The sequence below is a fragment of the Candidatus Binatia bacterium genome (assembly GCA_036563615.1).
In the GTDB taxonomy this organism is placed as follows: domain Bacteria; phylum Desulfobacterota; class Binatia; order UBA12015; family UBA12015; genus DATCMB01.
On sequence record DATCMB010000006.1, the window covers coordinates 285,900 to 343,570 of the forward strand.

Here is a 57,671-nt window from a genome sequence, read left to right on the forward strand (position 1 = left end):
CTCGGCCCACGACGTCGCGAAGCCGTTGTTCAGGATGCCGCCCGGGTAGAGCACGCCGCGCCCGGTGTCGGAGATCACCGACAGCGGCGCGATCGCGGCGAGCCCCGGCGGCTGGAGCCGCGAGACGAAGAGCTGGCTGATGCCCGGGTACGAGATCCCGATCATGCCGACCTTGCCGTGCGCGACCCACGGCTGCGACGCGATGATCTCGACGACGTCGTAGCCGTCGGTCGACTGCAGCGTCTCGAAGAACTGGAACGCGCCGCCCGAGCAGCCGGTGCCGCGCATGTTGACGCCGACCACGGCGTAGCCGAGCGCGTACGCGATCAGGCTGCTCGGCTGCGGGGTGTCGGGATCGGCCGGCGAGTAGCCGGAGTACTCGATGAGCGTCGGGTACGGCCCGCCGTCGATCGGTCCCGGCAGGAGCACGTTGATCGCGAGCAGCGTCCCGTCGCGCGTCTCGATGTACTGGTAGCCCGGGCCCACCATCTGCGAGCTGTAGAAGGACGGGTCGGGGACCTCCTCGGGCGTGGTGATGGAGAACGGCTCGCTCACCATCGTCTGGCCGCCGACCGACGCGGTCACGCGGTAGCCCGGACCCGCCGGGACGTCGCGGAAGATCAGCGAGCCCTGCGCGTCCGCGGTGCCGGTCGCGACCACCGCACCCGAGCCGTCGACGAGCCGCAGCTCCATGCCGGGCTCGGCGTCGACCACGTACGCCTGCTCGACGCTGCCGCGCGCCGTGTAGGTCGCTGGGATGCTGCCCGGCGGCGTCGGCGCCGGGGTCGGGGTCGGGATCGGCCCGGCCGAGCTGCTCGAGTCGCCGCAGCCGGTGATGGCGAGCTGGTGCAGCGCCAGCACGGCGACCAGGGCGAGGGTCCGCAGATGGCGCAGGTGCAGGAGGGATCGCTGTGTCATCGAGAAAGGCTCCTTGCCGAAAAAGGCGCCAAACGTAAGGCGTTGCGTCGACGCTTGTCAACGCGGGAAAGACGCTGGCAGCGCGCGCACGATCCCTGATAAGGGACTCAAGCGAGCGCCCGACCGAGCCCTGTATCACGGAGTGGACCGCGTGACGAAGAACGGCCTGCTCGTCGCCGACAGCGACATGCACGTTTTCGAGCCGCCCGACCTGTGGCAGCGCTACATCGACCCCGCCTGGCGGCACGCGGCGCCGATCGGCCTCACCGAGCTGCGGCGCGACATGCGGGTCAAGGTGAAGTCGCACGTCCTGCTGCGGCTCGGCGCGGTGCGGCCGCTCGCCGTCGAGGGCGGCGCCGGGGCCTGGAAGGCCGAGCACGACGACGCCTACGCCGCGGCCGAGAAGCGTGGCTGGGATCCGACCTCGCAGCGCGAGGCGATGGACACGGAGGGCGTCGATCGCGCGGTGCTGTTCCCGACGCGCGGGCTCTTCGTGCTCGGGCTCGACAGCCCCGAGATGATGGGTCCGGACGGCCTCGAGGGGCCGCTCGCCGCGGCCATCGCGCGCGCCTACAACGACTGGCTCCACGACTTCCTGCGCGAGCTGCCGGGACGCGCCTACGGCGCGGCGATGATCGCGCCGCACGACGTGCCGGCGGCGGTCGCGGAGACCCGGCGCGCGGTCGAGAAGCTCGGCTTCAAGGCGATCTTCCTCTCCCCCGGCGCGGTCGGCCGCCGTCCCTGGCACCACCCGGCGTACGACCCGCTGTGGGCCGAGTGCGAGGCGCTCGGCGTCGCGGTCGCCTTCCACGGCGGCGGCCAGAACCACCTGAAGCCCGACTTCTCGCTCGAGATCTTCGACAAGCTGATGATGTGGCACACCTTCAGCCAGCCGCTCGGGGTCATGGCGGCCGCCGTGAGCCTGACGGCGGGCGGCGTGCTCGAGCGCTTCCCGCGGCTGCGGGTCGCGCTGCTCGAGGGTAACTGCTCGTGGGCGCCGTGGCTGTTCTACCGTCTCGACGAGCACTGGGAGTGGCTCGGCAAGACGGAGGCGCCGGAGCTGCGCATGAAGCCGTCGGAGTACTTCCTGCGCAACTGCTGGCTGTCGGTCGAGGCCGACGAGGAGCCCGTCAAGCAATACATCGAGCGCTTCGGCGACGACAACCTGGTGTTCTCGACCGACTACCCGCACGCCGATTCCAAGTACCCGCACGCGGTCGAGACCTTCCTGAAGCTGCCGCTGTCGGAATCCTCGCAGCGCAAGATCCTGTGGGACAACTGGAGCCGGCTCTACGACGTCCCGGCGTCCTGAGATAGGTTCGAGGGAGCGGAGGAAACGCCATGCGAGCGGAAGACCTGATCCTGGTGAGCGTCGACGATCACGTCGTCGAGCCGCCGGACATGTTCGAGCAGCACCTGCCCGTGCAGTACAAGGACAAGGCGCCGCGCGTGGTTCGCAAGAAGGACGGCAGCGACGTCTGGTGGTTCAACGGCCAGCAGGTGCCGAACATCGCGCTCAACGCCGTCGTCGGACGTCCGCCGGAGGAGTACGGCATGGAGCCGACGTCGTACGATCAGCTCCGCCCCGGCTGCTACGACGTGCACGAGCGCATCCGCGACATGAACGCGAACGGCGTGCTCGCGTCGCTGTGCTTCCCCTCGTTCCCGGGCTTCACCGGCATGAAGTTCGCGGAGCTCGCCGACAAGAACCTCGCTCGCGTCATGATCCAGGCGTACAACGACTGGCACATCGACGAGTGGTGCGGATCGTACCCCGGCCGCTTCATCCCGATGGCGCTGCCCATCATGTGGGATCCGACGCTGATGGCGGAGGAGGTGCGGCGCGTCGCGAAGAAGGGCTGTCACGCGCTCAGCTTCACCGAGAACCCCGAGCGTCTGAAGCTGCCGAGCTTCCACTCCGAGCACTGGGACCCGTTGTGGGAGGCGCTGTGCGACGAAGGCACGGTGCTGTGCGTGCACATCGGCTCGGGCGCCGGCATGCAGTTCAACTCGATGGAGGCGCCGGTCGACGTGATGATCACGACGACGCCGATGAAGATCGTCGACTTCGCGGCGGACGTGCTGTGGTCGCGCGTCCTGAAGACCTACCCGAAGCTGCGCATCGCGCTCTCCGAGGGCGGCATCGGCTGGATCCCGTACTTCCTCGAGCGCGCCGACTACGTGCACGAGCACCACCACGCGTGGACGCACCAGGACTTCGGCGGCAAGAAGCCGAGCCAGGTGTGGCGCGAGCACATGGTGACCTGCTTCATCGACGACCCGATCGGCGTCAAGAACAGACACGCCGTCGGCATCGACACCATCACCTGGGAGTGCGACTACCCGCACTCGGACACCACGTGGCCGCGCTCGCCGGAGATCCTGATGAAGAGCCTCGAGGGCGTGCCGGACGACGAGGTGAACAAGATCACGCACGAGAACGCGCTGCGCATCTTCCGCCTCGACGCCTTCAAGTACCGGCCGAAGGAGAAGTGCACGGCTGGCGCGCTGCGCGCCGAGTCGCCGGACGTCGATCTGTCGGTCCGCAGCGTCCGCGGCGGCAAGCCGCCCGCGACCGATCCGTCGCGACCGGTCACGACGGCCGACGTGATGCAGCAGCTCGCGGGCGCGTTCGCGGTGCCGGTCGAGGCCTAGCGTCGGGACGGCCGGAGCGTCAAAACAGAACGAGGCCGTACTCGCCGACGACGCGGTAGCCGAGCGCGTGGTAGGCGCGGCGCGCCGCCGCGTTCTCCTTCCCGGTGAAGAGGACCGAGCGCGTCGCGCCGGCGGCGCGGGCGTGCAGCAGCGAGCCCGCGACCACCGCCCGCGCGTAGCCGCGACCGCGCAGCGCGGGCGGCGTGAACACGCCGCCGATCTGCACGCAGTCGGGGAGCCGCGCGTTGAAGGCGCTGAACGCGACCGGGTCGCCGTCGCGCTCGAGCAGGAAGCAGCTCTCCTGTCGCAGCAGCGGCTCGATCTCGGCGGCGCTGCTCGCGTCGAGCTCGGGATCGTCCGCGGGGTGGCCGAGCAGCTCGACGCGGTACGCGCTGCGCCAGCGGACGACCAGCGCGCGGTCGTCTTCGCGCGCGACGCGCACGCGCAGCTCGCCGCGCGCGAGCGACGAGGGCACGACGAGCTCCGCGAGGTCGAGCGCGAAGAGGTCGTCGTGGCTCGTGCAGATCGCGGGCCGCTCCGTGACGCCGAGCGCTTCGCGCGCGGCGAGCACCTGGTCCCACTCGCCGACGATGCCGCCGAGCGGCCGTCCGGAGGACGCGACCGCGAAGCGCACGACGTCCGCGAGCGCGCGCGGCGCCTGCACGACGACGCTGCCGTTCCAGGCGTGCGCCGCGACCGCGACCAGCTCCGCGCCCTCGAACGCGCCGGCCCACGTCGCCTGGAACGGCTCGCTGCGGTCGACGAGCCCGCCCGCGCGCAGGTTCGAGCGCAGGAACAGCGACGCGTCCGCGTGGCGGGCGAGGAAGGCTTCGATCGTCGGCTCGTCGCCGGGCTCGAGCACGCGGACGCGAATCATCGCGCGAGTCTTCCTCGATCGAGCGCCCTGGTCTAGGAAGGACGTTTCCACGCTCGCGAGACGGCGGAGGGACGACGATGGCGACGCCCAGCAGAGCCGAGGTCGAGAGCGCGTTCCAGCGCTACCTGCAGCTCGGCGCGTTCGAGCGCAACTGGAACGCCTGGGCCGACCTCTTCACCGAGGACGCGTACTACTACGAGGTGCAGTACGGCACGTTCCGCGGCCGCGAGGCGATCCGCAAGTGGATCACCACGACGATGGCCGGCGTGCCCGACATGTACTTCCCGCCGCCCAAGTGGGTGATGATCGACGGCGACCGCGTCGCCTTCTGCATCGAGAACGTCTATCCGAACCCGAAGGACCCGAACGGGCCGCCGATCGGCTTCCCGACGTTCACCGTGCTGCAGTACCGCGACGGCCTGTGGTGCTCGGAAGAGGACTACTACGACGTGAAGGCGAGCGTCGCCGCGCGCGAGGCGTTCCGCGCTGCGGGCGGCAAGGCAGCGCCGCCGCTCGCGCGCTGACGGGAAGCAGCGCGACGGCTCGCGCGCCGACCTGCAGCGGGCGCCGACGCGCGAGCGCCCAGCCATGACGTCGCCGGCACGTCTGCTGCGGCGACGAGCGCGCCGAACGCACCGAGCGTCGCGGGCCGCGGATCCGGCGCGCGCACCCACTGACCGCGCGCTCTCTCGTTGAGCTCCCGCCACACCTCGTTCGGGTTGCCGTCGAACACTGGCCGCGCGTCGCCCGGGACGACGCTCCAGTCGCCGCGCGCGATCTCGTCGTCGAGCTGGCGCGGCGCCCAGCCGGCGAAGCCGACGAAGGCCCGGAAGCGGTCGCGCGGCCCCGGGTCGCGGATCACGCGGCGCAGGACGTCGAGGCTCGCGGTGACGAAGACGTCGTCGAAGATGCGCTGCGACTCCTCGGGCGCGTCGCCGCCGGTGCGCACCAGGAGCAGCATGCGGTCACGCCCGACCGGACCTCCGAGGAACACGGTCTCCGAGCGCTCGCGCAGCTCCTCGACGTCCGGCAGCAGGAGCGCGAGCTTGACGTCGGTCGGCCGGTTGATGACGACGCCGAGCGCGCCGTCGGCGTCGTACTCGAGCAGCAGAACGACCGTCTCGCGAAAATTCGGATCGACGAGGCGCTCGTTCGCGACCAGCAGCTTGCCGCGCGCGAGCGTCGGTCGCGGCTCGACCTCCGGTGCGGCGGCGGCGAGCGACGCCGCGAGCAGCGCCGTCACGGCGGCCGCGATCCCGAGCGGCGTCGCACGCGGCGTGGTCGCGCCCAGCTTCACGGTGGCCTCCGTCGTCGAAGCTACGCCGGCTCCGATGGTGCAGCAAGCGGCGCCCTTGTCAGCCTGCGTTGCGATCGCGACAATCGGCGCCGTGGCGAGCAAGGTCGGCAAGGTCCCGAGCAAGCGCATCTATCGCGTGCGCTTCATGAACGAGGGGCGGATCTTCGAGCTCTACGCGCGCGAGGTCGCGCAGGGGTCGCTGTTCGGCTTCATCGAGGTCGCGGACATCGTCTGGGGCAGCAAGTCCGACGTCATCATCGACCCTTCGGAGCAGGAGCTGCGCAACGAGTTCACCGGGGTGAGCCGCCTCTACGTGCCGCTGCACGCCGTGGTCCGCATCGACGAGGTCGAGAAGGGCGGCACCGCGAAGATCATCTCGCTGCCCGGGACGCAGACCAAGGCGACCGCGCCAACGGTGCCGATCTACACCCCGAGCGGCACCGGGCCGATCAAGCCGAAGTGACGAAGCGCTCTCGCGCCACCGCATAGCACGCGACCTTGCCGGCGCCGTCGGCGGCGCCCGGCGTCAAGCCGAGCCTCTCGCGCGCGCCGCAGGCCGCAGACGCCCGCCAAGCCGCCGCCGTCAGCTCGACGATCCGGAGCCCGAAGCCGGCGCGCGCGAAGTCGATCTCCTCGCGATCTCCTCCGCGCGTCGCTGCCGCGCACCGTGTTCCGGGCGTCCGGACGCCGCGATCGCCTCGCGGAGCGAAATCTCCCGACCCTGTTGTCCCGAATCCGGAATCGGGCTTAGGATGCCGCCCGTCTCGTTCTCGGCGCAACGGAAGCCACGGTGTCCAGGTCCTCGAGCCCGCACGACGGCGCACACACGACAGCGAGCTGCATGGTGCTCCGGCATGCCTTCTGACGCCATCGTTTACGTCGTCGACGACGACGCCTCCGTTCGCGACGCGCTCCGCTTTCTGGTCGAGTCGGTCGATCTCCGGGTCGAAGCTTGCGCGAGCGCGCAGGCGTTCCTCGAAGCGTACGACGGGAGCGCGCCCGGCTGTCTCGTGCTCGACGTCCGCCTGCGCGGCATGAGCGGTCTCGACCTGCAGGCCGAGCTCGGCCGGCGCGGCATCCAGATCCCGACCATCATCGTCACCGGACACGGCGACGTGCCGATGGCGGTGCGCGCGATGAAGATGGGCGCGATCGACTTCGTCGAGAAGCCGTTCAACGAGCAGCAGCTCCTCGACCGCATCCAGCAGGCGATCGACGTCGACCGCGAGCGTCGTCGCAACGGCGAGGAGCGCGCGCACCTGCAGTCGCTGCTCACGACGCTCAGCCCGCGCGAGCGCGAGGTGATGGACCTGCTGGTGCTCGGCAAGGCGAACAAGGAGGTCGCGGAGCACCTCGGGCTCAGCACGCGGACCGTCGAAGGCCATCGCGCGCGGCTCATGGAGAAGCTCGGCTGCGAGTCGCTCGCCGAGCTGGTGCGCATCAGCCTCGTCTGCTCGCAGCAGGCCCACACGTAGTAGTACGGCGTGCCGCGAGTACGTTTTCGTACTTGACCGTCGGCGCGCGATCCACGATTCGTGGACGTGCCCGGTCGGGCACCGCTTCCGACGTCCGCCGCTACGCACCCGCGGGGCGCTGCGCACTCGCGGGGTGAGAGCCGAAGCGGCAGATCGGAAGCCGATGCGCCGCTCCGGGGTCGGTCACGCGCGGGTCGCCTCTGACGGTGGGGAGGCGACCCGCGCCGGCCGCTTCCCGAGCCGACGCCGACCGTCGAGCTGGTGCTCGACGTGATCGCGCGCGCGCTCGAGCTCGCTCGACGTCGCCCGGCACCCTGGCGCGCAGTTGTTCCCTCGCGGGGACGACGCTAAGCAGGCGCGGGGAGGGTGTCGAGATGACGAGGAAGATCGTGGGCGCGCTCGCCGCCGTGCTGCTGCTCGTGGGCAGCGCGAGCGCGGAGGATGCCGCCAGCAAGGGCGGCAAGAAGGAGCGCGTCTCCTGCAAGGACATCCGGCAGGCGATGTCGAGCGGCAAGACCGCCGACCAGGTGGCCTCGGAGCTCGGGACGCGCACCAAGCGCGTCGAGCGGTGCATGGGCCGCGAGCCGCGGACCAAGAAGAAGGGAACGCAGGCCGGGCAGGCAGACGGTAGCGCCACCCCCGCCAAGGAGAAGTCGACGACGCCCTGAGGTTTCGTCCTCGGGTGCTTTCCCGCTCCGGCGCTCGCGACGCGGGCGCGACCGACGATGGTACGGTCGTTGCTGCGTCGCGACCGCCGTGAGCACGCAATCGAGTTTGCAAAGAGCCGCGCGTCGCGGCGCGATCGCGCTGGCGCTGGTCGTCGGCGCGTCCGTCGGCGTCGCAGCCGCCGGCCAGGGCGACGGCTGGTACGAGGCGACCGCCTACACCATCGAAGGCAAGACCGCCTCGGGCGCGAAGTCCAAGGAGGGCGTCGTCGCCGCCGATCCCGACCTGTTGCCGCTCGGATCGCGCATCCGCCTGCACGACGCCGGCCCGTACTCCGGCGAGTACGTCGTCAAGGACAAGGGTCGCAAGATCCAAGGTCGCGAGATCGACATCTTCGTCGAGGACGAACGGCAGGCGAAGGAGTTCGGCGAGCGGCGCGTGCGCGTCGAGGTGCTCGAGCGCGGCGAGGGACGGGCGGACGCGCGCCAGAAGCCGGCTCCCGAGGCCCACGAGCGCGCGCCGGCGGTCCGCTGAAGAGCGCACCGTACGCCGGAAAGTTCTGGTCTTCTTTGTAAGCTTGACCAGGTGAGCGGAGCCGCGCCTTGAACCCCGGCCTCGCGTACGAGATTCTGGCCGACGGTGCTCGACATGAGGCAGGGGGTTGGGATGGCGTGCGCGAGCCGCACCGGTCGGGTGCGGGGTGTTCGGCGTTGGGTTTCGGGTGGAGTGCTCGCGGCGGTGGCCGTGCTGACGCTCGCGAGCTCGGCGCCGGGCGCGACGTTCGGCTTCGAGGACGTCGCCAAGCGCGCGCAGGAGCTCGCGGCCGCGCCCTACAAGGACACGCGCGGCCCCGTGCCGGACTGGCTGCTCCAGATCAGCTACGATGAGTGGCGGGACATTCGCTTCCGCACCGATCTCGCGCTGTGGCGCGATCGTCCCGGCTTCCAGATCCAGCTCTTCCACCTCGGGCTGTTCTACGACCGACCGGTGCAGATCAACGTCGTCGAGGGCGGGCAGGTGAAGCCCGTCGAGTTCTCGCCGAGCATGTTCGACTACGGGCGCAACAAGTTCGCGAGCCAGGTGCCGCAGGACCTCGGCTTCGCGGGCTTCCGCATCCACTATCCGATCAAGACGCCCAAGTACCACGACGAGGTCGCGGTGTTCCTCGGCGCGTCGTACTTCCGCGCGCTCGGCAAGAAGGAGGTCTTCGGGCTCTCGGCGCGCGGGCTTGCGATTGACACGGCGGAGTCCACGGGCGAGGAGTTCCCGTACTTCCGCGAGTTCTGGCTGGTGAAGCCAAAGCCCGGCGCGAAGGAGATGGTGGTGTACGCGCTGCTCGACAGCCCGAGCGTCGCGGGCGCCTACCGCTTCACCATCAAGCCCGGCGAGACCACGGCGATGGACGTCCAGGTGCGGCTCTTCCTGCGTCGGGAGATCAAGAAACTTGGTCTTGCGCCGCTGACCAGCATGTTCTTCCACGGCGAGAACACGAACAAGGCGCTGCGCGACATCGTCGACTTCCGGCCGGAGGTCCACGACTCCGACGGGCTGCTGGTGCACACCGGCACCGGCGAGTGGATCTGGCGTCCGCTCGAGAACCCGCGGACGCTGCACGTTTCGAGCTTCCTGACCGAGCACCCGAAGGGCTTCGGGCTCATCCAGCGCGACCGCGACTTCGCCAACTACCAGGACCTCGAGGCGCGCTCCGAGCTGCGGCCGAGCGCGTTCGTCGCGCCGAAGGGCGACTGGGGCAAGGGACGCGTCGAGCTGGTCGAGATCCCGACCAAGTCCGACGTCAATGACAACATCGTCGCGTACTGGGTGCCCGCCGATCCGCCGCAGCCGGGCAAGCCGTTCGACTACTCGTACACGCTCGACTGGTACGGCGACGACGCGAAGCGTCCGCCGGGCGGTCGCGTGGTCGCGACGCGGCACGACTTCGGCACCGTCGAGAACGCGCACCGCTTCGTGATCGACTTCGGTGGCAAGACGCTCGAGAAGATTCCCGCCGATCGCGTGCTCCGTGGCGTCGTCACGGTCGCGGGCGGCGACGAGTCGGCGACCATCCTCGAGCAGCAGGTGATCAAGAACGAGGTGACCGGCGGCTGGCGGCTCACCTTCATGCTGCGTCCGCAACGCCGCGGTCCGATCGACGTGCGCGCCTTCCTCGACAGTGGCGGCGACACGCTGACCGAAACGTGGTCTTACGTGATTCTGCCTTGAGCGACGGCGGTAACCAGGCGGCGGCCGATCTCGCGGCCGAGCGGGCGAAACGAGCGGCGGAGCGACGCACGGCGCTGTTCGAGGTCCCCGCCGACCGTCTCTTCCAGGACTGGCAGGGAGCGCACTCGCGCGCGCTGGCCTACCTCGGCGCGCTCGGCATCCCGAGCGAGGAGCGTCCCACGCTCGCGCAGGAGGCGGTGCAGCGCGCGCTGCAGGTGCAGCCGTGGGGCCCGGACAGCGACGCGGTCACCGAGACGCTGCGCGCGCTCGAGGAGATCCTCGAGAAGCGCGGCGCGGCGCTGCGCGCGCCGTGGGACCCGGCGACCGATCCGTTCCTTCCCTGGCGCGTCGAGTCGGCGTTCGGACCGGAGCCCGGCGTCACGGATCCCGGCGCCGAGCTGCCGGTGCGCGACGGCGTGCTGTGGTCGGGTCCGCCGCTCGCGCGCGGCGCGATGGTGCCCGAGAAGATCGAGCGGCGCTTCTTCCGCCGTCTGCTGCGCCGCCGGCGCACGACCGCCGAAGGCACGCAGGCGCGCTTCGGCGCCGAGCTGCGCCGTCAGCGCCGCCAGCTGCCGTGGACGCGCGTCGCCGCGCGCCGCCGCCTGCTGCTGCTCGTGCTCGTCCTGATCCCGAGCATCATCGCGAGCGGCTTCATGGTGAACGTGCTGCCCGATCAGGGCGGCACCTGGATCGAGGTCGCGATCGTCGTCCTGTTCGGCGCGCTCTTCGGCTGGATCTCGATCGGCTTCTGGACGGCGACGCTCGGCTTCTTCACGCTGGTCGGGCGCCGCGACCGCTTCGCGATCACCAACCTCGCCGACGCGCCGGCGGACGAGCCGATCTCGCCGGAGGCGCGCACCGCGATCGTCATGCCGATCGCGGAGGAGCCGGTCGAGCGCGTGTTCGCGGGGCTCAAGGCGATCCACGCCTCGCTCGAGCGCGCGGGCGTGCGCCAGCACTTCGACTTCTTCATCCTGAGCGACTCGTCGTCGCCCGACACCGCGGCGCGCGAGGAGGTCGCGTGGGCGACCTGGTGCCGCGAGATCCGCGGCTTCGACCACATCTTCTACCGGCGGCGACGCGTCCGGCAGAAGCGCAAGAGCGGCAACGTCGCCGACTTTTGCCGCCGCTGGGGACGCCGCTACCGCTACATGGTGATGCTCGACGCGGACAGCATCATGACCGGCGAGTCGCTGGTGAAGCTCGTCCGCATGATGGAGCGCAGCCCCGAGGTCGGGCTGATCCAGACGGTGCCGGTCGCGGTCAACCGACGCTCGCTGCTCGCGCGCGTGCAGCAGTTCGCGAGCCAGGTGTCGGGTCCGATGTTCGCCGCCGGTCTGCACTACTGGCAGCTCGGCGACGGCCAGTACTGGGGCCACAACGCGATCATCCGCGTCGAGCCGTTCATGAAGCACTGCGGCCTGCCGCGGCTCTCCGGCAAGCCGCCGCTCGGCGGCGAGATCCTGAGCCACGACTTCGTCGAGGCGGCGCTGCTCGGACGCGCGGGCTGGACGCTGTGGCTCGCGTTCGATTTGCCGGGCTCGTACGAGGAGGTCCCCTCGACGCTGCTCGAGGAGATGAAGCGCGACCGGCGCTGGTGTCAGGGCAACCTGCAGCACCTGCGTCTGCTGTTCAGCGAAGGGCTGTTCGGCGCGCACCGCGTGCTCTTCCTGAACGGCGTGCTGTCCTACGTGTCGGCGATGCTGTGGTTCGCGTTCCTCCTGCTCAGCACCGTCGAGGCGGTGATCATGGCGCTGCGCGAGCCGGACTACTTCCCGAACGGCCCGAGCTTGTTCCCCGACTGGCCGATCTGGCGACCCGACTGGGCGCTGGCGCTGCTCGCGGTGACGGCCGCGATCCTCTTCCTGCCCAAGGTGCTGAGCATCCTGCTGGTCGTGCTGCGCGGGCGGACGCGCGCGCACGGCGGCATCGTGCGGCTGTGCGCGAGCGTGCTCGTCGAGCTCCTGCTCTCGACGCTGCTCGCGCCGATCCGCATGGTGTTCCACACGCGCTTCGTCGTGCAGAACCTGCTCGGCCGCACCGTGACCTGGAAGTCGCAAGGTCGCGACGACGCCGAGACGAGCTGGGGCGAGGCGCTGCGCCACCACGGGCTCGACACGCTGTTCGCCACCGCCTGGGGCGTCACGCTGTACTGGCTCAATCCCGACTACTTCTGGTGGGTGACGCCGATCATCGCGGCGCTGCTGCTCTCCGTGCCGACGTCGGTGTACTCGAGCCGCGTCAGCCTCGGCGACCGCGCCCGGCGCCTCGGTTTGTTCTTGACGGAGGAGGAGACCTCGCCGCCGCAGGAGCTGCGCGACCTGTGGGAGAACGAGCGCATCGCGGCCGAGGCCAGCGCCAAGCTGCCGCCCGAGCAGCGCGACGGCTTCATGCGGGCGCTGATCGATCCCTACGTGAACGCGCTGCACCGCGCGCTGCTGCGCCGGCCGCGCAAGCTGCGCCCGTCGATCCGCGAGGCGCGCGAGCAGCTCGCCGAGCGCCTGCTGCGCGACGGCGTGAGCGCGCTCTCGCCGCGCGAGCAGCGCATCGTCTTCCACGACCCGGACCTCGTCGACCGACTCCACGCCGAGATCTGGCAGCTGCCCGGCGCTGGCGCTTCGCACGCGCGGATCGGCGGCGCATGAGCCGGCGGCGCCCCGCCGGGGCCCGCGGCGAGCGATCGTCCGCGTACTGGAACGACGTTGCGAGCGGCAGCGAGCAGGGCGCGCCGCCGCTCTGGCGTTTGCACGCGGACCGCGCGACGCTCGCGCTGCTCGAGGGCTGGTGGCCCGCCGGTCGCTGCGCGCGCGTCCTGAAGACGGACCTCTACGACGAGAGCCGCACGCGTGGGCTCGTGCCGGCGCTCGCCGAGCGCGCCGACGTCGTGGTCGGCATCGACGTCTCGACCGTGGTCGCGCGTCGCGCCGCGGCGGGCGGTCCCGTGCTCGTCGTGACGTCCGACGTGCGCGCGCTGCCGTTCGGTGCGGGCGCGTTCGACGTCGTGATGTCGAACTCGACGCTCGATCACTTCCGGGCGAAGGGCGAGATCGGGCGCGCCCTGCGCGAGCTCGAGCGCGTGCTGGCCGCCGACGGCAGCCTGCTGCTCACGCTCGACAACCCGCGCCACCCGCTGCTCGCGCTGCGCACGATGCTAGCGCCGATCTGGCGCCGGCTCGGGCTCGTGCCGTACCCGCTCGGCGCCACCTACGGCGCGCGGGAGCTACGCGAGGCGCTCGTCGCGAGCGGCTTCACCGTCGAGGCGCTCACCGCGGTGCACCACTTCCCGCGGATCGCGCTGGTCGCGGCGCAGCGCCTGCTGCCGGTGGCGCTGGGCGAGCGGTTGCTGCGCATCGCGGATCGCGCCGAGCGCTGCGGCGCCTGGCCGACCCGCTTCGTCACCGGGCAGTACGTCGCCGCGCTCGCGCGCCCGACGCGCGGGTGCGCGAGCCAGCAGGCGACGGATCGTCACGCGGCGGCCTGAGCGGCGCGCGCAGTCGCGATCCGAGCGCCGCGCGAAGCGGCACGTCCGATCTCAGCGTGAGGTCGGGCCGGAGCGCCGCGGGAAGGGACGGGCCCGAGCGCTGCGTGAGGTCGCTGCGGAGCGCGGCGTGAGGTGGCGCGGGAGCGCCGTGTGAGGTGGCGGCAGGAGCGCCGCGCGAGGCGCGCGTGCCGGCGACGCCACGTGGACGCCGCCGGCACGCACGGTTGGATCAGTGGTTGTGACCGGTGTGCGCGACCTGGCTCACGCCCATCGAGTGACCGGCGTGACCCGTGCCGCGGGTCGGGGCCATGCAGCCCTGGAAGTGCGGGAAGATCGGGTTGGTCGCGAGCGAGCGTCCGTGCGCGTCGTAACCCGCCGCGACCGCCTGGATGCTGGCCGCGAGCGAGATGTCCTCGCCCGGCGCCGTGGGCGGCATCGCGCCCGGCACGGTCGGGTCGATGTACTGCGCGCCGAAGAGCACGAACATCTCGTTCTGCGTGCTCTCGCCGCCCGTGATCGGGCACGCGTCGCAGAGGCCGTCGCCCGCGCCCGGCTCCGAGTCACAGGTCGCGTGATCGTCGGCGCCGTTGCACGGCGCGCCGATCTTGCCGGAGACGCACGCCGTCGGCTTGCACGTGCCGCCGACGCCGACGTTGGGCGGGATCAGCGACAGACGCGTCACCAGATCCACGTCGGGCGAGCCGTCTTCCTTCACGCCGTTGTTGAACACCGCGCAGTAGCGCACCGTGCGGTCCTTCGGATCCGGCGAGTCGAAGGCGAGCGGCGGATCGTAGCGCTGCTGCGTCGGGTCGCTGTAGTCCCAGCTCTCGTAGATGATCGAGCCGTCCGGCGCCTCCACCCAGAAGTACTCGCCGTGCCGGTGCACGTGGGCGAACAGGTGGAAGACGCGCGAGCCGATCGGGAAGACGTGGTCGTTACAGAACGTCTCCTTGGTGAACGGCGGGTTGTTCGGACGGAAGATCGCGCTGAAGTCGCTGATGCGCACCGCCGGGTACGTCTGATCCTTCGCGAAGAAGTAGTTCAGACGCGCGTGCATCGTGGTGTCGTGGTTCGTCGTGTTGAAGGCGTGCGAGTTCCAGTAGATCACGCCCTTCAGCGGGATCTGCGAGAAGACGCCCGGGTGGAACGGCATGAACGCCTGCGCCTGACCCGCGCCGCCCGCGATCTCGGCCGGCTGGTCCGACGGCGGACCGTAGCCGATGCAGGCGAAGCTCTCCTGGATCTCGCTGTGGCAGATCCCGCCGTTCGGGCACGAGCTGAAGTCCTTCGGATCACACACCTCGCCGTGGCGGTCGCCGCCCGAGCACGTCCAGGTGCCGAACGACGGATGGGTCACGTCGATCCCGCCCGGCTGGAAGTTGAGCGGCGAGTAGTAGAGCAGCAGGTGGTGGCTCTGCGGATCCTGACGGAGCTCGAAGCCGCTGAAGCGGAACAGCTCGCCGCTCGGATCCTTGTACTCGTCCGGCACCTGGTCGGTGAAGTCGTAGTAGGTCGCGAAGCAGAGCTCGTGCTCGCTCTTCGCCGGCAGGTGCCACTCCGGCATGACGAACTGGATGCCCTCGTCCGGCGCCGGCGGCGGCAGCGGCTCGATGATGATCGGCTCGGGCTCGGGCAGGCAGGCGTCGAGCAGCGACTCGGTGCCGATCACCGTGCCCTCGCGGGGCGCGCCCGCGTAGATCCACAGGCGGAGCAGCTCGAGCTCCTGCGGCGTGATCGGCGCGCGACCGGCCGGCATCGGCGACCCCGAGATGTCGACGCTCCCCGGGTTGGTGGCGGCCGCGAGCTTGAGCCACAGGTAGCTGCGGTCGTTGTCGCCGGGCTCGATCAGCTTGAGCGAGCTGCCCGTCGCACGCTTGTTGTAGATGTTGTCGTACGCGACGTCGGGCGAGAGGTTGAGGCCGCCCTGCGCGCTGGAGCCGTGGCAGATCTGCTCCGTGCAGCCGTGCCGCTCGAAGATCACCTGCTGGATCCCTTCGAACGTGCTCGAGAACGTTTGCTCGCAGCTCGGATTGCCCGGGTCCGGGCCAGGGTCGGGTCCAGGGCCGATCGGACCTCCGCTCCCGCCTCCGCCGCCGCTGTCACCGCAGGCCGCCGCCATGCTCAGCACCAGCGCGGCGAGAAGCGCGCGGCCGGCGCCGGCGAGGCTGCGCCCAAAGGTGGCGTCGTTGTCAAACTTGGCCATCGCTCGCGTCCCTCCGGGTGGGTGTCGGCGCGCAGCCCGCGGGCGCGCGCTCCATGCGAGGCCGATTGTCGCATACGATTCCGAAGGAAGGCCAGCCCTGCGACGCACGGGGCGGCCCTCGAGACCAAGCATTCGCAGCGCGCAGCGCAGGTCCGTGCGCGATCGGTCGAAATGGCTGCGCGAACGGTGCGTCATGGGGGCCGTTTTCGAGCCCCGAGCGCACCCCGCTCGCCCCGGATCCGGATGCGCGGGGCGGATCCGGGGCGAGCGTTCCCCTCGAGTGAGGCGCGCTACTCGCTCGTCGCCTCCACCTCCTCCATCGTGAGGCGCAGCTTCCGCGTCCTGGCGGTGCGCGCCAGCAGCGGCGACGCGACGACCGGATCGGGCGGCCGACGCAGGTGGAAGTCGGTCACGTCCTGGTACGCCGCGACGAGCGACAGCAGGCGATCCTCCGCGTACGGCATGCCGCCCAGGATCGCGCCGATCGGGATGTCGGACTGCGCGGCGGTGTTGAACTGGAAGCCGATCGGGAAGGCGATCTCCGGGAAGCCGATGATGTCGAACGGCACCGGATCGGTCTGCACGACGACGTCGCACACCGAGAAGATCTGCTCGAAGACGCGTCGCGCGAGCAGGCACTTGGCGCGCTGTCCCTTGAGGAACTCGTCGCCGCTGATGAAGAGACCGTTGATCCAGCCGCTCAGCGAGACGCCGAACAGACGCACGTCCTGCTTCAGGTACTCGAGGAACGGCTCCGAGCGCTCGGGCAGGCGCACGTTGTTGAACGCGCCGCCGGTGAGCACGCTCCAGTCGTCGGGGAGCGGCACGTCGACGATCTCGGCGCCGAGGTCCGCGAAGGTGTCGAGCATCGCGCGACGCGCGTTCGCCGTCGCGCTCGTGCCGCTCGTGTAGCCCGGCAGCACGCCGATCGTCGTCGGCCAGCGCAGGACGGTCTTTCCCTTCTTGCGCACCGGGGTCGCCGCCGTGATCAGGTTCGGCACCTTCGGCAGACCGAGCGTGCGCGGATCGTTCTCGTCCGGACCGGCCAGCACCTGGGTCATGATCGCCGCGTCCATCGCGTCGCGCGCGAGCGGACCCGAGTGGTCGCGCGTGTAGGACAGCGGAATGATGCCGTAGATCGAGGTGCGGCCCATCGTCGGCTTGAGGCCGGTGAGGCCCTGCGCGGTCGACGGTCCGGTGATCGAGCCGCCGGTCTGCGTGCCGACCGACGAGGCGGCCATCCGTCCCGCGACCGCGGTCGCGGATCCGGTCGACGAGCCGCCGGGGTTCACCGACGGCGTGTTCGGCGTCCAGGCGTTGACCGTCGTGACCACGCCGTCCGGCGTCGTGGCGCGCGTCGTCGCGAGCGGGCCCATCTGCGTCTTGCCGATGATGATCGCGCCCGCGGCCTTGAGGCGCGCGACGCCGGTCGCGTCGAAGCTCGGCACGAAGTTCTCGAAGATGTACGAGTTCGCCGTCGTGCGGACGCCGGCCGTGTAGTAGTTGTCCTTGACCGCGACCGGCACGCCGAACAGCGGCGGCTTTTCGCCGCGCAGATCGAGCGAGCGCGCGATCGCGCGCGCCTCGTCGGCGAGCACGGTGTTGAACGCCTGATAGATCGATTCGTATGCGTCGATGCGCGCGAGGTAGGCATCGACCAGATCGATCGCCGCGATCTTCTTGGCGCGGATCAGCGTCGCCGCCTGCGCGAGCGTGACCTCGGTGAGATCGCTCGGCACCTTCGCCTCGGCCTTCACGCCGGCGAGAGGAGCGAGGTTCGCCGACGATGCGGTCGACGCGCGCGCGCCGAGCGGGCGCGCGAGCGTCGCGGCCGAGGTGACGGTGGTGAGCGCGGCGAAGCGCGCCAGGAATTGACGTCGGTCGAGCTGTCGATCGAGCGGCGGCTCGGAGACGTCGTTCTCTTGGACCATCGAAGGTTCGCTCATCGGGGCGCTCCTTTCGTCACTCGTCGGTCCACTCGGAGAAGCCGGCCGGGTAGAGGATCGGCGGGTTCTCCTGGACGTCGACCGCGAAGTTGCTGATCGTCGGCACGGAGCTGCGCAGGATGCTTCGCACCGAGGAGAGGATCCTCGTCTGATCCGCGGGTGCGGACGAGTCCGACACCGGCAGCACGCTCAAATCGATGCCGAGGAGATTGAGACGAGCGATGATCCAGGTGTTGAGCTCGTCATCCGTCGGCGGAGACGTCGCCATAAGAATTCCTCCGTGAATGGGGTAGTGCGTCCGAGGACGCAGCGAGCTCCTGCTCGCGCTGCGGCGGGCAGCAAGTTCGATGCCCCGGGGCCCGAGCGAAAACGCGCGGCACGGGCGACGTCGCCGCGCGCATGCTGCGACAAACGCGAGCAGTCGGCTGCTCACGTGCGGCAGCGTCGTGCGCCGGGAACGCGGAGCGCCGACGAAACCAGCAGCGCGATGGAAGCGCGGAACGAAGAAGAAGCGCGTAGCGCGGAAGGAGTGCGGAGCGCGGCGGAGGAAGGAGGCCGGGACCGCGACGCGCGCGGTCCCGGCCGTACGATCACGGCGTCGTCGCCGGAATGCAGAGCTCGGTCGGCTGACGCACGACGAGCACGTCGTCGCCGAGGTCCGGGTTGTGCGTCGACACCGTGACCTTGGTGAAGCGCACGCGCGGCGGCAGCTTCACCTGGTAGCAGACGAGCTCCGCTGCGGGCGTCGTGGTCGGCGCGCCGTCGACCTCGACCGGCGTGCAGACCTTGTTGACCTTCTTCACCAGGAAGCTCTGCCCGCCCGGATGGAACTGATCGACGAGCGTCGGCGGCGGAGGGGCCGTGAACTTCGGCGAGCCCGCGGCGAGCTTCGCGCGGTAGCACTTGTAGTGGTCGACGTCCGTACCGGTGTAGGGCGGGGCGCCACCGTCCCCGAGCGCCTTGCTCGACGGCACGAGCAGCGAGTCCTCCGCGAGCAAGGTGAGGTTGCGGCTCGCGAACGCATCGCTCGTCGTGCGGTTGGTCTTCACGAATCGCGGCGAGCCCGGCGGACGCTTGATGACGAAGCCCTCCTGGTGCGCGTCGGGCTCCTGCACCGTGCCGCCGTTCACCGACACCGGATTGCACAGCGTCACGGCGCGCTTCACCGCGAAGGGCAGCGGACCCACGAGCTCGTCCTCGAGCGTCAGCAGCGTGTCCTTCGGCAGCTTCGGCTGCCGCGGCGCGAGCACGGCGCGGTAGCAGAGGTACGCGTCCGTCGTCGGCGCCGGCGATGCGATCGGCGCGACGCGACGCACGTGCCCCGTGTTGATCGCGACGTAGTAGAGCGCGCCGTCGGGTCCGAAGACGATGTCGACGGGGCCACCCGCGGACGTGACGAAGGGCGTCGGCGCGCCGACGATGTCGTTGCGGCTCGCGTTCACCTCCGCGTGGTAGATCGCGTTGCCGGTGTAGTCGCCGAAGAAGTAGTCGTTCTCGCGTCCGCCGAACGACGCGCCGGCGAACGCGCCGCCGGTGATCGAGCTGCCGAGCGCCCCCGGACCCGAGTGCGGGTAGGTGAAGATCGGCGCGACGTCGCCGGGCTCGGCGCAGCCCGCGGGCAGCGTGCCCTCGCAGTAGGGCCACGAATGGTTCTCACCGGCGCCGACGATCGCGATCTCCTCGATCGTCAGGTCGCCGACGTCGCCGACCCAGAGCCGACCGGTCAGCGGATCGAAGCCGAAGCGGAAGGGATTGCGGAAGCCGTAGGCGAAGATCTCCGGACGCGCGCCGGGCACGCCGACGAACGGATTGTCGGCGGGCGCCGCGCCGTCGAGCTCGAGGCGCAGGATCTTGCCTTCGAGCGCACCGAGGTCCTGCGCGTAGGGATTGGTCGACGAGCCCGGTCCGCCCTGGTTGTCGCCGCGGCCGGTGTCGCCGACGCCGACGTAGAGCTTGCCGTCCGGTCCGATGCGCAGCGCGCCGCCGTCGTGGTTGCCGAAGTCGGTGCGGATGCCGGTGAGCAGCTCGACGAGCGACGCGACGTTCACCGTGTCGCCGACCATCGTCACGCGCACGACCTGGTTGAAGCGGTTGGTCGCGCTGCCGCAGCCGCCCGGCGCGGGCTTCGTGCGATAGAGATAGATGAAGCCGTTGGTCGCGAAGCTGGGATCGAGCGCGATGCCGAGGAGCCCCATCTCCGATCCACTGCACACCGGGATCGAGACCAGCGTCGTCGCGACGCCGCCCTGGACGAGCTTCACGGCGCCGCCCTTCTCGGTGACCAGCAGCCGTCCGTCGGGCAGGAACGCGATCGCCGTCGGGGCGCTCAGACCGGTGACGACGGCCGTGTCGGTGAAGCCCGCGACGGGCGTGCCGGCGTGGGCGGTCGCGGCGACGCTCGCGAGCACGACGGCGAGCGCGAGCTTGGCGTGGGTCTTCATGTCAGCCCTCCCCGGCGCCCAACCGGGGCGGGCGGGCGCCCTTCCGACGCTATCCCGAGGTCACGGACGGCGGCAACAACGCTTGTGAAATTTGCACTGATAGTGCATGCAAAGCGTTCGGCTGCGGGAGGATCACGCAAATGAGGATCGCCAAGCGCGTGCTGCTGGTCGTCGTCGTGCTCGTCGTGCTGAGCGTGGCGACGCTGCTCTACCTCTTCTCGGGTGGCAAGCTCGAAGGCCCCGGCGAGATCACGAAGGTGCGGCTGCCGGACGAGGTCGTCGCGACGCGCGAGCAGCAGCAGCGCGAGGCGGCGCAGCGGCTCGCGCCGGGAGGCGAGGCGCCGGGCACGGAGAAGCAGATCCTGTTCGGCGACCTGCACGTGCACACGACGTACTCGGCCGACGCCTTCATGATGAGCCTGCCGCTGCTGCACGGCGAGGGCGCGCACCCGCCCGGAGACGCCTGCGACTTCGCGCGCTACTGCTCGGCGCTCGACTTCTGGAGCATCAACGACCACGCCGAGGCGATCTCGCCGCAGCACTGGAAGGACACCAAGGAAGCGATCCGCCAGTGCAACGCGGTCGCGGGGGATCCGGAGAATCCCGACGTCGTCGCGTTCCTCGGCTGGGAGTGGACGCAGGTCGGCGCGACGCCCGAGACGCACTACGGGCACAAGAACGTCATCTTCCGCGACACGGAGGAGGAGAACGTGCCGCGGCGTCCGATCAGCGCTGCGGGACGCACGCTCACGCTGCTACGCCGCGGACAGCCGCTCTGGCAGCGGATCAGCACGGTGCTGCTCGACCTGCCGAACCGCCAGCGCTACCTCGACTTCGGCGAGTACCAGGCGGACCTGCGCGACGCGCCGATGTGCGAGTCCGGCGTCGACACGCGTCAGCTGCCGGACGACTGCATGGAGATCGCCGACACGCCGCAGGAGCTGTTCGAGAAGCTCGCGCAGTGGGGCTTCGACTCGATCGTCATCCCGCACGGCACGACCTGGGGTCTCTACACGCCGAGCGGCTCGACGCTCGACAAGCAGCTCACGCTCACGCAGCACGACCCCGAGCGCCAGACGCTGTTCGAGATCTTCTCGGGCCACGGCAACTCGGAGGAGTACCGTCCCTACGTCGACGCCGTACCCGGTCCGGACGGCGAGCTGGTCTGCGCCGAGCCCACGCCGGAGTATCTGCCGTGCTGCTGGCAGGCGGGCGAGCTCATCCGCCAGCGCTGCGGCGACGCGCCGCCCGAGGAGTGCGAGCGCCGCGTGCGCGAGGCGCGCGCCAACTACCTCGCAGCCGGCACGGCGGGCCACCTCACCGTGCCCGGCGCGCGCGTCGAGGAGTGGAAGGACTGCGGCCAGTGCCGCGACTGCTTCCTGCCCGCGTTCAGCATGCGTCCCGGCAACTCCGCGCAGTACGCGCTCGCGATCAGCAACTTCGATCGGCCGGGTGAGCGCCGTCGCTTCCGCTTCGGCTTCATCGGCTCGAGCGACAACCACACCGCGCGTCCCGGCACGGGCTACAAGGAGTTCGGCCGCCGCTACATGACCGAGGCGACGGGTGCGCGCGACGAGACCTGGCAGCGCCGCCTCCTCGGACCGCCGGTCGAGCGCACCCCGGAATCCGAGCCGTTCGACTTCGCGACCACGAAGGCGCAGCCGTTCCAGATCGTCGACTTCGAGCGTCAAGCATCGTTCTTCATGACCGGCGGCCTGGTCGCGGTGCACGCCGAGGGCCGCAACCGCGACGCGATCTGGGAGGCGCTCAAGCGGCGCGAGGTCTACGGCACGTCGGGCGACCGCATCCTGCTCTGGTTCCACCTGCTGAACGGCCCCGACGGCGAGATGCCGATGGGCTCCGACACCTGGCTCGATCGTCCGCCGCTGTTCCGCGTGCGCGCGGTCGGCTCGTTCAAGCAGAAGCCGGGCTGTCCCGACTACGCGACGAGCGCGCTGTCGCCCGAGCGGCTCGAGCACCTGTGCCGCGGCGAGTGCTACAACCCGAGCGACGAGCGCCACCGGATCACGCGCATCGAGGTCGTGCGGGTGAAGCCGCAGGTCCGGCCCGGCGAGCCCGTCGCCCAGCTCATCGAGGATCCGTGGCTGCGCTTCGACTGCCCGCCCGATCCCGCGGGCTGCGTCGTCGAGTTCGACGATCCGGACTTCGTCACCGGCGGCCGCGACACGACGTACTACGTGCGCGCGATCCAGGAGCCGACGCCGGCGGTCAACGCGGGCGGGCTGCGCTGCCGCTACGACGAGGCGGGCAACTGCGTCGAGGTCAATCCGTGCTACGGCGACTACCGCACGCCGTTCGACGACGACTGCCTCGCGCCGAGCGAGGAGCGCGCCTGGTCGTCGCCGATCTACTTGACGCTGGCGCCGGCGGTCGCGACGGCGTCGGCCGCGGAGGAGTCGGCGCCGCAGTAGGGGTGCGTCGCCGCGCCCGGCGAGCCGTCGTCCGGCGCGCGGTGCGCGACGGCGGTTCGGGCTTGGCCGCGGGCGCGCGGGCGGATAGGACGGGGCACGCATGCCGTACGTGATCGTCGAGAAGCCGCGGCCGCACGTGAGCCTCGTCACCATGAACCGCCCCGAGCGGATGAACGCGCTGTCGTTCGACACCGTCGTGCCGCTCTACGAGGCGCTGCGCGCGGTCGCCGCCGACAACGACACCTGGGTCGTGGTGCTGACCGGCGCGGGGCGCGGCTTCTGCTCGGGGCTCGACCTCGAGGACCACGGCGTGCCGCCGAACGTCGACGGGCTGCCGATGTCGCGCATCGCGATTCGCGCGATGGAGCTGATGTCGGACCTGGTGCCGACGCTGCGCGCGATGCCGCAGCCGGTGATCGCGGCGGTGAACGGACCGGCGCACGGCGGCGGCATGTGCTTGCCGCTCGGCGCCGACGTGCGGCTCGCGTCCGAGAGCGCGACGTTCCGAGCGGCCGGGATCAACAACGGCTTGACGGGCACGGAGCTCGGCGTGAGCTTCCTCCTGCCGCGTCTGATCGGCGCGTCGCGCGCGTTCGAGTTCATCCTCTCGGGACGCGAGATCGACGCCGCCGAAGCCGAGCGCGCGGGGCTCGTGTCGCGCGTCTACCCCGACGCCGAGCTGCTGCCCGCGGCGCTCGACCTCGCCGAGCAGATGTGCGGCTACAGCCCCCACGGGCTCGCGATGACCAAGAAGGTGCTCTGGTCGAACCTCGAGTCCGGCAGCCTGACCAACGCGATCGACCTCGAGAACCGCAACCAGCTCCTCGTGCGCTTGACGACGCAGAACCTCGAGGAGGCGATCCGCGCGCGCCGCGAGAAGCGCAAGCCGAAGTATCGGGACTGAGCGGGGCGCCAGGAGCGAGCGTGCGCCGCTCTCGGGCGCGACGCGCGTCGCTGCACCGAGCCGCGGGCGAGCAGCCGCGAGATCAGCGGTACATCGCGCCGCGCGCCGTCGCGACCGGCAGGTCGAGCAGCGACAGCACGCCCGGCTTCGCCGCGCACACCGCGGGGATCGCGTTCAGCACGCGCATCGCGGTCGCGACGAGCCCGCCCGTGTTGTGGTCGCCGTCCTCGCCGCGCATGTGCAGGTCGCAGGTGAACGACGGGTTGCCCTCGATCGCGACGCGGTACCCGCCGCCTCCCGGCAGGCGCGGCCAGTCGGGCGCGATGTCGTCGACGAGGCGCGTCACGTGCTCGACGACGATCGCGGGACGGCCGCGCACGATGCCCTGCACCTCGAAACGTAGCGCGGCGGTCGTGCCCTGCGGCACGTGGCCCGCCGCGACGTCGAACGCGCGCTCCGCCGGACGGCGCTCGTGCTTCTCGCGGATCTCCTCGAGCTCGACGCCGAGCGCCGCAGCGAGCACGTGCACGACCGAGCCCCACGCGATCGTCAGCACGCCGGGGATCAGCAGCAGCGGCGTGTGGTCGAGCGGCTTCGCGAAGCCCATGGTCTCGAACAGGACCTGCGCCTGGTCGTAGGTGTCGTAGTTGAGCACCTCCATGACGCGCACCGAGTCGACGCGCTGGCAGGCGTTCAGCAGGGTGATCGGCAGCAGGTCGTTCGCGAAGCCGGGGTCGATGCCCGAGGTGAAGCACGACGTCTGGCCGCGCTGGCAGGCGGCCTCGAGCTTCTCGACCAGCGTGCGCTCGGCCGCGGGTGGGTAGATCAGCGGTACGACCGACGTCGAGACCACGTTCGTGCCGGCTTCGAGGATGCGACACATGTCGTCGACCGCCTCCGCGGGACGCAGGTCGGCGGTCGCGGTGTAGGACACGCAGTCGGCGTCGAGCGCGAGCAGCGCGTCGACGTCGTTCGTCGCCTTGACGCCGACCGGCGGCAAGCCGCACAGCTCGCCCGCGTCGCGGCCGACCTTGTCGGCGCCGTGCACCCAGAGGCCGACGAGCTCGAAGTCCGGCCGCTCGAGGATCGCCCGCAGCGCGTGCTTGCCGACGTTGCCCGTGCTCCACTGGATGACGCGATGTCGCATGCCGGCGCCTTATCCCAGCGTCGGAGCCGTTGACAATCGGTCTCCGGCGCATGAACACGGAAGCGCTCGCAGCGCTCGCGATGCTCGTGTAACGGGTGCTATACGGGCAGCTGACCCCAGCGAGGAGGTTTCGCCGTGCACACCGAGCTCTGTGATCGCTTCGGGATCGAGTTCCCGATCTTTGCCTTCAGCCACTGCCGCGACGTGGTTGCGGCGGTGTCGAAGAACGGCGGCTTCGGCGTGCTCGGCGCGGTGGGCTTCACCGCCGAGCAGCTCGAGGTCGAGCTCAAGTGGATCGACGAGCACGTGGGCGACAAGCCGTACGGCGTCGACATCGTCATCCCCGGGAAATACGAGGGCATGGGCGAGATGGATCCGGCCAAGCTCGAGGAGCAGCTCCGCGCCGCGATCCCGCCGCAGCACCGTCAGTTCGTCAAGAAGCTGCTCGCCGACGCCGGCGTGCCCGAGCTGCCGGAGGAGGAGCGCCACCACGAGCTCCTCGGCTGGACCGCCGCCACGGCGAACCCGCAGGTCGACGTCGCGCTGCGCCACGAGAAGGTGCGGCTGATCGCCAACGCGCTCGGCACGCCGCCCGACGACGTCATCGAGCGCGTGCACCAGTCGGGTCGGCTGATCGCCGCGCTCTGCGGCAGCCCGAAGCAGGCGCTCGCGCACAAGAAGGCGGGCGTCGACATCATCATCGCGCAGGGCACCGAGGGCGGCGGCCACACCGGCGAGATCGGCAGCATCGTGCTGTGGCCGCAGGTGGTCGAAGCGGTCGCCCCGACGCCGGTGCTCGCCGCGGGCGGCATCGGCAGCGGGCGGCAGATCGCCTCGGCGCTCGCGGTGGGCGCGCAGGGCGTGTGGACCGGCTCGATCTGGCTCACCGTCGAGGAGGCCGACGCCCCGCCCGCGCAGCGTCAATCCTACCTCGCCGCGACCAGCAAGGACACCGTGCGCTCGCGCTCCTACACCGGCAAGCCGTGCCGCATGCTGCGCAACGACTGGACCGAGGCCTGGGAGAAGCCGGACGCGCCGGGCTACCTGCCGATGCCGCTGCAGGGCATGGTCACGATGGAGGCCGTGACGCGCACGCACCGCTACGCCGACAAGGCGCAGCGCGTCGCGTTCAACCCGGTCGGCCAGGTGGTCGGGATGATGAACGAGACGCGCTCGGTGCGCCAGGTGATCCAGTCTCTGGTCGAGGATTACCTGCAGGCGGTCGAGCGGCTGCAGGCTCTGATGCCGCAGGCGGGCTGAGCCGCCGCGCACGGCGGTCGAGCGCGCTCAGATCCGGCGACTCGGAGGCGCCGAGGCTCGCGAGCGCCATCAAGGCCGCGAGCAGCGCCGCGAAGACGAGAAAGCGCATCGTCGGGCTCCTCGTGCGTCATCGACGCCGCGGCCGCCGCGCTCTTTCACGGGCGCGCGCGTGCGTGCAGGGGCGCGTGCGACGGCCTCCGCGTCAGCCCTCGTACTCGGCGGCGACGAAGCCTGCGCGGCAGCGCTCCGCGTAGGCGCGCAGGTGCTCGCGCGCGAAGCGCTCGCGATCCCAGGGCTCGGCCGAGAGCTGGTCGCGATACGCCGCCCGCACGAGGTAGATCTGCGCCGGATGAGGCGCTCCGTCGCGCGCGAGCACGGTGACGACGCGGCGCTCGTAGAGCTCGCCCTCGAAGCGGTCGAGCCGTGCGAGCGCCGCGCCGTCGACGTCGAGCCACAGCACGCCGTCGAGCAGCGCGCCGTCCTCCTCGATCGCGCCCGGGTACACCGCGCCGCGCACCGTGCGGCACGCGTAGCCTGCGAGCGTCGCGGGCAGCGAGGCGAGGCTGCGGCCGGTCACGGCCTGCATCACCTCGGGAAACATCAGCGTCCCGTAGGTGAAGACCGATGTCCGTCCGCTCACGCGCGCGCAGCGGGCGCCACGTCCTCCGCGAACGCCTGCAGCTCGTCCGGGAAGATGGGCTGGAAGAGCATGAAGATGAAGTGCGTCACGCCGGCGTCGCGGTAGCGGGCGATGGTCTCGAGGCACTCGTCCTTGCTGCCGATCATCGCGCGCCGACGCGCCTCCTCGAGGCTGCACTTCTGCGCCGCCGCGACCATCTGCGTGACGACGGCCTCGCGCTCCGTGCCGCCGCCGTAGCAGAGCGGCATCGCGACCGTCTTCTCGATCTCGTCGACGTCGCGCTCGACGGCGTCGCCGTGGCGGCGAATGACGTCGATCAGCTCGCGGAAGCGCTCGGGTGAGCCGAACGAGTTCCACATGTCGGCGTGCTGCGCGACGATGCGCAGCAGGACCTTCTCCCCGCTGCCGCCGATCATGATCGGCGGGTGCGGCTTCTGCACCGGCGGCGGCTGACCGAGCGCGTCGGCGATCCGGTAGTGCTTGCCGTCGAAGCTGAACTTCTCGCCGGAGAACATCCCCTTGAGGATCTTGCACGCCTCGTCGAGCGCGCGCAGGCGCTGCGGGACGGTCTTGAAGTCGATGTCGAAGGCGCGGTGCTCGAGCTCGAACCAGCCCGCGCCGATGCCGAGGTTGAGGCGTCCGCCGCTGATGTGGTCGAGGCTCGCCGCCATCTTCGCGAGCACGCACGGGTTGCGGTACGTGTTGCCGTTGACCAGCGTCCCGATCCGCGCCCGCGTCGTCGCCTGAGCGAGCGCCGACAGCGTCGTCCACGCTTCCAGGCACGGCCCGTTCGGATCGGCGAAGATCGGGTAGAAGTGGTCGAAGTTCCACAGCGAGTCGTAGCCCCAGGCATCGGCCTTGCGCCACAGATCGAGCAGGTCGTTCCACGCGACGTACTGCTGTCCCGTCTGGATGCCGAAGCGAATCGGGTGGCGTGCCATGCGGCTCCTCCTGTCCTTCCTTGGTCCTCCTCGACCTTTGTCACTCGCGCGACGCTGGAGGAAGACCGCGCATGCGACGATAGTGCGCGGCCGCCTTCATGCGGTTGCCGCAGCCGCTCATGCTGCACCAGCGCCGGCCGTGGTTCTTCGAGGTGTCGTAGAAGTAGAGGATGCAGGCCGGGTTCTCGCAGCGCCGCACGCGCGCGAAGTCGACCTCGCACAGGAGATCGCTCGCGGCTTCGGCGAGCGGCACCAGCAGCCGACGCGGCTCGCCGACCTCGAAGTGAAAGCGGCGCGCGATGCGACGTCCGCTGCGCACGAGCTCGGTCCAGCCGGCGCGCTCGCGCAGCAGCGCGTTGACCGCGTCGAGCGCCGACTGCGGGACGGGCTTGCCGGCGAGGATCCGGTCGACGGCGAGGCGCAGCTCGCCGCGCAGCGCGCGCGCGTCGGCGAGGACGCGGCGGCCGGCCGGCGCGTCGGCCCAGCGCTCGCGCGCCTCGCGCAGGGCGTCGCCGCTGACGAGGTCCGCCTCGGCGAGCCACGCGACGAGATCGGCGTAGGACTGCAGCAGGTCGACGCGCTCGCCGCGCGCGATCACCTCGGTGTTCAAGAAGTCGAGCGCGCGCTGGTTGGCGAGCCAGAGAAACCTGCGCGCGGGCGTCTTCTCTCTAACCGGCGTCATCCGTCTTGACTGGTTAGCACAATCGGCCTACAACCACCAAAGAGCAAGTTCACTGGTTAGTCGAAGAAGGGCGATGCGCACGCCGTACCACGAGGGCGAGCTCGCCGTGCAGCGACGCCTCGGCGTCGAGGCGATGGCGGCGAAGATCGGCCGCGGCATCCACGCCGAGCTGCCGCCGGCGGCGGTCGAATTCCTCGCCGCGCGAAGCTTCGTGATCGTCGCGGCCGCGAACGAGGCCGGCGAAGTCTGGGCGTCGCCGCTCGTCGGCGCGCCGGGCTTCCTGCACGCGGAGAGCCCGCGCGCGCTCGCCATCGACGCCGCGTTGCACGCCGGCGACCCGCTGCGCGACGCGCTCACACGCGAGACCAAGGTCGGGCTGCTGGCGATCGACTTCGCGACCCGGCGCCGCGTGCGGGTGAACGGCGTCGCGCGGCTGCGTCGCGGCGGCGGTCTCGCGCTCGAGGTCGAGCAGGCGTACGCGAACTGTCCTCGTTTCATCCACCGCCGTCTTCCGACGGAGAGGACGGCTGCGCTCGCGCCGCAGGAGCCCGCGCGGAGCCGGACGTTGACCTCCGCTCAGCAGGCGTGGATCGCGTCCACCGACACCTTCTTCGTCGCGACCGCGCACGCCGAGCGCGGCGCCGACGCCTCGCACCGCGGCGGACCTCCGGGCGTCGTCGGCGTGCTCGACGAGCGCACCCTCGCCTGGCCCGAGTACGCGGGCAACACGATGCTCCAGACGCTCGGCAACCTCGCCGTCGATCCCGCGTGCGGTCTCCTGCTCGTCGACTTCGGGCGCGGCGCGACGCTGCAGGTGACGGGACGGGCGACGCTGCTGTGGGACGCGCCCGCGCGCGCGGGCGCTCAGGCGGCGGTGTGCGGCGTGCGGCTCGAGCTCGACGCGGTGGTGGAGACCGCCGGCGCGTTCCCTGCGGGCTGGTCCGACCTCGAGACGTCGATCGAGAACGCGCCCACCTGAGCGCCGCTCTTCCTGCGCAGCGTGCCGAGGAAGAGCGCCATGAGCTCCGCACGGCTTCGCACGCCGAGCTTGCGGTAGAGCGCCGTGACGTGGTGGTGCAGCGTGCGCGCGCCGAGGCCGAGCTCGTACGCGATCTCCTTCTCGGCGAGGCCGGACAGAAGGTGCTGCAGGACTTGACCCTCGCGAGGCGTCAAGCGCTCGCCGCACGAGAACACACCGCAGGCGAGCGCGAGCCGGCGTGCGACGTCGGGAATCGACGCGAGGATGCCGCGGACGAGGTCGCGCTCCTCGTCGCTGAAGCACGGGGTTCCGTCGCGCCGATAGGCGCCGAACAGCAGCTCGAGACCGCCGCCGATGGGACGTCCGCCGACGATGCGGTCGCGGATGCGGCACTCCCGGAGCAGCTCCCGCACGCGACGCTGCTGCAGCCTTGAGCCTGGCGTGAGGTCGGGCTCGAGGAAGGCGCGCGACGCGCCGGCCGTCCGCGCGAGCGTCACGATCGCGTGGTCCTGCGGCAGGTTCGGTAGGTGGTGGTACCACTCGTCGAGGATCCTCGCGTCGCGCTCTGCGTTGGGGCCGTAGCGCAGCGCGAAGGTTCCGCGCCAGCCGCCGAGCGGATCGTCGTCGGCGACCGCGGTCGAGCGCACGCCGAAGGAGAGCAGCGCGTCGCTCGCCCCGATCAGCTCGCAGGTGCGCTCGAGCAGGTGGCGCACCGTCGCGTCGACGTCGGCGAACGACAGCTCGCCGACCTCGCCGACCAGGCTCGGCAGCTCCGACCACCCAGAACGTGCCACCACGACACGCATCGGTCGAAGCTCGCCTCGACTGAAGGGTGGCAGGTACCCCAAGAACCCCGCGAGGCGCAGGTCGCTCGGACGCAACACGCCGTCGCGCGCGGCGCGGGCGCCATGTCGCTCGACCTGCGCTGTGCGCCAGCGTGCGGTCGATTCTCGACCCCGGCCGTTTGGCCGTCTCGACGTGCCTCCGCGCGCGGCGCACGATGCGGCACGGAGCGCGCAGAGCGGGGAGGTGGGCGATGGGCTCGAGGCAGATTTTTTGGCTAGTCGCGGGCAGGCGAGCGCCGCTAGCATCTCCGCGCGAAGCACGAGCCCGTCCGACGTCTCGGGTCGAGCCGCGACGCGGTTTCAGAGCTCGATCCGCGCGACCGATGAACTCGAGTAACTCATTTCTTGGTGAGGCCCCGATGAAGAACGTCTCCGCTCGGCTCGTCTCGCTGGCCGTCGTCGTGCTCGGAGCTTCCGTGGCGCAGGCCGCCTGTCCGGTCGTGCTGCCCGACGGCTGTCGAAAGGTCACCTCGTCGAACAAGCTGCCCGACAAGATCACGAGCTGCTTCTACGTCGAGGGCGCGACCGGCTCGCCGCACACCTACGAGTTCCTGAACGTCTTGAAGGGCGGCGCGCTGTACTTCGTCGAGAAGCCGGGCGAGACGACGGACTTCCGCGTCAGCGGCCTGCTCATCGAGCAGGGCGGCCTCGTGCAGGCGGGCGCGCCCGACTGTCCGTACGGTCGCGATGGCGGCAAGCTCAAGATTGGTCTCTGGGGATCGGACCCGACCGAACAGGGCACGAAGCGCGCCGAGGGGCAGGGCATCCAGTGTCAAACCAATCCCAACGCGGACGCGAAGTTCCGCTGCTTCCCCGCCGGCTACGACGACGGCCAGAAGCGCTACTGCACGGTGACCAAGTCCGACGACCCGTGCTCGAGCACCACGCCGCCGTCGAGCGAGCCGAACAACGCGCTGCTCGAGCCGTACGGCGACCTCAACTTCGACCCGAACCCGTGGGGCTTCAAGACGATCGGCGTCGCGTACGGCGGGTCGCTGAAGCTCTACGGCTACAAGGGCGCGAAGCCGCTGCAGGACGCGAGCTGGGCGACGAGCAACGATTCGAACGGCAGCTGCGTCGTGCCGACGGTCGCGCAGTCGACGCTCGACACCAAGGAGATGCAGGCCTGGGCGAACCTCACCGGCTCGAGCTGGGTGCGTCTCACCGGCCAGAAGGACGACGCGGCGGCGAAGCTCACGACCCTCACCTTCGACCGCGCGGTGCCCGACTGGAAGGAAGGTGACAAGATCGTCATCGGCGCGACCGACTGGTACCCGAGCCACTCGGAGCTGCGCACCATCAAGCACGTCCTCTCGCCGACGCAGGTGCAGGTCGAGCTGCTCGACTACCCGCACTACACGAGCATGTTCGACGTCGGTCGCACGCAGGAGTTCAACAACCCGGTGAACCGCACGGCGGTCGACACGCGCGCCGTGGTCGGGCTCCTGTCACGCAGCATCACGATCTACTCGCGCGGCGAGAAGGCGGGCGACGAGTTCCCCGCGACCGAGGAGTGCACGCACGACAAGAGCAAGCCCGACTGCTACTTCGGCGGCCACCTGATCGTCCGCCAGGGCTTCAAGGACGTTCAGATCCAGGGCGTCGAGTTCAAGCAGCTGGGGCAGGGCGGGCGCATGGGGCACTACCCCGTCCACTTCCACCTCGCGAAAGCGACCTCGTACACGAGCGGCACGTTCGTCAAGGACAGCTCGATCTGGGACTCGATGACGCGCTTCGTGGTGCTGCACGGCACGCACGACGTCAACGTGTCGCGCAACGTCGGCTACCTGTCGCTCGGGCACGGCTTCTACATCGAGGACGCGTCCGAGATCCGGAACAAGCTGTGCCACAACCTCGGCGTCTCGGCGCGCGCGGCGCTGCAGCAGCATGTCGTCGAGCAGGCGAAGCCGGAGCACTGGTGTGGCGGCCATCCGCCCGCCGCGGCGCGCCTCGTGCCGCCGATCCTCGACGGCAGCGTCCAGCAGCCGACGGACGCCGCCGCCGGAACGGCCGCGGGCTCCGACACCTACATGCCGGTGATGTACTGGATGATGAACGCGTACAACGAGTTCGTCGGCAACGCGGCGGTGTCGGTGCACGGCTTCGGCTCCTGCTTCTGGCTGCTCGGATCGGCGGTCAGCGGGCCGAGCCGTGACCACCAGTTCGACGGCTACGCCGCCTTCAACAACGGCGGACGTCAAGCACCGCTGCTGCGCTTCCGCGGCAACACCTGCACCACCTCACCGCTCGCGCTGCCGACCACCAGGGAGATCTCGCCTGCGAGCAACGGCTTCAACGAAGCGACGAACACCGGCTATGTCGCGCTCACCAATCCCTACCTGTCGAATCAGGCAACGAGCGTCTTCCCCCACAGCTACGCGCGTCCGATCGTCACCGGCTACTTCTTGCCGAGCCTCGGCGGCAACTGCGTCCCCACCGGGGATCTCGGTGACAACGCCGGGAATTGCGTGATGACGATCCTCGACCGCTTCGCGACGTCGTTCAACTGGGCCGAGGTCAACTTCGCTTCCGTCTGGCTGCGCCCGTCGATGTATCTGTTCACGCACGGCGCGGTGACGGACCAGCTCTTCGGCGGCCTCGCGACCGTCACCGGCGGCGACTGGCAGCAGGCTCCGCCGGCCTATCTCTCGCTGGTGCAGAACAGCCTGTTCGTCGGCACCACGCAGCCGCAGGAGGGCAACCTCTACGCGAAGCGCTCGGGGCCGCTGCTGACCGTCAAGCAGGACGAGAATCTCAGGAGCTACAGCCTGTGCAAGCAGGGGAACACGACGTGCAACCTCGAGGCCGAGGGCATCGGCCTCTGGTACAGCGGCTTCCAGCCGAAGCGCCTGATCACGATCTATGACGGCCCGATGTTCGCCGACGGCAACACCTTCCTCAACGTCGGGGCGTGGAAGTGCGATGCAGCGCCGTGTCTCGGCGCGAGCTCGGCCGCGGAGTGCAAGCTCGAGGACGGCGCGCTGCCCTGCGGCATCTACACCCGAACGACGCAGCCGGCGGCGCCGTCGTCGCAGACCGAGATCGTCGTCCTGGACGCCGCGGTCGGCTGGAAGCAGCCGAACGGCTTCTTCTACCCGCCCGCGTTCAACTTCCGGCGCAGCGCGTTCCTCAACACGCGAAACGATCCACTGAACCAGTGCTTCACGGAGGCGCCCGGCGACTACGAGAACGCCACCTTCAAGCCGGGCTCGTGTCGTCACAACGTGGTCGACCGGACCGCGGACTACCTGATCGGCAACGTCTTCGATCTGACGGGGCAGCCGGACCGGAGGTCGGGCGCCAAGAACATGCTCGATTCCGGCACGATCGACTTCGCGACCATCCTGCTCGACCTCGATGGCAGCTTCACCGGCTCGACCAGCAAGATCGACGGTCGCACGCCGCCAGGCCTCACCACCTCGGTGAGCAAGAACCGCTTCTTCGACGCGCCGTCGCAGTCGCCCGAGTGTCTGTCGTTCGGCGTGCAGACGTCTCCCTACACCTTCCTCACGACGACGGTCGCCAAGCTCAGCCACCCGCCGAGCGCGACGAGCAACACGATCGCGACCGACGACATCCCGAAAGCCTGGCCGCCGACGCCGGCGGTCGCGATCTACCGCCAGTGGAAGCTCGAGTCGGACGAGGGCGAGGCCTGCGGACAGGTGTGCGCGGGGGACAACTACGGCTGCAAGCGCGCGAGCTTCATGGGCATGGCGGCCATCCGCCAGTCGCCGTTCCTGACCATGACCGAGCCGCCTGGCCTCAAGTCGCAGCCGGGGGCGCTCTACTACATCGACACCAACAGCGGCGCGCAGGACACGTCGTGCGTGAAGGGGAGCGCGTCGCTGCGACCGGCTCCGTTCGACGGCGGCGAGAGCTTCGTCGTCTACAACATGTTCCCGCAGCGCGACTCGATCTCGAGCTACCAGCTCTACGTCGGCAACGTCGCGGACGACGACCTGGACGCGATCGGGTTCCGCTACGTGCGCGTCACCGTGCACGAGACGAGTGGCGGGAGGCAGGTCGTCAAGGAGCCCTGTGATCCGCGTCAGCCGGGCGGATGGTGCAGCGGCATGAGCCCGCTCCCGACGATCAAGAACGGCATCCTCACCGTCAAGCTCGACCACCAGAAGCTGCTCCCCGACGACGCCTTCTCGGTCGCGAAGCGCCCGCCGTACGAGCAGTGCATGCCGCGAGACGTCTGCTACTTCGACGCCGCGAGCAACAAGTGCAAGAGTTGCTTGACGAATCCGTCCGCGCCCGGCTGCCTCAGGACCGGTGACTTCCTGAAGGCGGACGTCTCGTCGATGAACCATCCCGACGCCGGAGGCAGCAAGCCGCTCGACTCGCTCTGCGAGGACTGGGCGACGATGGTCAGCGGCGAGGTCAAGATCGGCGGCGGTGGCGTCGCCGCCTCGGACTGCCCGAACGGCGGCTGCATCGGCTTCGCCTTCACGCTGCCGCAGGGCTTCCAGCCGCGGTCGTACGCAGAGATCGAGCAGGACCTGAAGCTCTCGAAGTGCTTCCTCGCGTCGGCCTGGGTGAACGACGTGCTCGTGCAGCGCAAGAAGGGTCCGCAGTCGATCGACCCGCAGTGCGGCGCGCCGCGGATGCAGTCTCCCGCGGAGGAGTTCTGCACCGATCCGACGCTCGAGCTCGGGATCCTCAAGGACGGCGTCATCGCGCAGGCCGCTCCGGCGCAGGACGGCGCCGACGCGCACGAGCTGGTGGTCGCCGGCGGCGAGCCGGTGCGCAGCCTGGTCGCGTTCGACGAGGATGCGATCGAGTCGTTCGTCGCGAGCGGCGAGTTCACGCGGGCGACGCTCGAGGTCACGCTGCGTGACGCCGTGGGCGATCCGGGCCACATCGATGCGCATCCTCTGCTGCAGGACTTCGCCGACGAGGATCACGGCGACGTCGAGCAAACCGACGACGACACCCTGCCGCTCGCGCCGGTGCAGCGCGTTTCGCGGGTCCTCGGAGGCGGCCGCCGCCTCCCCGTGATCCCGGCCGACGAGCACGCGGGCGTGACCTGGGTGTGCGCCGTCGAGCTCGACCCGACGGACCGCGACCACGACTGCAGCGTGCGCTGGAAGACCCCCGGTGGCGACTACGGCCACGCCACGTCGCCGCCGGCCACGGTGATCGGGCCTGCCGGAACGGTGCTCTCGTGGGACGTCACCCAGGACGTGATGAACGGCGCGACGCGCTGGCTGCTGCGCCTGCGGGACGAGTCCGAACCGAGCGCGGCCGCGTTCCATTCCGAGGAGAGCGCCGAGGCGCTCGGGGATCCCGACCTGGCGCCGCGCCTGATCCTCGAGTGAGCGCGCGTGCGCACGAGGTGAGCGCGCTCGACGGCAGCGAAGCGACGCCGCGTTGCTGCAAAAAACTTCGTTGACCCGCCTGTCGCAGGCTGCATAGCTTGTGCGGCTGCGAGGGCTGGTCGACGACGCTCATGCGGATCGCAGCAGGTTTCCTCGTCGCGGCGGTGACCTCGATCGTCGCAGCGAGCCGCGCCGACGCGGTGCCGTGTCTGGCCGGATCGTCGTGCACGAGGATCAAGGTCGCGATCGCCGGCAAGACGCTGAAGATCACCGACGCTTCGATCGGCGACCCCAAGCAGGGCTGGGGGTGGAACTTCATCCAGGTCGAGGCGAAGCGCGACGAGGGCATGGTGTACGTTTCCGAGTGGGCGAACGGCATCAACGAGGCTGGCAGCGTGATCGCCGGCAAAGGATGCGAGGTCGGACCCTTCTTCGAGGATACGAGCGCCGGAAACCCCGAGGACGCCTGGCAGTCGGACATGGGACCGTGGGATGCGAGGTGTCCGCTCGCCGGCCTGCGTCGGATGGACATCAACTCCGGCCGCGGCAACGACGTCGTGAACGTCGTGCTGTCGCCGATCCCGGTGAAGATCACCGGCGGCCCCGCGACGACGTGATCGAGGTTTCGCGTGCCGGTACAGCGAGTCGCAGCAGCCGCCGCCGTACTTCTCCGACACGCAGCTCACCGGTGGGCCCGGCAGCGACTACATCTACGGCGGGCTCGGCAACGATCGCATCGCGGGGCAGGGCGGCGACGACTGGATCGAGGGCGAGTGCGGCGAGGACCGGCTGATCGCCGGCGGCGGCTTCGACTACATCCTCTCCGACGATACCGCCTCGACCTGCGGCCCCGCTTTCTGCCCGGCGCAGCGCGACTACGTCTCGTGCGGCGGCGGCGAGGACGCCGCGGAAACCGATCCGCTGGACGTCCTCGCCGGGCGGCAGTGCGAGTTCTGACGCGGCGCGAATGCGCCGCCGTCTCGCCCGCGCCCGCTCCCGGTTCGTGACGTCCGGACTAGGCTAGAGCCGAAGCTCGTCGCGGAGGCCCGCGCTCACGTCAAGCCATACTTCGGGAACGGCCCGAAGAAGCCGTGCTCGTGCAGGCCATGGCCGATCGTGCCGGCACTGGCGCCGCCGACGATCTCGAAGCGCGCGACGTGGTCGACGATGCCGTACCAGCCCCAGCTCGCGAGCTCCTGCATCGACCACTCCTTGCCCTGCACGACGAGCTTTCCCTGCCACATGCCGTGCCGCCAGTCGGCGTCCATGCCGTAGCCGGTGCCGACGGCGACGAAGCAGTGCGTGAGCGGCGTCACGCGCACGTCGAAGCCGCCACCGGGCGCCTCGGGAAAGCGGAGCAGGGAAGGGGCCTCGATCATGCGCGTTCCGGGCACCAGCGTGTGCTCGTAGTCCGGTCGTCCGAGCCACTCCGGCTCGCGCGAGCGATCGCTCCAGACGCGGATCGCCTCCTCGATGGTGCGCTTCCCGTCCGGCTCCTCCTGCACCATGTAGAGGATCGAGAAGTCGTCGAACTGCATCGGCGCGTAGTTCCACATGCCGACCATCTGGCCCTCGCCCTGGCGGATGCCGGGCGGCTCCGGCTCGCCGACCGGACGCACGCCCCACGAGCGATCGCGCGTGCCCTTCCAGCGGTCGGGCGTGACGGCGAAGGTCTCGCCCTTGACGGTCAGCGTCCCGGACCAGGTGCCGGTCTGGAAGAAGCGCTGCGTGTCGAACAGCACGCGGCCGTACTTGCGGATGTACTGCCGCGGCTCGAGGAAGGCCGGGATCGCCGCGCGCCAGGTGAGGTCGAAGGAGATCCCGTGCTCGGTCGGCTCGAGGACGAAGCGCAGCACCTCGAGCGGCTCGATCACCTCGATGCGGAACGGCCCAACCGAGGTGTCCATGCGGTCGCCGAGCTCGCGTGACGCGCGTACCACGACGTGCGCGTCGCCGCGCCGCACCACGGCGAACGCGTCCTGCACGGCGAGGTTCGGGTACTGGCCCAGGCCCATGACCATGAACAGCTCGTCGCTCGAGCCGTGCAGGTTGAAGTAGTAGCGGTCGTAGAAGTTCCGATCGCTCGTGCCGACGTGCCGGATCACCTCCGACACCTGGTGCAGCGGGTAGTCGTCCATCTTGGAGAGCATCGCTCCGCCATAGGAGCACCACGCTCGCGCTGTCAATTCGCGCGCGCGAGAGCGCGCCGCCGCACGTCGAAAACCCTCCTTGACTACCGTTTGCGCGCTGCATAGCCGCCCGTTCGGAGAGAGCGAGTCATGGCAAGCATTCGAATCGCAGCAGGCTTCTTCATCGCCGCGGCGACGTCGATCGTCGCTGCGGACCGCGCGGACGCGGCGTGCCGGACGGCGGCCCGTGCACGCGGATCAAGGTCGGGATCGCCGGCAAGACGCTCCGGATCACGGACGCCTCGAAGGGCAAACCGGCGCAAGGCGTCGGGTCGAGCTTCGTCTTCGTGAAGGCGAAGCGCGACATGCTGTCGCCGATCTCGGTGAAGATCCTGGGCGGCCCCGGCGACGACTCGCTCGGCGTCTGGACGTGCCAGCACAACGGGGTGAACGATCCGCCGCCGCCGTACTTCTCCACCGTGGAGCTCGTCGGTGGTCCCGGCAACCACTACCTCCACGGCGGGCTCGGCGCGGACGAGGTCGTCGCCGACGCGAGCGACGCCTTGGTCGCAAAGCAGTGCGAGAGCCTTCACGAATGATCCGCGGCGAAGGCGCCGCCGTCTCGCTCCTCGCGTCCACCGGGCCGGCGCGCACGGTGCTCTCGTCGAGCGCCGGCCCGGCGTGACGCGCGTCTGGTCGCGGTGCATGCGGAGCGCTCGCGCCGCTGCGAACGCTTCCTCCCGGCGCCGCATGCGCTACAAGAAGGTATGACCCGAGGAGCGATTCGATGACCGCGACCGCGCTCGCCGGCAAGCTCGCGCCCGAGTCCGAGCTGCTCGACGTCGCTCGGCTGCTGCGCGCCTACTACGACGACGCCCCCGATCCCGCGGTGCCCGAGCAGCGCGTTTCGTTCGGCACCTCCGGGCACCGAGGCTCGGCGTTCTCGCGCTCGTTCAACGAAGCGCACGTCGTCGCGATGACGCAGGCGATCTGCCTGTACCGCAAGGCGAAGGGCATCGACGGCCCGCTTTTCCTCGCGCGCGACTCGCACGCGCTCTCCGAGCCGGCGTTCTCGACGACGCTCGAGGTGCTGGCCGGCAACGGCGTCACGGTGTGCATCGACGCGGCCGAAGGGCTGACCGCGACGCCGGTGCTGTCGCACGCGATCCTGTCCTACAACTCGGGTCGCGAGCGCGGGCTCGCCGACGGCATCGTGCTCACGCCGTCGCACAACCCGCCCGAGGACGGCGGCTTCAAGTACAACCCGCCGAACGGCGGCCCCGCCGACACCGACGTCACCGGCTGGATCCAGGACAAGGCGAACGAGATCCTGAAGTCCGGATGCGCCGACGTCGCCCGCATCCCGTTCGAGCGCGCGCTGCGCGCGCCGACGACGCAGCGCTGGGACTACACCGCGCACTACGTCGCCGACCTCGAGTCGGTGATCGACCTCGAGGCGATCCGCAGCGCGGGGTTGCGCCTCGGCGTCGACCCGCTCGGCGGCGCGAGCCTCGCGGTGTGGAACGCGCTCGCCGAGCGCGCCGGCATCGGTCTCGAGGTCGTCAATCAAAACGTCGATCCGCGCTTTGCGTTCATGACGCTCGACTGGGACGGCAAGATCCGCATGGATTGCTCGTCGCCGTACGCGATGGCGGGTCTCATCGCGCTCAAGGACCGCTTCGACGTCGCGTTCGGCAACGACACCGACGCCGACCGGCACGGCATCGTGACGCGCAGCGCGGGGCTGCTGAACCCGAACCACTACCTCGCGGTCGCGATCGACTACCTGTTCCGCAACCGCGACGGCTGGTCGCGCGACGCCGGCGTCGGCAAGACGATCGTGTCGAGCAGCATGATCGACCGCGTCGCGGCGCGCCTCGGACGACGGCTCGTCGAGGTGCCGGTCGGCTTCAAGTGGTTCGTCACGGGACTGCTCGAGGGTTCGCTCGGCTTCGGCGGCGAGGAGAGCGCGGGCGCGTCGTTCCTGCGCCGCGACGGCACCGTGTGGACGACCGACAAGGACGGCATCATCCTCTGCCTGCTCGCCGCCGAGATCACGGCGCGCACCGGCCGCGATCCCGCCGAGCACTACCGCGAGCTGACGCGCGAGTTCGGCGCGCCGGCCTACGAGCGCATCGACGCCCCGGCGACGCGCCAGCAGAAGGAAGTCCTGAAGAAGCTCTCGGCGGAGACGCTCGGCGCGCGCGAGCTCGCCGGCGAGCCGGTCGAGCAGGTGCTGACCGCGGCGCCTGCAGGCGGCGCGATCGGCGGCGTCAAGGTGATCGCGAAGTCGGGCTGGTTCGCCGCGCGCCCCTCGGGCACCGAGGACGTCTACAAGATCTACGCCGAGAGCTTCCGCGGCGAGGAGCACCTGCGCGCGATCCAGCGCGACGCGCAGGAGATCGTCGCCCGCGCGATGGCCGCGGCGGGCGCCGCGTAGCCCGAGCCATGGCCTCGCCTCCCGAGGTGCGATAGGGAGAGCGGTCATGAAGCTCGGCGTCGCGATCTTTCCCACCGATTACACCATTCGTCCGGACGACTTCGCCCGCGCCTGCGAGGAGCGCGGCTTCGAGTCGATCTGGTTCCCGGAGCACACGCACATCCCGGCGAGCCGCAAGACGCCGTACCCGGCGGGCGGCGAGCTGCCGAAGGAGTACTGGTCGACCTACGACCCGTTCGTCGCCCTGATGGCGGCCGCGGCCGTGACCAAGACCATCAAGGTGGCGACCGGCATCTGCCTCGTCATCGAGCGTGATCCGATCATCACCGCGAAGGAGGTCGCGTCGATCGATCGCCTCTCCGGCGGCCGCTTCCTGTTCGGCATCGGCGGCGGCTGGAACGTCGAGGAGATGGAGAACCACGGCATGCCGTTCGCGAAGCGCTGGAAGCTGCTCCGCGAGCGCATCGAGGCGATGAAGAAGATCTGGACGGAGGAGAACGCCGAGTACCACGGCGAGCTCGTCAGCTTCGATCCGATCTGGCAGCACCCGAAGCCGCTCACCAAGCCGCACCCGCCGATCATCCTCGGCTCGGCCTCGAAGCGCGGCCTCGATCGCGTCGTCGACTACTGCGACGGCTGGATTCCGATCGGGCTCGCGGTGCCCGACCTGCCGGGCGCGATCAAGACGCTGCACGAGAAGGCGAAGGCCAAGGGCCGCGATCCGCAGTCGATCGAGATCTCGCTGTTCTGGGCGCCGCCCGACGAGGACCAGCTCAAGCGCTTCTGCGACATGGGCATCGCGCGCGGCGTGCTCGCCGTGCCCTCGGTCGCGAAGGACGAGGTGCTGAAGATGCTCGACGGCATGGCGCCGCTCGTCGGCAAGGTCTGAGCGTTCCGCCGTCGAGCGGATTCGCGAGCAGAGCCGGGCGTCGCGCTACTTGCAGGTCAGCGTGCTGCCGTTGCGGTTGAACGCGCAGCCGCCCGGCGCGAACGCGATCTCGCCGCACTCGCCGGTCGCCGCGGTCGGCGCGTCGATCACCACGACCGCCGACAGCGGTAGCGCCGGCGGTGCGGCCGCGAATCCGCCGCGCCGTCCCGACATCGTGAACTTGAGCAGCTTCGGCTTCGAGGGCGCGAACGAGATCTTGAGCTTGTCGACGAGCCCGCCGGCGAGCGTCTTCGAGCGGAAGTTGAACACGTTGCCCCGCTTGCTCGCCGTCCAGCCGGTGCGCGTCGTCTTGTCGTAGGCGCCGGGCGGGACCGCGACGTCGAGCAGCACCTTGCCCGTCGCGTCGGCGAGGATCACGCGCGCGCCCTTCGTCACCGGATCGAGCCCGGTCGGCGGCGCGGGCAGGTCGAGCTGGCCGGTGAAGGTGAAGGTGTCGTCGCCCGGACCGGTCGTGAACTTGGTCATGCGGATCTTCGGCTTGCCGACCAGCACGCCGTTCGTGCACGGGTCGCAGGCGTCGCCGAGGCCGTCGTCGTCGCCGTCCTGCTGCTCGGGGTCCGGATCGACGGGGCAGAGGTCGTGCTCGTCGCACACGCCGTCGTCGTCGCCGTCGGGCTTGCGCGCGTCGGGGCAGACGCCGCTCACGCCGTCGCAGAAGTCGGCGACGTCGCACGCGTCCTCGGCCGCGCGGCACAGCGTCGCGGCGGGCAGGAGCTGGCAGGCGGCGTCGCAGCAGTCGCCGTCGATCAGCGCGCCGCCGTCGCACTCCTCGCCGAGGTCGATCGTGCCGTTGCCGCAGTCGTCGACCAGGTAGCGCACGATCGCGAAGTCGTCGTCGTTGGCGGTGCGCTTCGTGCCGGCGACGACGATCTTGCCGTCGCGCTGCGCGCGCACGCCGTTCGCCACGTCGACGCCGTTGCCGATCGCGAGCGTGACGAAGCCGCCCGCGAAGTTCTCGTCGAGGCTGCCGTCGGTGTCGTAGCGCGCGAGCGCGAAGTCGTCGCTGCCGGCGATGCGCGCGAAGCCCGCGACCAGGATGCGGCCCGTCGGATCGATGGCGACCGCGTTCGCCTGCGACGTGGTGCCGATCGCCGTCGTCACCTTGCCGTCGCCGTCGAAGGTCGAATCGAGCGTGCCGTTCGCGAGCAGACGCGCGACCGCGAAGTGGAACACGGTGCCGACGCGCGCGTAGCCTGCGACCACGATCTTGCCGTCGTCCTGCAGCGCGACGCCGTTCGCGAACTCGTTGCCGGTGCCGAACGCGATGCGCACCGGCGCGCCGCCGTTGAAACCCGGATCGAGCGCGCCGCTCGGCAGGAAGCGCGCGACGAGGAAGTCGTGCTGGCTGCCGTCCGCCGCGTAGCCTGCGACCACGATCTTGCCGTCCGGCTGGATCGCGATCGCGCCTGCCTCGTCGTCGCCGGTGCCGACGCCCAGCACGAGGATGCCGTCGCCGTCGAACGTCGGGTCGAGCTCGCCGGTCGCGGTGTAGCGCACGAGCGCGAGGTCGCGGTTCGAGCCGCTGCGCGAGTAGCCGGCGGCGACGATCTTGCCGTCCGCCTGCACGGCGACGGCGCGCGCCTGATCCTCGACCGCGCCGAGCGCCGTCGTCACCTTGCCGTCGCCGTCGAAGCTCGGGTCGAGCGCGCCGCTCTCGTCGACGCGCACGAGCGCGAACTCGTCCTTGCCCGCCTGCCGGCTGAAGCCGGCGAGGACGATCTTGCCGTCGTCCTGCAGCGCGACGGCGGAGGCGCGGTCGATCTCGCCGCGTACCGGGATCGCGAGCTTGCCGCTGCCGGCGAGGCTCGCGTCGAGCGCGCCCTCGAGCGTCAGGCGCGTGACGCAGAAGTCGTCGTTCGCCTGCTGGCAGGTGCCGGCGACGACGATGCGGTCCTCGGCGTCGATCGCGAGCGCGTTGCCGAAGTCGTCACCGTTGCCGATCGCCACGCTCGTCACACCGCCCGCGCCGAACGTCGGGTCGAGGACGCCGGACTGGGCGTCGGCGGACGCGGCGAGCGCGAGCAGCGCGAAGCCGGAGACCGAGAGGGCTGCGGCAAGCCGGAGCGGGCGGCCGGGTCGGGTGGTGCGCACGAGAAGCTCCAGGTCGAGGGTGTCCGACGGTCGAAGCGTGGATCAGGTCGAGCGGATCATCCACCCCCGCACCGCGACGGGCAAGACGGAACCTGCGGCGCAAAAAATGGTCCCGCGGCGGAGCTGGCCCCAAGCTCCACCGCGGGACCCCCGGCATACGTTGACCCGACGCCTTTCGCCTGATCGCCGTACGCCCGTTCGCGGGCACGATCAGTCCGTGCCCGTCCTCCTCTCGTTCGCACCATCCGTGCCAGCCGCCCCATCCGGCGCCGGCTTGAGCGCGAGCTGGACGGTGATGCGATCCCCTTGCTCGACCGACTGCAATGCGGTCGGCGGGAAGTGCACCCGGATCTGCTGGCCGGCGTCGGACTGCATGGCCAGCGCTCCGGTCGTCTTGTCGATCTGGGTGACGGTGCCGCTCATCTGGTGGAGCCCGGTGAAACCCTCGGTCCCGCCCGCGGTGCGCGAGCGGGTCTCGGGATTCGTCGCAGGCACCGAGGGATCGTCCTGCACCGTCGGCGCGCGCTTGGGCTGCGGATCCTGCTGTGCGGTCGCGACGCTCGCGATCAAGAGCAGAGTTGCCGCCAGGGTTGCCACGACGGGCACGCGCATCGCCAACATGGTGACCTTTCCGGCGGCGCGCTCGATCGCCGAGCGCGCCGCTGCGGTCAGGAGGCGAGCATTGCCCGTGCCATCACGCCTCGTCGTCTACGACGCTGCTTCGGCGTCGTCGGCCTGCACTTTGGCGCGCACGTTCACGGGCACTTTGTAGAAACGCCGCGCCGACCCTTTACGAGCCTGCACCCGACGCGGCAGGCATGGCGCCCTGCTTGACGACGCCGCACGCGATCCGGCCACCTGCATTGCCCGATGGCTGCGAGGCATAGTCGTCGACCCCCGCGTGGACGATCAGCGCCGACCCGTCCTCGTCGAGGAGCCGGTTCGGGCCGTCCGCGACCGTGAGCCCGACCGCGAAGACGTCGATCTCGACCGCTCCCTCGCTCGGGATGGTGATGTTCGGCAGATCGCCCGCGTGGTAGCCGCCCTGGACGGCGAAGCCGTGCTCCTTCTTGCCGGGGTTGTAGTGCCCGCCCGCGGAGTCGAAGGGCGGCTCGCACTTGCCGACCTCGTGCACGTGGAAGGCGTGCTCGCCCGCCGGCAGACCGGAGAGCCGCGTGTGCAGGATGAGTCCGTTCGGCGTCTCGCGGATCCGCACCCAGCCGACCTTGTTGCCCTTCGCGTCGACCAGCTCCGCGTGCGCGGCCTCCTTGCCCGCGCCCGCGTCACCGGCGGTGCCCTGCTGCGCGCCGCCCTGCGTCGCGGGCATCTTCGCCGCATCGGGCGCCGCCGACTGTCCGAACGCAGGCGTTGCGAGAGCCAGGGCAGCAGCCAGAACCGACCAGCGTGTCGCTCGTGTCATCGACTTCTCCTTTCTCTCTCGTTTCGTCCGTTGCGGGGTCGCCGCAGAGCACGCTGCGTGCCGTCAGCCCCCTGCGACGTCGATCACCGTGCGGATGCCGCGCCCCGCGCGCAGATCGGCCATCGCGAGATCGATCTCGACGAGCGGACGCCGCGCGGTGACGAGCGCCTCGAGGTCGAGGCGTCCCGCCTGCCAGAGCGCGATCAAGCGCGGAATCTCGCGCAGCGAGTTGCTGCTGCCGAGCGTGCAGCCGACGAGCTTTTTCTCGGTGATCGTGAACAGCGCCGCCGGCGCGATCGTGATGACGTCGTCGAGCGGTGCTGCGCCGACGCACACCGTCGTGCCGCCGGGCCGACAGGCGCGCAGCCCGTCCTGGATCAGCGCCGCGCGACCGACGGCGTCGAACGCGTAGTCGACGCCGACGCCCGTCAATTCAAAAGTGCGCGCGGCGACGTCGACCTCCTTCGGGTCGAGCACGTCGGTGGCGCCGAGCCGCGCCGCCGCCGCGCGCCGCTCGGACAGCGGATCGGCGGCGATCACCCGCGCCGCGCCCGCGACGCGCGCGCCCTGCACGATGCTGAGCCCGACGCCGCCGAGCCCCATGACGAGCACCGTGGCGCCGGGCTCGACGCGCGCCGTGTTGAGCACCGCGCCGACACCCGTCTGCACGGCGCAGCCGATCACGCAGGCGACGTCGAGCGGCACGTCCGGAGCGATCTTCACCGCGCCGCTCGCCGGCGTGAGCACGTACTCGGCGAACGCGCCGAGCCCGACGCCCCGCCACACCGTCGCGCCGCCGCGCGCAAGTCCGGTCGTGCCGTCGGGCAGCGTGCTGGTCGTGATCGCGCTCGAGTTGACGCACACGCCGGGCTCGTCGCGGAGGCAGAAGTAGCAGGTGCCGCAGGGCGCGAGCGGCGTCAGCACGACGTGATCTCCCGGCGCGAGGTGCGTGACGTCCGGGCCGACGGCGTCGACCACGCCCGCCGCCTCGTGCCCGAGGATCACCGGCATCGGGCTCGGGAAGGTGCCGTCGACGATGCTGAGATCCGAGTGGCACACGCCGCAGTGCTGCACGCGCACGCGCACCTGACCCGCTTTCGGCTCGCCGATCTCGACGTCGTCGCAGAGGACGAGCGGCTTGCCCGCCTCCACCAGCAGCGCTGCGCGCATGGTCGCACCTCCGCCTTCCTGGCGTGCCGCTTTCCCGGCTGCGGCGCAAGCCGATTCCCAGTCGGGACGGTCTTGAGCGGCGCGACGGGCCGTGGAAGGTTCGCCCGATGCGCACCGTCGACGCTCGATTCCTTCTCGTGCTCGCCGCGGCTCTCGTGGTCGCCTGCTCCGACGCCCAGCGCGCGTCGGTCGACCCGGCGATCCCGCCCGAGGTGCGCGAGCACGCGGACGACTGGCCGCTCCCGGGACGCGACTACGCGAACACGCGCGCGACCACCGACTCGACGATCGATGCGAGCAACGTCGCGACGCTCGTTCCGGCGTGGCAGACGCCGCTGCCTGGACGTGGCGCGTACGGCAACGTTGCGACCACGCCGCTGATCGTCGGCGACACGATCTACCTCGAGGATCTGAGCAGCAACATCCACGCGATCGACCGCGAGACGGGCGCGGTGCGCTGGCGCACCGAGTACGACCGGTTCGTGATCGGTCCGAACGGCGTCGCGCTCGGCTGGGGCAAGATCTTCGGCGTCATCGGCACCGAGGCGATCGTCGCGCTCGACGCGACGAACGGCGCCGAGATCTGGCGTCGCTCGCTGACGCGCACGGCGACCGACGGCATCGACATCCAGCCGACCGTGTACGCGGATCTCGTGTTCGCGAGCTCGGTGCCGATCAGCCTGCAGGGCGTCTACACCGGCGGCGATCAGGGCGTGCTGCACGCGCTGCGCCAGGACACCGGCGACGTGGTGTGGACCTTCGACACCATCGAGCCCGGCTTCTGGGGCAATCCCGAGGTCAACTCGGGCGGCGGCGCCTGGTACCCGCCGGCGATCGACACCGAGCGCAAGCGGATCTACTGGGCGGTCGCCAACCCCGCGCCGTTCCCCGGCACGGCGGAGTTCCCGAACGGCTCGAGCCGTCCGGGCCCGAACCTCTACACCAACACGCTGGTCACGCTGGATCTGCGCGACGGCGCGCTCGACTGGTACCAGCAGGCGATCCCGCACGACCTCTTCGACCACGACCTGATCCACAGCCTGCTCGTCGACGTGCGCGAGGGCGGCCGCACCCGCCGCATCGTGGTCGCGACCGGCAAGGGCGGCAAGGTGATCGGCCACGACATCGACACCGGCGCGACGCTGTGGACGACGCCGGTCGGCATCCACCAGAACGACGACCTGACCGCGCTCGAGGGGCCGACCGAGGTGCTGCCGGGCACGTTCGGCGGCGTGCTCACGCCGCCGTCGACCGCCGACGGCATCGTCTACGTCGCGACGCTGAATGCGCCGAGCATCCTCGAGCCCGACGTGCCGGAGATCCTCGGCGGCAACGTCGGCACCATGGACGGCCAGGTGGTGGCGATCGACGCACGCGACGGCCGCATCGTCTGGGACGTCTTCGTGCCGGGCGACCCGCTCGGCGGCACGACGGTGGTGAACGATCTCGTCTGGACGGCGACCCTGCAGGGCCAGATCATCGCGCTCGACCGCGCGACCGGCGCGACCGTGTGGATCTACGACGCGCCCGGCGGCATCAACTCCTCGCCGGCGGTCGCGGACGACGTGATCGTGTGGCCGGTCGGGCTGTCGAACCCGGCGGTGCTGCTGGCGCTGCGCCTGCCGCGCTGAAGCCGCGCCGGACGCGCTGAAACGCCTTCTTTTCTTACGCGCCGTGCGCGGCGGTGCTTGACGCGCCGTGCGCGGCGCTACCGCTCCGAACCGGACGCGCTCAGGAGCGCGCCGCCACCGTCGCGACGTCGACGCGCCGTGCGCGGCGGCGGCGCAGACCCGGGATCAGCATCGGCACGCTCTCGCGGTAGCGCCGGTACGATTCGCCGTGCGCGGTGATCAGGTCGCGCTCCTCGAGCTGGATCGCGGCCAGGATGTACCCGGTCGTGAGCAGCGCGAACACGAGGTGCGCCGCGGTCATCGTCGGCGTCGCCCAGAAGGCGAGCAGCCAGCCGACGTACAGCGGGTGCCGCACGACGCGGTACGGGCCAGGCGTGCGGAAGGCGAGCGGCACGTAGGGCCGGCCGCGCAGGCAGAGCCATACTTGACGCAGGCCGAAGAGGTCGAAGTGGTTGATCAGGAAGGTGCTGACCAGCACCGTGAGCCAGCCGGCCGCGCAGATCGCGTGCAGCGCGAGCCGCGCGCTCTCGTTCTCGACCTGCCACACGACGCCGCCCATCGGCTGCCAGAGCCAGAACAGCAGGATCAGCGCGAGGCTCGAGAAGAGCACGTAGGTGCTGCGCTCGACCGGCTCCGGCACGATGCGCGTCCACGCCCGCTTGAACGCGGGCCGCGCCATGACGCTGTGCTGGACCGCGAAGATCGCGAGCAGGGCGAGGTTCACCGCGAGCGCCACGCCGAACGGAACCTCGGGCCCCGAGTCGATCGACTTCGGCACCACGAAGTTGCCGACGAAGCCGATCGCGTAGAGGAAGGTTGCGAAGAAGATCGCGTAGCACGCGACCCCGTAGACGAAGGCAGCGATTCTCGCGGGCAAGCTCATCTGTACGTTCCTCCTGCCGGTCACCCGGTCCCAGTTGCCGGCGCGTCGGCCGGTTCGGGGAGGAAGACGCGACGAAGGGCGCCGCTGATTGCACGACCGCGCGGAGAACGTGCGGACGGCGCAGCCACGGGCGCCGGGGCGACGCAGTCGACGGGCAAGACGGCCGCCGCAGGTCGCGACGTGCGGTGACGCCCGAGCTCGCGGGAGCCGCGTCAGGCGAGCAGGGCGGCCGCGTCGCGCACGTCGCGGATGTCGCGCCCTTCCGTATACGCCTCGACCAGCGGCGCGAGCAGGTCCCGCGCGCGCTCCTTCTCGCCGCGCGACGCCCACAGGCGCCCGAGCGAGGTCGCGGCGCGCAGCTCGTGGCTGCGCACCCCGAGCGCGCGCGCGAGCTCGACCGCGGTCGAGAGCCAGCGCTCGACCTCGCTCGGGTCGGCGCCGGACCACGCCAGCAGCTCGCCCTTCGCGCGGTGCAGCTCGATCAGGTGCAGCGGCTGCTCGGTGCGGGTCGCCTCCGCGATGCCGTCGTCGACGTGCGCGAGCGCCTCGGGGAGCCTGCCGCACAGCGCCTTGGCGAACGCGATCAAGGTCAGGAAGCCGGGGCGCGCGAGCCCGGCGCCGGTCGCATCGAGGCGCGCGAGCGACACCTCGAGCTGGCGCAGCGCCTCCTCGGCGCGGCCGCGCGTGAGCGAGATCCAGCCCTGCGACAGCGCGGCGAGCGCGTCCTGGTAGACGAAGCCCTCGCGGCGCGAGATCGTCTCCGCGGCGTCGAGCTGCACCTGGGCCGCCTCGGTCTCGCCGCGGTAGAGGTAGACGAGCGCGTTCGCGAGGTGCGCGAAGTTGAGCGTCAGCGGGTGGCCGAGCTCGTGCGCGAGCGCGATCGCCTCCTCGCCGAGCTGCACCGCGGTGTCCGGCTGGCCGCGCAGCCAGCTCACCCACGCGAGCCAGCAACGGCACGCGACACCCGGGTCGTAGCCGCCGTAGCGCGACACGTGCGCCGCGTGCGTCGCCGGATCGTAGAGCGAGAGCGCGTGCTCGAGGTGCTGGCGCGCCGGCCCGAGCTCGACGAGGTCGTAGAGCAGCGCGCCCTGCCCGTAGTGCGCCTGCACCTCGGCGATGCGGTCGCCCGCGGTCGCGCACAGCGCGAGCAGCTCCTCGCCGATCGTGCGCGCGACGCGGTTCTGCCCGCGCACGTGGTGGAACGACACCATGCCGCGCAGCAGCGGCAGCAGGTGCGGCCCGCTCGGCAGGTTGCGCGACAGCGCGCGCGCCCGCTCGAAGACCTGCTGGACCTCCTTCGCGCCGTAGCCGCGCGTCGACATCAGCGGGGTCGCGAGCTTGACGAGCAGCGACAGCTCGAGCTCGGCGCGCTCGTGCTCGCTGCCGGAGACCCTCGGCAGCAGCGCGAGCGCGCGCGACAGATGATCGACCGCCTCGCGCGACGCATGGCGCGCGATCGCGTTGTCGCCGGCGCGCGTGCGGTGCACGACCGCACGCTGCACGTCGCGCGCCGCCTCGTAGTGCGCGGCGAGCTCGCTCGCGATCTCGCCGCTGCGGCTGCCGAAGGCGTCCTCCTTGCGCAGCGCGATCCGCTTGTGCGTCCGCACGCGACGCGCTTCCGCCATGCGCGCGTACAGCGCCTCCTGGTAGAGCGCGTGCAGGAAGCGGTAGCGGCCGGACACCGTGCCGTCGGGCCACTCCTCGACGCCGTGCCCACGTACCATGCGTCCGCTCCAGGCGAGCGCCTCGCAGCGCTCCTCGATCGCGTCGGGCTCCTCGTCGAGCGCCGCGGCGACCGACGCGACGCAGAAGTCGACGCCCGCGACGCTCGCCGCCTCGACCACGCGCCGATCTTCCTCGTCGAGCGCTTCGACTTGGCGGTCGATCATGCGGCGCAGGCTCTCGGGCAGACCGGCCGGAAGCTCCTCGACGCCGTCGCGGAAGACGATCTGACCGTTCTCCTCGCGGATCACGCCCTCGCGCAGCAGGTAGTCGAGGACGTTGACCACGAAGAGCGGGTGGCCCTCGGTGCGCGCGTGCAGGAGACGCGCGAGGCTGCGCGGAACGCTCGCGTCGGGGAAGCGACCGGCGAGATATTCCGCGATGTCGGCCTCGCCGAGCGCTTCGAGCCGCACCTCGTCGCAGCGGCCGCGCGCGCGCAGCCGCTGCGCGATCGCGCGCAGCGGGTGGCTGCCGCCCATCGTCTCCTCGGGACGGAAGGTGCCGACGAGCAGCAGCCGCGCACGCTCGCGCCGCTCGGCGAGGTACGACACGAGATCGAGCGTCGAGTGGTCGCTCCAGTGCAGGTCCTCGAGCGCGAGGACGAGTAAGCGCTCCGCCGACACCGCCTCGACGAGCTCCGCCATCTCGCGCAGCATGCGGTCGCGCGTCGTCGCCGCGGTCGCGTCGCCGCCGACCGGCTCGCGTCCGCCGCCGGCGCTCGGCAGCTGCGCGAGCCAGCTCGGCGCGCGCCGGTGCAGCTCCTGCACGAGCGTGCGCGACGGATCGTCGCGGCACAGCCGGCTCCACGCTTCGAGCACCGGCAGGTACGCCTCGCCCGAGCCGTACTGCTCGACCGACTGTCCCTGCCCGATGAGCGCGTCGCCGCGTGCGGCGACGCGCGCGAGGAACGCGTCGACCACGGTGGTCTTGCCGATGCCGGGCGGTCCGGTGACGAGCACGATCTGACGGCGGCCGCCGCGCGCGAGCTCGAGCGCGTTCTCGAGCCGCTCGACCACCTCCGCGCGGCCGACGATCGGTCCGCCGCCCGCCGCGACCACGCCGACGCGCGCCTCCTCCGAGCCGACGTGCGCGATCTGCACGTCGAAGCGCGCGCTCTCGCGCCGACCCGGCGTCGCGGAGCGCAGCCCTGCGCTCGCGGCGGCCGCCGCACCGGCGAACGGCGCGAGCGTCGGATCGCCGTAGAGGACGTAGCTCGCCCAGGTCGCGCTCGACGTGCCCTCGGCGAGCACGGTCTCGCGCGCGCGCAGCAGCGCCTCGCCGAGCGACGCGCCGGCGGCGAGCGCCCGGTAGCAGGCGACGGCGAGGTGCACGCTGTCCTCGTCGTGCACCTCCCACAGCGTGCCGACGAAGCTCTTCACGCCGGCGAGCAAGCAAGCGCCACCGATGCCGTGCGTGTCGGCGTCGTGGCGCCCGGTCGACGGCCAGCCGGTGGTCGTCGCCGCCTGGCAGGAGTTCGAGAACACCAGCGCCGGCGGCGGCAGAAGCCTGCCGAGCTCGTCCGCGGTCAGCACGCCGTCGTCGAGCCGCCAGCCGCTGCGCCCGCGGTCGGCCGCGTCGTAGAAGCTGTGGCCGGCGAAGTGCACGACGTCGTGCTCCTGCAGCGCGGCGAGCAGCGGGATCTTGCGCACGCCGCGGCCGCCGAGCAGCGTCACCTCGACGCCGGCGATGCCGTCGAGCAGCTCGCACAGGCGATCGGCTTCGCCGGCCGCGGACGGCAGCGTCTCGGTCGGGTCGGCGACGATCAGCACGCGCAGCGGCGCGTCGGCGCGGCGCGGGGCGACGGTCTCGCGGATCGGCCGGCTCGTGATCACCTGACGCCCGACCCGGAGCTTGGTCGCGACGAACGACTCGCCGTCGTGGCAAAGCTCCCAGGGCACGCCGAGGAGCTGCTCGTCGAGCCGCAGGTGCAGATCGCAGCGTCCCGCCTCGCGCAGCCGGCGCTGCGCCGTCTCGGGCAGCAGGTGCGAGTAGACGAGGGCGCCGAGACGCTGCAGCTCGCGCAGTCGTCCGCCTTGCGGGTCGTGCGCCGGGCCGGCGACGCGGCGCATCTCGTCGGCGAGCTGCGCGAGGAACGCCGCATCCACGCGCGTCTCGCTGCGCGGGATCAGCGAACCGACCTCGGCCAGGTCGACGATGTGCACGTCGCCTTGGCGTAGGACCGTGAGCTGGATCGGCGGGTTCTCCACCAGGGTCCTCGCTGGAGGAGATAGCGAAGCCCCGCCGTCCGAGGAAGGGCGCAGGCCAGATTTACGCGGCCGCTCGCGGACGTCGCGCGCCGCCCGTCGAGACCGTCAAGACCGCAAATCGAGCCGGAAGTCGGTCGCGATGCCCGGGCAGGACACCTCGTAGACGCCGCGCTCGAGGTTGGGCGTCGAGAGCTCGCCCGTCTCGTCGGTGCGCGCCGAGAAGATCGCGCGACGCTGACGGCGCAGCGCGACGCGCTGTCCGGCGAGCCCGCGACCGTCGAGGTCGCGCAGCGCGAGCGTCAGCGCGACGACGTCGCCGTCGGGGACGAGCGTCGCGCGGATCTCGGCGCCCGGCGCGCGGATGACGAACGACAGCGGCGAGCCGTTCGTGCCGCGCACGACCGGGGTCGCGACCGCGAGCGGCTCGATGCCGAGGATGCCCTCGCCCAGCGTGCGCTCGACGAGCTCGAGCGCGCCGCGCACGAGCCGCACCACGACGCCGGCCGCGGTCTTCTTCTCCTCGGCGGGCGTCCAGCGCGACGCGACGCGGCTCTTCAGCGCCTCGGGCACCGCGACCGCGCTCGCCGTCGCGAGCGCGCGGCGCAGCGCGATCGCCTCGCCGGCGGCGACCAGGCAGGCGTCGCAGCGCGCGAGGTGGAGCTCCGCGTGCTCGGCGGCCGACGGGTCCAGCGCGCCGTGCGCGAGCGCGACCAGCGTGCCCTCGGGCAGGCAGCCGGCGCCGCGCTCGGGGACGCGGCGGGCTGCCGCGCTCGTGCGCGCGGATCTGCGAAGCGCCGTGTCGGCCTGCGCGAGCGCATCGAAGGACGCGCGGCACGCGCTGCAGCCGCCGAGGTGCTCCTCGAGCGCGGTCCGCTCGGCGCCGGCGAGCTCGCCGTCGACGAGCCGCGACAGGTCCTCGCCCGTGGGGTGGCCGGCGACGGTCACGAGCGTGCCCCCGTCTCGGGCGTGGCCTGTCCGGCGCGCGCCGCGAGCTTCTGACGCAGGCGGTGGATCCGCGAGCACACCGTCCCGACGCCCACACCCAGCAGGCGGGCGATGTCCTTGTAGGGGGTCGTCATCTTGAAGTCGGCCATCTCCGCCACGATACGCCCTCGCTGGCGCTCCCGTTTCGCGATCTTGGCGCGCAGCCGCTCCCGCTTCTCCTCCAGCCGGGCCCGCGCCGCCGATCCGTCCGAGGGTAGAAGACGAATCTTTTCTTCCGTTTGTTGCAGCTCGTTCTGTCGGAGGACGATCCAGCCCCAGGCCGAGTCGAGCTCGGCCTGCAGCTCGGCGAGACGGACGTCGCGCTGCTGCAAGCCCGCGCGGATCTCGGCGATGAGCTCCAGGGTCTCGGTGATCGAGCGCTTCGCGGAGCGGGCGATGAGCCGCACGTCGTCGGGCTCGAGCTCGCAGTCGAGGAGCGAGAGGAGCTTGAGATCGAGCCGCTCGGTCTCGCTGAGCGACGCCCAGAGCTCGGCCGCGTCGTCGGCCGGCGCCGCCTGCCGCGCTTCGGGCGCGGTGTCGGGCGCGGGCAGGACGTCCTCGAGGGTGCGCGCGCCGTCCTCGCCGACCGGGGTCGCGAGCGACACCGTGTCGATGTCGTGCAGCGTCCGCTGCCACTCGAGGAAGATGCTCTTCAGGACGTAGAAGGAGAGGAAGGTCCGGAGCTGGATCTGGTTGCGGCCCTCGAAGGTCGCGAGCCGGGTGAAGATCCGGTCGCGCTCGAAGGCGTAGACGTAGAAGTCGGCGGCGAGCTCCGCCGGGACGCCGTAGATGCGGGTCGGGAAGGAGTAGATGTCGCTCGCGAACTCGTCCTGGAACGCGCGCCGGGCGTCGCCGTCGCCCTCAGCGCATGCCGCGAGCCACTTGCGTAGCTCTTCGCTCGACCTCTCCATCCGGCGGCCGGGATCGCTTCCCCTCAGCCGCCGTTCGCGCGCCGCGGCTTGAGCCGGTAGCGGATCGGCACGCGCTTGATGCCGCCGACGAAGCTCGAGTGCAGCCGGGACACCGGACCCGCGAGCTCGACGTCGAGCAGCCGCTCGACCAGCTTGCCGAAGATCGCGCGCAGCTCGAGGCGCGCGAGGTTCGCGCCGAGGCAGAAGTGCTCGCCGATGCCGAACGCGAGGTGCGGGTTCGGCTGACGGTCGATGCGGAACGTGAAGGGATCCTCGAAGACCTCCTCGTCGCGGTTCGCCGACGGGTAGAACAGGCAGAGCGCGTCGCCCTTGCGGATCTTGACGCCGCGCATCTCGACGTCCTCGGCCGCGGTGCGGCAGAACTGGATGACCGGCGACGTCCAGCGCAGGATCTCCTCGATCGCCGAGTCGAGCAGCGACGGGTCGCGGCGCAGCTTCTCGAGCTCGCCCGGGTTCTGGATCAGCGCGAGCAGGCCGCCCGAGGTCGCGTTGCGCGTCGTCTCGTTCCCCGCGACGACGAGCAGGTAGTAGTAGGACAGCAGCTCGCGCTCGGGGACGTAGCTGCCGTCGAGCTGCGCGTTCGCGATCAGGCTGACGATGTCGTCGGTCGGCCGCTTGCGCCGCTCCTCGACCATGTCGGCGAAGTACTGGAAGAGCGCGATGCGGGCGCGCTCGGCGGTCTCCTCGGCGGTCGCGCCTTCCTGGTACTCCGGGTCGCCCGAGCCGATGGTCTCGTTCGTCCAGTGGAACAGCTTGTCCCAGTCGGTGCGCGGCACGCCGAGCAGGTCGGCGAGCACCTCGAGCGGCAAGCGCGCCGAGATCTTCTCGACGAAGTCCATCTCGTGCCACTCGCCGTCGGCGGGCAGCGTGTCGAGCAGGTCGTCGGCGATCTTCTCGACGGCGGGACGCATCGACTGCACGGCGCGCGGCGTGAAGCGCGCGCTCACGATCTTGCGGAACTTGCCGTGCTCCGGCGGGTCCATGTTGATCAGGTGGCGGGCCGGCTCCTCCTCCGGCGGCCGTACCGGCAGCTCGGGGAACACCGCGAGGCGCGGCGCATTCAGGAAGAGCTTCGGCTGCCGCGAGATGGTCACGATGTCGGCGTGCTTGGTGACCACCCAGAAGGGCGGCTGCGCGTGCGGGCGGTCGTACCAGTAGATCGGCGCGACCCGCCGCAAGAGGGCCCAGGCCTCGTGGGGATAGCCGTGCTCCCCGAAGGTCCGATTGCTGATGATGTCGATGTCGTCGAGGGACAACGCTGCCTGCATCGCGAACCTCCTCGCGGCCGGGACTCTATCACGGGTGACGGACAGCCCAAGAGCCCCGAGGGGTCGCGACGCGAGCGTCGTGACCGAATTCCGCGCGGCGCGTCAGCGACGGCGCAGGATCCTTCAGACGCGCCGCAGCGTCTCGACCAGCAGCGCGCGCGTGCGCGCGATCGACGCCGCAGGGTCCTTGCCGACCGGGAAGATCGACGCCAGGAGATCCGTGACGCCGGCCTCGGCGAGCCGCGCGATCTGCTCGCCGACCGCGCTCTCGTCGCCGACCAGCGCGACGTCGCCCGGGTTCTCGACGCCCTCGCGGTCGAGCATCGCGCGGTAGGACGGCAGCACGCCGTAGACCTGGAAGATGCGTCCCGCGGTCTCGCGCGCCGCAGCGACGTCGTCGGAGACCGCGATCGGCAGCCCCGCGACGACGCGCGGCGCCGGGCGTCCGGCCTGCGCCGCCGCCTCGTTGATCCGCGGCACGACGTGCTCGCGCAGCGTCTTCGGACCGGTCATCCAGGTGACGGTGCCGTCCGTGACGGTGCCGGCGAGCGCCAGCATCTTCGGCGCGAGCGCCGCGATCAGCACCGACGGCGGCTTCGCGCCGGGCACGTCGAGCGTCGCGTTCACGCGGAACTCGTTGCCCTCGTACGCGACCTTGCCCTCGCGCAGCAGCGGCAGGAGCACGGCGAGGTACTCGCGCATGTGGCTGTAGGGCTTCGCGAACGACAGGCCGAACATCCCCTCGATGACGAGCTGGTGCGAAAGCCCGATGCCGAGCGTGAAGCGTCCGCCGCTCGCGGCCGCCGCCGACATCGCCTGCTGCGCCATCGCGGTCGGGTGGCGCGGGTAGGTCGGCACGACCGCCGTGCCGACCTCGATGCGGCTCGTCGCGCGCGCGCAGACGGTCGCCGTGAGGATCGCGTCGAAGCCGAAGATGTTCGCGAACCAGGCGGACGCGAAGCCGTCACGCTCGGCGGCCTGCGTCTGCTCGATGAGGTCGTCGATGGTGGCGGGCTTGCCGCCGACGTCGCCGATGCCGATGCCGATGCGCATGCGGGCGAGCCTCCCAAAAGCGACGAGGTGGTGCAATCGCGCGCTGCGGCAACGACGGCGCTCGAATCGCGTCCCGGGCAGCTCCGTCCAACGGGGGATGCCGCCGGCCCGGCACGTCGCGCGCCGCGCGACTTCATGTTCTAACCAGCCAATGGTTTTTCGGCTCCCGACGGCCGGCGCGCTCCTGCTCGTCGCGCTGCTCGCCTGCGGCGTGGGCTGCGGCAACGGACGCGCCGACGCGACCGCGCGCAGCGAGGCCGACGAGCCGCGCCGCGTCCGCCTGACGCCGGTGCTGGCGGGCACGCTGCCGGTCACGGTGACCGCGACCGGGACGCTCGCCGCCGAGGACCAGGTGGTGCTGAACACCAAGGTCGCGGGCCGGCTCGCGGAGCTGCCGGTCGACCTCGGCTCCGTCGTCCGTGCAGGCGACGTCGTCGCGGTGCTCGACCTGCAGGACTTCCAGCTCCGGGTCGAGCAGGCGCAGACCGCGCTCGCGCAGGCGCGCGCGCGCCTCGGCGTGCCGCTCGACGGCTCGGGCGACGACAAGGTCGCGGTCGAGCGCGCCTCGCTCGTCCGCCAGGCGAAGGCGGTGCTCGATCAGCAGCGGCTCAACCGCGAGCGGATGCGCAAGCTGCACGAGGACGGCATCGTCGCGCGCTCGGAGCTCGACACCGCGGAGGCCGACTACCGGGTCGCCGAGGCGCGCTACAACGAGGCCGTCGAGGAGGTGCGCTCGCGCATCGCGCTGGTCGCCGAGCGCAAGACGCAGCTCCGCATCGCCGAGCAGCAGCTCGCCGACGCGACGCTGCGCGCGCCGTTCGACGGCGCCGTCCGCGAGCGCCACCTGTCGATCGGCGGCTACCTCGACGTCGGCCAGCCGGTGGTGACGATCGTGCGCATGCACCCGCTGCGCCTGCGTCTCGCGGTGCCCGAGCGCGAGGCGGCCTTGGTGCAGGTCGGGCAGCCGGTGCGCGTGCGCGTCGAGGGCGAGCAGACGGTCGCGGAAGGGAAGGTGAAGCGCGTCAGCCCGGCGGTCGACGAGACGACGCGCACGGTGATGATCGAGGCCGAGATCCCGAACGAGAACGACGAGCTGCGCCCCGGCTCGTTCGCGACCGGCGAGATCGTGGTCGATCCCGACGCGCCGGCGCTGCTCGTGCCCTCGAGCGCGGTGGTGACCTTCGCCGGCGTGAGCAAGGTGCTCACGGTCGAGGAGGGCAAGGCGGTCGAGAAGCGCGTGCGCGTCGGGCGCCGCTCGGGCGATCTGGTCGAGCTGCTGGGCGGGGTCGCCGCGGGCGAGTCGGTGATCGTCGAGCCCGGCAACCTGATCGGCGGCCAGGCGGTCGTCGCGAGCGGCTGAAGCCAGATGCAGAAGCTCGCGGAAGTCTGCATCCGGCGTCCGGTCTTCGCGACCATGCTGATCCTGGCCCTGGTCGTGGTCGGCGCCGCCGCCTAC

The 57,671-nt window shown here is 71.0% G+C and carries 45 protein-coding genes (2 of these 45 cut by a window edge); 22 read left to right on the forward strand and 23 right to left on the reverse strand.

Going from position 1 to position 57,671, the window contains the following annotated elements:
• Positions 1–918, reverse strand: partial view of a CocE/NonD family hydrolase gene (locus tag VIS07_04205; protein HEY8514701.1) — the 5' portion only. The gene continues 1,368 nt to the left of window position 1, outside the view; the window shows 918 of its 2,286 coding nt (coding positions 1–918); its start codon is at positions 916–918; its stop codon lies off the left edge, out of view.
• Between the two features lie 151 nt (positions 919–1,069).
• Here VIS07_04205 and VIS07_04210 point away from each other — a divergent pair, with 151 nt between their 5' ends.
• Together VIS07_04210 and VIS07_04215 are read left to right on the forward strand one after the other, a co-directional pair.
• On the forward strand, positions 1,070–2,230 hold the full coding sequence (locus VIS07_04210) for an amidohydrolase family protein (protein HEY8514702.1): 1,161 nt from the start codon (positions 1,070–1,072) through the stop codon (positions 2,228–2,230).
• A gap of 29 nt (positions 2,231–2,259) precedes the next feature.
• Positions 2,260–3,573: an amidohydrolase family protein gene (locus VIS07_04215; GenBank protein HEY8514703.1), complete on the forward strand. Its 1,314-nt coding sequence runs from the start codon at positions 2,260–2,262 to the stop codon at positions 3,571–3,573.
• A gap of 19 nt (positions 3,574–3,592) precedes the next feature.
• Here the strand turns inward: VIS07_04215 and VIS07_04220 are convergent, their stop codons facing one another.
• Positions 3,593–4,450 carry a GNAT family N-acetyltransferase gene (locus VIS07_04220; protein HEY8514704.1) on the reverse strand — a complete coding sequence of 286 codons (858 nt, stop codon included), beginning with the start codon at positions 4,448–4,450 and terminating at the stop codon, positions 3,593–3,595.
• A gap of 77 nt (positions 4,451–4,527) precedes the next feature.
• Here VIS07_04220 and VIS07_04225 point away from each other — a divergent pair, with 77 nt between their 5' ends.
• On the forward strand, positions 4,528–4,974 hold the full coding sequence (locus VIS07_04225) for a nuclear transport factor 2 family protein (GenBank protein HEY8514705.1): 447 nt from the start codon (positions 4,528–4,530) through the stop codon (positions 4,972–4,974).
• Here the strand turns inward: VIS07_04225 and VIS07_04230 are convergent.
• Positions 4,893–5,747, reverse strand: coding sequence for a YqgE/AlgH family protein (locus VIS07_04230; protein ID HEY8514706.1), 855 nt, complete (start codon positions 5,745–5,747; stop codon positions 4,893–4,895). The genes VIS07_04225 and VIS07_04230 overlap by 82 nt on opposite strands.
• A gap of 91 nt (positions 5,748–5,838) precedes the next feature.
• Here VIS07_04230 and VIS07_04235 point away from each other — a divergent pair, with 91 nt between their 5' ends.
• The 7 genes from VIS07_04235 (at position 5,839) to VIS07_04265 (ending at position 13,592) form a co-directional block, all read left to right on the forward strand.
• Positions 5,839–6,210 (forward strand): DUF1820 family protein, encoded by a 372-nt coding sequence (locus VIS07_04235; GenBank protein HEY8514707.1) that lies wholly within the window; start codon positions 5,839–5,841, stop codon positions 6,208–6,210.
• Positions 6,211–6,601: 391 nt separating this feature from the next.
• Positions 6,602–7,222 carry a sigma-70 family RNA polymerase sigma factor gene (locus VIS07_04240; GenBank protein HEY8514708.1) on the forward strand — a complete coding sequence of 207 codons (621 nt, stop codon included), beginning with the start codon at positions 6,602–6,604 and terminating at the stop codon, positions 7,220–7,222.
• A gap of 374 nt (positions 7,223–7,596) precedes the next feature.
• The gene (locus tag VIS07_04245; GenBank protein ID HEY8514709.1) at positions 7,597–7,890 is read left to right on the forward strand and encodes a hypothetical protein; all 294 of its coding nucleotides are present in this window, start codon (positions 7,597–7,599) and stop codon (positions 7,888–7,890) included.
• Positions 7,891–7,996: 106 nt separating this feature from the next.
• Positions 7,997–8,422 carry a 3D domain-containing protein gene (locus tag VIS07_04250; GenBank protein HEY8514710.1) on the forward strand — a complete coding sequence of 142 codons (426 nt, stop codon included), beginning with the start codon at positions 7,997–7,999 and terminating at the stop codon, positions 8,420–8,422.
• 204 nt (positions 8,423–8,626) lie between these two features.
• Positions 8,627–10,111 carry a glucan biosynthesis protein G gene (locus tag VIS07_04255; protein HEY8514711.1) on the forward strand — a complete coding sequence of 495 codons (1,485 nt, stop codon included), beginning with the start codon at positions 8,627–8,629 and terminating at the stop codon, positions 10,109–10,111.
• On the forward strand, positions 10,108–12,756 hold the full coding sequence (gene mdoH / locus VIS07_04260) for a glucans biosynthesis glucosyltransferase MdoH (GenBank protein HEY8514712.1): 2,649 nt from the start codon (positions 10,108–10,110) through the stop codon (positions 12,754–12,756). Before VIS07_04255 ends, mdoH begins: the two co-directional genes overlap by 4 nt.
• Entirely contained in the window at positions 12,753–13,592 is an 840-nt protein-coding gene (locus VIS07_04265; GenBank protein ID HEY8514713.1) for a class I SAM-dependent methyltransferase, read from the forward strand. The genes mdoH and VIS07_04265 overlap by 4 nt, the downstream gene beginning before the upstream one ends.
• 229 nt (positions 13,593–13,821) lie before the next feature.
• Here the strand turns inward: VIS07_04265 and VIS07_04270 are convergent, their stop codons facing one another.
• The 4 genes from VIS07_04270 to VIS07_04285 form a co-directional block, all read right to left on the reverse strand.
• Positions 13,822–15,795, reverse strand: coding sequence for a hypothetical protein (locus tag VIS07_04270; protein ID HEY8514714.1), 1,974 nt, complete (start codon positions 15,793–15,795; stop codon positions 13,822–13,824).
• 290 nt (positions 15,796–16,085) lie between these two features.
• Positions 16,086–17,741 (reverse strand): amidase, encoded by a 1,656-nt coding sequence (locus VIS07_04275; GenBank protein HEY8514715.1) that lies wholly within the window; start codon positions 17,739–17,741, stop codon positions 16,086–16,088.
• 16 nt (positions 17,742–17,757) lie between these two features.
• Positions 17,758–18,009 (reverse strand): hypothetical protein, encoded by a 252-nt coding sequence (locus VIS07_04280; GenBank protein HEY8514716.1) that lies wholly within the window; start codon positions 18,007–18,009, stop codon positions 17,758–17,760.
• Between the two features lie 322 nt (positions 18,010–18,331).
• On the reverse strand, positions 18,332–20,182 hold the full coding sequence (locus tag VIS07_04285; protein ID HEY8514717.1) for a PQQ-dependent sugar dehydrogenase: 1,851 nt from the start codon (positions 20,180–20,182) through the stop codon (positions 18,332–18,334).
• A gap of 140 nt (positions 20,183–20,322) precedes the next feature.
• On the opposite strand from VIS07_04285, the gene VIS07_04290 reads away from it, so the two are divergent.
• Positions 20,323–22,614, forward strand: coding sequence for a DUF3604 domain-containing protein (locus tag VIS07_04290; protein ID HEY8514718.1), 2,292 nt, complete (start codon positions 20,323–20,325; stop codon positions 22,612–22,614).
• 100 nt (positions 22,615–22,714) lie between these two features.
• A complete protein-coding gene (locus tag VIS07_04295; protein HEY8514719.1) occupies positions 22,715–23,518 on the forward strand; it encodes an enoyl-CoA hydratase in 804 nt (267 codons plus the stop codon).
• Between the two features lie 82 nt (positions 23,519–23,600).
• On the opposite strand, the gene VIS07_04300 is transcribed toward VIS07_04295, so the two are convergent.
• Complete coding sequence (locus tag VIS07_04300) at positions 23,601–24,665, reverse strand: diacylglycerol kinase (protein HEY8514720.1); 1,065 nt, start codon at positions 24,663–24,665, stop codon at positions 23,601–23,603.
• A gap of 135 nt (positions 24,666–24,800) precedes the next feature.
• Between VIS07_04300 and VIS07_04305 the strand changes: the two genes are divergently transcribed.
• Complete coding sequence (locus VIS07_04305) at positions 24,801–25,925, forward strand: nitronate monooxygenase family protein (GenBank protein ID HEY8514721.1); 1,125 nt, start codon at positions 24,801–24,803, stop codon at positions 25,923–25,925.
• A 202-nt stretch (positions 25,926–26,127) separates the two neighbouring features.
• Here VIS07_04305 and VIS07_04310 read toward each other — a convergent pair whose 3' ends face one another.
• Genes VIS07_04310 through VIS07_04320 form a run of 3 tightly spaced genes read right to left on the reverse strand, consistent with a single transcriptional unit; the run spans position 26,128 to position 28,188 of the window.
• Positions 26,128–26,565, reverse strand: a complete 438-nt coding sequence (locus VIS07_04310) for a gamma-glutamylcyclotransferase family protein (protein HEY8514722.1) — start codon at positions 26,563–26,565, stop codon at positions 26,128–26,130.
• Entirely contained in the window at positions 26,562–27,506 is a 945-nt protein-coding gene (locus VIS07_04315) for a TIGR03560 family F420-dependent LLM class oxidoreductase (protein HEY8514723.1), read from the reverse strand. The genes VIS07_04310 and VIS07_04315 overlap by 4 nt, the downstream gene beginning before the upstream one ends.
• A 40-nt stretch (positions 27,507–27,546) precedes the next feature.
• Positions 27,547–28,188, reverse strand: a complete 642-nt coding sequence (locus VIS07_04320) for an ABATE domain-containing protein (protein HEY8514724.1) — start codon at positions 28,186–28,188, stop codon at positions 27,547–27,549.
• A gap of 73 nt (positions 28,189–28,261) precedes the next feature.
• Between VIS07_04320 and VIS07_04325 the strand changes: the two genes are divergently transcribed.
• Positions 28,262–29,167, forward strand: coding sequence for a pyridoxamine 5'-phosphate oxidase family protein (locus tag VIS07_04325; protein ID HEY8514725.1), 906 nt, complete (start codon positions 28,262–28,264; stop codon positions 29,165–29,167).
• Here the strand turns inward: VIS07_04325 and VIS07_04330 are convergent.
• Positions 29,053–29,961 (reverse strand): LuxR C-terminal-related transcriptional regulator, encoded by a 909-nt coding sequence (locus VIS07_04330; protein ID HEY8514726.1) that lies wholly within the window; start codon positions 29,959–29,961, stop codon positions 29,053–29,055. The genes VIS07_04325 and VIS07_04330 overlap by 115 nt on opposite strands.
• A gap of 410 nt (positions 29,962–30,371) precedes the next feature.
• Between VIS07_04330 and VIS07_04335 the strand changes: the two genes are divergently transcribed.
• Both VIS07_04335 and VIS07_04340 read left to right on the forward strand, forming a co-directional pair.
• Positions 30,372–35,336, forward strand: coding sequence for a hypothetical protein (locus VIS07_04335; GenBank protein ID HEY8514727.1), 4,965 nt, complete (start codon positions 30,372–30,374; stop codon positions 35,334–35,336).
• A gap of 131 nt (positions 35,337–35,467) precedes the next feature.
• Positions 35,468–35,953, forward strand: a complete 486-nt coding sequence (locus VIS07_04340) for a hypothetical protein (protein HEY8514728.1) — start codon at positions 35,468–35,470, stop codon at positions 35,951–35,953.
• 435 nt (positions 35,954–36,388) lie between these two features.
• On the opposite strand, the gene VIS07_04345 is transcribed toward VIS07_04340, so the two are convergent.
• On the reverse strand, positions 36,389–37,486 hold the full coding sequence (locus VIS07_04345) for a hypothetical protein (GenBank protein HEY8514729.1): 1,098 nt from the start codon (positions 37,484–37,486) through the stop codon (positions 36,389–36,391).
• Positions 37,487–37,695: 209 nt separating this feature from the next.
• On the opposite strand from VIS07_04345, the gene VIS07_04350 reads away from it, so the two are divergent.
• The 3 genes from VIS07_04350 (at position 37,696) to VIS07_04360 (ending at position 40,794) form a co-directional block, all read left to right on the forward strand.
• Positions 37,696–38,064: a hypothetical protein gene (locus tag VIS07_04350; protein HEY8514730.1), complete on the forward strand. Its 369-nt coding sequence runs from the start codon at positions 37,696–37,698 to the stop codon at positions 38,062–38,064.
• 188 nt (positions 38,065–38,252) lie between these two features.
• Positions 38,253–39,905, forward strand: coding sequence for a phosphoglucomutase (alpha-D-glucose-1,6-bisphosphate-dependent) (gene pgm / locus VIS07_04355; GenBank protein ID HEY8514731.1), 1,653 nt, complete (start codon positions 38,253–38,255; stop codon positions 39,903–39,905).
• Positions 39,906–39,951: 46 nt separating this feature from the next.
• On the forward strand, positions 39,952–40,794 hold the full coding sequence (locus tag VIS07_04360) for an LLM class F420-dependent oxidoreductase (GenBank protein HEY8514732.1): 843 nt from the start codon (positions 39,952–39,954) through the stop codon (positions 40,792–40,794).
• A 45-nt stretch (positions 40,795–40,839) separates the two neighbouring features.
• Here the strand turns inward: VIS07_04360 and VIS07_04365 are convergent, their stop codons facing one another.
• The 4 genes from VIS07_04365 to VIS07_04380 form a co-directional block, all read right to left on the reverse strand.
• Positions 40,840–42,945, reverse strand: a complete 2,106-nt coding sequence (locus VIS07_04365; protein HEY8514733.1) for a hypothetical protein — start codon at positions 42,943–42,945, stop codon at positions 40,840–40,842.
• A gap of 210 nt (positions 42,946–43,155) precedes the next feature.
• On the reverse strand, positions 43,156–43,566 hold the full coding sequence (locus VIS07_04370; GenBank protein ID HEY8514734.1) for a hypothetical protein: 411 nt from the start codon (positions 43,564–43,566) through the stop codon (positions 43,156–43,158).
• A 169-nt stretch (positions 43,567–43,735) separates the two neighbouring features.
• Positions 43,736–44,365 (reverse strand): superoxide dismutase family protein, encoded by a 630-nt coding sequence (locus VIS07_04375; protein HEY8514735.1) that lies wholly within the window; start codon positions 44,363–44,365, stop codon positions 43,736–43,738.
• Between the two features lie 63 nt (positions 44,366–44,428).
• Positions 44,429–45,535, reverse strand: coding sequence for a Zn-dependent alcohol dehydrogenase (locus VIS07_04380; GenBank protein HEY8514736.1), 1,107 nt, complete (start codon positions 45,533–45,535; stop codon positions 44,429–44,431).
• Positions 45,536–45,642: 107 nt separating this feature from the next.
• On the opposite strand from VIS07_04380, the gene VIS07_04385 reads away from it, so the two are divergent.
• Complete coding sequence (locus VIS07_04385) at positions 45,643–47,166, forward strand: PQQ-binding-like beta-propeller repeat protein (GenBank protein HEY8514737.1); 1,524 nt, start codon at positions 45,643–45,645, stop codon at positions 47,164–47,166.
• A 100-nt stretch (positions 47,167–47,266) separates the two neighbouring features.
• Here VIS07_04385 and VIS07_04390 read toward each other — a convergent pair whose 3' ends face one another.
• The 6 genes from VIS07_04390 to VIS07_04415 all read right to left on the reverse strand — a co-directional run bounded on the left by VIS07_04390 (position 47,267) and on the right by VIS07_04415 (position 56,215).
• Positions 47,267–48,049: an isoprenylcysteine carboxylmethyltransferase family protein gene (locus VIS07_04390; protein ID HEY8514738.1), complete on the reverse strand. Its 783-nt coding sequence runs from the start codon at positions 48,047–48,049 to the stop codon at positions 47,267–47,269.
• A gap of 212 nt (positions 48,050–48,261) precedes the next feature.
• Positions 48,262–51,978 carry a CHAT domain-containing protein gene (locus VIS07_04395; protein ID HEY8514739.1) on the reverse strand — a complete coding sequence of 1,239 codons (3,717 nt, stop codon included), beginning with the start codon at positions 51,976–51,978 and terminating at the stop codon, positions 48,262–48,264.
• A 105-nt stretch (positions 51,979–52,083) separates the two neighbouring features.
• Complete coding sequence (locus VIS07_04400) at positions 52,084–52,923, reverse strand: zf-HC2 domain-containing protein (GenBank protein ID HEY8514740.1); 840 nt, start codon at positions 52,921–52,923, stop codon at positions 52,084–52,086.
• Positions 52,920–53,873: a hypothetical protein gene (locus VIS07_04405; GenBank protein HEY8514741.1), complete on the reverse strand. Its 954-nt coding sequence runs from the start codon at positions 53,871–53,873 to the stop codon at positions 52,920–52,922. Before VIS07_04405 ends, VIS07_04400 begins: the two co-directional genes overlap by 4 nt.
• Positions 53,874–53,896: 23 nt before the next feature.
• Entirely contained in the window at positions 53,897–55,162 is a 1,266-nt protein-coding gene (locus tag VIS07_04410; GenBank protein HEY8514742.1) for a cytochrome P450, read from the reverse strand.
• Positions 55,163–55,285: 123 nt separating this feature from the next.
• On the reverse strand, positions 55,286–56,215 hold the full coding sequence (locus VIS07_04415; GenBank protein ID HEY8514743.1) for a TIGR03564 family F420-dependent LLM class oxidoreductase: 930 nt from the start codon (positions 56,213–56,215) through the stop codon (positions 55,286–55,288).
• A 151-nt stretch (positions 56,216–56,366) separates the two neighbouring features.
• Between VIS07_04415 and VIS07_04420 the strand changes: the two genes are divergently transcribed.
• Positions 56,367–57,575, forward strand: coding sequence for an efflux RND transporter periplasmic adaptor subunit (locus tag VIS07_04420; GenBank protein HEY8514744.1), 1,209 nt, complete (start codon positions 56,367–56,369; stop codon positions 57,573–57,575).
• Positions 57,576–57,581: 6 nt separating this feature from the next.
• Positions 57,582–57,671, forward strand: the start of a protein-coding gene (locus VIS07_04425) for an efflux RND transporter permease subunit (GenBank protein HEY8514745.1). 3,093 nt of this gene lie beyond the right edge of the window; the window shows 90 of its 3,183 coding nt (coding positions 1–90); the start codon lies at positions 57,582–57,584; its stop codon lies off the right edge, out of view.

Bases quoted from the DNA above. Each gene is read 5' to 3' on its own strand.
- VIS07_04325 (HEY8514725.1), top strand. From the start codon at position 28,262: ATGCGCACGCCGTACCACGAGGGCGAGCTCGCCGTGCAGCGACGCCTC.
- VIS07_04360 (HEY8514732.1), top strand. From the start codon at position 39,952: ATGAAGCTCGGCGTCGCGATCTTTCCCACCGATTACACCATTCGTCCG.
- VIS07_04370 (HEY8514734.1), bottom strand. From the start codon at position 43,566: ATGTTGGCGATGCGCGTGCCCGTCGTGGCAACCCTGGCGGCAACTCTG.
- VIS07_04295 (HEY8514719.1), top strand. From the start codon at position 22,715: ATGCCGTACGTGATCGTCGAGAAGCCGCGGCCGCACGTGAGCCTCGTC.
- VIS07_04245 (HEY8514709.1), top strand. From the start codon at position 7,597: ATGACGAGGAAGATCGTGGGCGCGCTCGCCGCCGTGCTGCTGCTCGTG.
- VIS07_04320 (HEY8514724.1), bottom strand. From the start codon at position 28,188: ATGACGCCGGTTAGAGAGAAGACGCCCGCGCGCAGGTTTCTCTGGCTC.
- VIS07_04390 (HEY8514738.1), bottom strand. From the start codon at position 48,049: ATGAGCTTGCCCGCGAGAATCGCTGCCTTCGTCTACGGGGTCGCGTGC.
- VIS07_04380 (HEY8514736.1), bottom strand. From the start codon at position 45,535: ATGCGCGCAGCGCTGCTGGTGGAGGCGGGCAAGCCGCTCGTCCTCTGC.
- VIS07_04285 (HEY8514717.1), bottom strand. From the start codon at position 20,182: ATGAAGACCCACGCCAAGCTCGCGCTCGCCGTCGTGCTCGCGAGCGTC.
- VIS07_04220 (HEY8514704.1), bottom strand. From the start codon at position 4,450: ATGATTCGCGTCCGCGTGCTCGAGCCCGGCGACGAGCCGACGATCGAA.
- VIS07_04420 (HEY8514744.1), top strand. From the start codon at position 56,367: ATGGTTTTTCGGCTCCCGACGGCCGGCGCGCTCCTGCTCGTCGCGCTG.
- VIS07_04265 (HEY8514713.1), top strand. From the start codon at position 12,753: ATGAGCCGGCGGCGCCCCGCCGGGGCCCGCGGCGAGCGATCGTCCGCG.
- pgm (HEY8514731.1), top strand. From the start codon at position 38,253: ATGACCGCGACCGCGCTCGCCGGCAAGCTCGCGCCCGAGTCCGAGCTG.
- VIS07_04335 (HEY8514727.1), top strand. From the start codon at position 30,372: ATGAAGAACGTCTCCGCTCGGCTCGTCTCGCTGGCCGTCGTCGTGCTC.
- VIS07_04340 (HEY8514728.1), top strand. From the start codon at position 35,468: ATGCGGATCGCAGCAGGTTTCCTCGTCGCGGCGGTGACCTCGATCGTC.
- VIS07_04215 (HEY8514703.1), top strand. From the start codon at position 2,260: ATGCGAGCGGAAGACCTGATCCTGGTGAGCGTCGACGATCACGTCGTC.
- VIS07_04275 (HEY8514715.1), bottom strand. From the start codon at position 17,741: ATGAGCGAACCTTCGATGGTCCAAGAGAACGACGTCTCCGAGCCGCCG.
- VIS07_04415 (HEY8514743.1), bottom strand. From the start codon at position 56,215: ATGCGCATCGGCATCGGCATCGGCGACGTCGGCGGCAAGCCCGCCACC.
- VIS07_04405 (HEY8514741.1), bottom strand. From the start codon at position 53,873: ATGGAGAGGTCGAGCGAAGAGCTACGCAAGTGGCTCGCGGCATGCGCT.
- VIS07_04315 (HEY8514723.1), bottom strand. From the start codon at position 27,506: ATGGCACGCCACCCGATTCGCTTCGGCATCCAGACGGGACAGCAGTAC.
- VIS07_04280 (HEY8514716.1), bottom strand. From the start codon at position 18,009: ATGGCGACGTCTCCGCCGACGGATGACGAGCTCAACACCTGGATCATC.
- VIS07_04410 (HEY8514742.1), bottom strand. From the start codon at position 55,162: ATGCAGGCAGCGTTGTCCCTCGACGACATCGACATCATCAGCAATCGG.
- VIS07_04375 (HEY8514735.1), bottom strand. From the start codon at position 44,365: ATGACACGAGCGACACGCTGGTCGGTTCTGGCTGCTGCCCTGGCTCTC.
- VIS07_04225 (HEY8514705.1), top strand. From the start codon at position 4,528: ATGGCGACGCCCAGCAGAGCCGAGGTCGAGAGCGCGTTCCAGCGCTAC.
- VIS07_04240 (HEY8514708.1), top strand. From the start codon at position 6,602: ATGCCTTCTGACGCCATCGTTTACGTCGTCGACGACGACGCCTCCGTT.
- VIS07_04300 (HEY8514720.1), bottom strand. From the start codon at position 24,665: ATGCGACATCGCGTCATCCAGTGGAGCACGGGCAACGTCGGCAAGCAC.
- VIS07_04345 (HEY8514729.1), bottom strand. From the start codon at position 37,486: ATGCTCTCCAAGATGGACGACTACCCGCTGCACCAGGTGTCGGAGGTG.
- VIS07_04385 (HEY8514737.1), top strand. From the start codon at position 45,643: ATGCGCACCGTCGACGCTCGATTCCTTCTCGTGCTCGCCGCGGCTCTC.
- VIS07_04290 (HEY8514718.1), top strand. From the start codon at position 20,323: ATGAGGATCGCCAAGCGCGTGCTGCTGGTCGTCGTCGTGCTCGTCGTG.
- VIS07_04270 (HEY8514714.1), bottom strand. From the start codon at position 15,795: ATGGCCAAGTTTGACAACGACGCCACCTTTGGGCGCAGCCTCGCCGGC.